40 protein-coding genes and 1 tRNA gene are annotated in these 40,522 nt (G+C 45.6%); 39 read left to right on the top strand and 2 right to left on the bottom strand.

Annotated elements, in window-relative coordinates; translation table 11 throughout:
• Positions 1-390: 390 nt before the first annotated feature.
• The 15 genes from G588_RS21725 (at position 391) to G588_RS0114135 (ending at position 15,033) form a co-directional block, all read left to right on the top strand.
• Entirely contained in the window at positions 391-921 is a 531-nt protein-coding gene (locus G588_RS21725) for a TetR/AcrR family transcriptional regulator (RefSeq protein ID WP_022779401.1), read from the top strand.
• Positions 922-959: 38 nt separating this feature from the next.
• On the top strand, positions 960-1,889 hold the full coding sequence (locus G588_RS0114200) for a hypothetical protein (protein ID WP_022779400.1): 930 nt from the start codon (positions 960-962) through the stop codon (positions 1,887-1,889).
• 30 nt (positions 1,890-1,919) lie between these two features.
• Positions 1,920-2,765, top strand: coding sequence for an SDR family oxidoreductase (locus G588_RS0114195; protein ID WP_022779399.1), 846 nt, complete (start codon positions 1,920-1,922; stop codon positions 2,763-2,765).
• Positions 2,766-2,802: 37 nt separating this feature from the next.
• Positions 2,803-3,606 (top strand): DUF1295 domain-containing protein, encoded by an 804-nt coding sequence (locus G588_RS0114190; protein ID WP_022779398.1) that lies wholly within the window; start codon positions 2,803-2,805, stop codon positions 3,604-3,606.
• 20 nt (positions 3,607-3,626) lie between these two features.
• Positions 3,627-4,250, top strand: coding sequence for a hypothetical protein (locus G588_RS0114185; protein WP_022779397.1), 624 nt, complete (start codon positions 3,627-3,629; stop codon positions 4,248-4,250).
• Between the two features lie 86 nt (positions 4,251-4,336).
• Positions 4,337-4,972: an endonuclease III domain-containing protein gene (locus G588_RS0114180; RefSeq protein WP_022779396.1), complete on the top strand. Its 636-nt coding sequence runs from the start codon at positions 4,337-4,339 to the stop codon at positions 4,970-4,972.
• A 106-nt stretch (positions 4,973-5,078) separates the two neighbouring features.
• Positions 5,079-5,291 carry a hypothetical protein gene (locus G588_RS0114175; RefSeq protein WP_022779395.1) on the top strand — a complete coding sequence of 71 codons (213 nt, stop codon included), beginning with the start codon at positions 5,079-5,081 and terminating at the stop codon, positions 5,289-5,291.
• A 194-nt stretch (positions 5,292-5,485) separates the two neighbouring features.
• Positions 5,486-5,782, top strand: a complete 297-nt coding sequence (locus tag G588_RS0114170; protein WP_022779394.1) for a hypothetical protein — start codon at positions 5,486-5,488, stop codon at positions 5,780-5,782.
• A 26-nt stretch (positions 5,783-5,808) separates the two neighbouring features.
• On the top strand, positions 5,809-6,291 hold the full coding sequence (locus tag G588_RS0114165; protein ID WP_022779393.1) for a flavodoxin: 483 nt from the start codon (positions 5,809-5,811) through the stop codon (positions 6,289-6,291).
• Between the two features lie 496 nt (positions 6,292-6,787).
• Positions 6,788-8,218: an MATE family efflux transporter gene (locus G588_RS0114160; protein WP_022779392.1), complete on the top strand. Its 1,431-nt coding sequence runs from the start codon at positions 6,788-6,790 to the stop codon at positions 8,216-8,218.
• A 167-nt stretch (positions 8,219-8,385) separates the two neighbouring features.
• A complete protein-coding gene (leuS, locus tag G588_RS0114155) occupies positions 8,386-10,815 on the top strand; it encodes a leucine--tRNA ligase (protein WP_022779391.1) in 2,430 nt (809 codons plus the stop codon).
• A 124-nt stretch (positions 10,816-10,939) separates the two neighbouring features.
• Positions 10,940-12,064, top strand: coding sequence for a cation diffusion facilitator family transporter (locus G588_RS0114150; RefSeq protein WP_022779390.1), 1,125 nt, complete (start codon positions 10,940-10,942; stop codon positions 12,062-12,064).
• A 92-nt stretch (positions 12,065-12,156) separates the two neighbouring features.
• Positions 12,157-13,815 (top strand): sensor domain-containing phosphodiesterase, encoded by a 1,659-nt coding sequence (locus tag G588_RS0114145; protein WP_022779389.1) that lies wholly within the window; start codon positions 12,157-12,159, stop codon positions 13,813-13,815.
• Positions 13,816-13,832: 17 nt separating this feature from the next.
• Complete coding sequence (locus tag G588_RS0114140) at positions 13,833-14,570, top strand: hypothetical protein (protein WP_022779388.1); 738 nt, start codon at positions 13,833-13,835, stop codon at positions 14,568-14,570.
• Positions 14,571-14,781: 211 nt separating this feature from the next.
• On the top strand, positions 14,782-15,033 hold the full coding sequence (locus G588_RS0114135) for a hypothetical protein (RefSeq protein ID WP_022779387.1): 252 nt from the start codon (positions 14,782-14,784) through the stop codon (positions 15,031-15,033).
• Between the two features lie 102 nt (positions 15,034-15,135).
• Here the strand turns inward: G588_RS0114135 and G588_RS0114130 are convergent, their stop codons facing one another.
• Positions 15,136-15,795: a YczE/YyaS/YitT family protein gene (locus G588_RS0114130; RefSeq protein WP_022779386.1), complete on the bottom strand. Its 660-nt coding sequence runs from the start codon at positions 15,793-15,795 to the stop codon at positions 15,136-15,138.
• Between the two features lie 41 nt (positions 15,796-15,836).
• On the bottom strand, positions 15,837-16,034 hold the full coding sequence (locus G588_RS0114125) for a hypothetical protein (RefSeq protein WP_022779385.1): 198 nt from the start codon (positions 16,032-16,034) through the stop codon (positions 15,837-15,839).
• A gap of 191 nt (positions 16,035-16,225) precedes the next feature.
• Here G588_RS0114125 and larB point away from each other — a divergent pair, with 191 nt between their 5' ends.
• From larB to G588_RS0114005, 24 genes are all read left to right on the top strand, one after another.
• Positions 16,226-16,996, top strand: coding sequence for a nickel pincer cofactor biosynthesis protein LarB (larB, locus tag G588_RS0114120; RefSeq protein WP_022779384.1), 771 nt, complete (start codon positions 16,226-16,228; stop codon positions 16,994-16,996).
• Positions 16,997-17,020: 24 nt separating this feature from the next.
• Positions 17,021-17,464 (top strand): hypothetical protein, encoded by a 444-nt coding sequence (locus G588_RS0114115; RefSeq protein ID WP_022779383.1) that lies wholly within the window; start codon positions 17,021-17,023, stop codon positions 17,462-17,464.
• A 38-nt stretch (positions 17,465-17,502) separates the two neighbouring features.
• Positions 17,503-18,093: an ABC transporter ATP-binding protein gene (locus tag G588_RS0114110; RefSeq protein ID WP_022779382.1), complete on the top strand. Its 591-nt coding sequence runs from the start codon at positions 17,503-17,505 to the stop codon at positions 18,091-18,093.
• Positions 18,094-18,139: 46 nt separating this feature from the next.
• Positions 18,140-19,612, top strand: coding sequence for a 4Fe-4S dicluster domain-containing protein (locus G588_RS0114105; protein ID WP_022779381.1), 1,473 nt, complete (start codon positions 18,140-18,142; stop codon positions 19,610-19,612).
• Positions 19,613-19,658: 46 nt separating this feature from the next.
• Positions 19,659-22,706, top strand: coding sequence for a response regulator (locus G588_RS21720; RefSeq protein WP_022779380.1), 3,048 nt, complete (start codon positions 19,659-19,661; stop codon positions 22,704-22,706).
• Positions 22,707-22,737: 31 nt separating this feature from the next.
• Positions 22,738-23,508 (top strand): response regulator, encoded by a 771-nt coding sequence (locus G588_RS0114095; protein WP_022779379.1) that lies wholly within the window; start codon positions 22,738-22,740, stop codon positions 23,506-23,508.
• 42 nt (positions 23,509-23,550) lie between these two features.
• Positions 23,551-24,477 carry an orotidine-5'-phosphate decarboxylase gene (gene pyrF / locus G588_RS0114090; protein ID WP_022779378.1) on the top strand — a complete coding sequence of 309 codons (927 nt, stop codon included), beginning with the start codon at positions 23,551-23,553 and terminating at the stop codon, positions 24,475-24,477.
• A gap of 52 nt (positions 24,478-24,529) precedes the next feature.
• Entirely contained in the window at positions 24,530-25,207 is a 678-nt protein-coding gene (gene pyrE, locus G588_RS0114085; protein WP_022779377.1) for an orotate phosphoribosyltransferase, read from the top strand.
• A 14-nt stretch (positions 25,208-25,221) separates the two neighbouring features.
• On the top strand, positions 25,222-25,374 hold the full coding sequence (locus tag G588_RS22805) for a hypothetical protein (protein ID WP_022779376.1): 153 nt from the start codon (positions 25,222-25,224) through the stop codon (positions 25,372-25,374).
• Entirely contained in the window at positions 25,374-25,739 is a 366-nt protein-coding gene (locus G588_RS0114075) for a DUF6142 family protein (RefSeq protein ID WP_022779375.1), read from the top strand. The genes G588_RS22805 and G588_RS0114075 overlap by 1 nt, the downstream gene beginning before the upstream one ends.
• Before the next feature lie 94 nt (positions 25,740-25,833).
• A complete protein-coding gene (gene purE / locus G588_RS0114070; RefSeq protein WP_022779374.1) occupies positions 25,834-26,334 on the top strand; it encodes a 5-(carboxyamino)imidazole ribonucleotide mutase in 501 nt (166 codons plus the stop codon).
• Positions 26,335-26,393: 59 nt separating this feature from the next.
• Positions 26,394-27,419, top strand: a complete 1,026-nt coding sequence (purM, locus tag G588_RS0114065) for a phosphoribosylformylglycinamidine cyclo-ligase (RefSeq protein WP_026668797.1) — start codon at positions 26,394-26,396, stop codon at positions 27,417-27,419.
• Positions 27,416-28,060, top strand: a complete 645-nt coding sequence (gene purN, locus G588_RS0114060) for a phosphoribosylglycinamide formyltransferase (RefSeq protein ID WP_022779372.1) — start codon at positions 27,416-27,418, stop codon at positions 28,058-28,060. The genes purM and purN overlap by 4 nt, the downstream gene beginning before the upstream one ends.
• A gap of 21 nt (positions 28,061-28,081) precedes the next feature.
• Entirely contained in the window at positions 28,082-29,365 is a 1,284-nt protein-coding gene (purD, locus tag G588_RS0114055) for a phosphoribosylamine--glycine ligase (protein WP_022779371.1), read from the top strand.
• Complete coding sequence (locus G588_RS0114050; RefSeq protein ID WP_022779370.1) at positions 29,362-30,795, top strand: SH3 domain-containing protein; 1,434 nt, start codon at positions 29,362-29,364, stop codon at positions 30,793-30,795. Before purD ends, G588_RS0114050 begins: the two co-directional genes overlap by 4 nt.
• Positions 30,796-30,957: 162 nt before the next feature.
• Positions 30,958-31,338: a GntR family transcriptional regulator gene (locus tag G588_RS0114045; protein ID WP_022779369.1), complete on the top strand. Its 381-nt coding sequence runs from the start codon at positions 30,958-30,960 to the stop codon at positions 31,336-31,338.
• A gap of 17 nt (positions 31,339-31,355) precedes the next feature.
• Complete coding sequence (locus G588_RS0114040; RefSeq protein WP_022779368.1) at positions 31,356-33,923, top strand: ATP-dependent Clp protease ATP-binding subunit; 2,568 nt, start codon at positions 31,356-31,358, stop codon at positions 33,921-33,923.
• Between the two features lie 73 nt (positions 33,924-33,996).
• Entirely contained in the window at positions 33,997-34,407 is a 411-nt protein-coding gene (locus G588_RS0114035; protein ID WP_022779367.1) for a hypothetical protein, read from the top strand.
• A gap of 74 nt (positions 34,408-34,481) precedes the next feature.
• Positions 34,482-35,858, top strand: coding sequence for a DNA repair protein RadA (gene radA / locus G588_RS0114030; RefSeq protein ID WP_022779366.1), 1,377 nt, complete (start codon positions 34,482-34,484; stop codon positions 35,856-35,858).
• Between the two features lie 129 nt (positions 35,859-35,987).
• Positions 35,988-37,757, top strand: a complete 1,770-nt coding sequence (locus G588_RS22800; protein ID WP_022779365.1) for a hypothetical protein — start codon at positions 35,988-35,990, stop codon at positions 37,755-37,757.
• 97 nt (positions 37,758-37,854) lie between these two features.
• Complete coding sequence (locus G588_RS21710; protein ID WP_155830804.1) at positions 37,855-38,787, top strand: hypothetical protein; 933 nt, start codon at positions 37,855-37,857, stop codon at positions 38,785-38,787.
• A gap of 22 nt (positions 38,788-38,809) precedes the next feature.
• Positions 38,810-39,787, top strand: a complete 978-nt coding sequence (locus G588_RS0114015) for a transglutaminase domain-containing protein (protein WP_022779363.1) — start codon at positions 38,810-38,812, stop codon at positions 39,785-39,787.
• A gap of 25 nt (positions 39,788-39,812) precedes the next feature.
• Positions 39,813-40,232 (top strand): hypothetical protein, encoded by a 420-nt coding sequence (locus G588_RS0114010; protein WP_022779362.1) that lies wholly within the window; start codon positions 39,813-39,815, stop codon positions 40,230-40,232.
• Positions 40,233-40,281: 49 nt separating this feature from the next.
• A tRNA-Pro gene (locus G588_RS0114005) sits at positions 40,282-40,354 on the top strand.
• Positions 40,355-40,522: the final 168 nt, after the last annotated feature.

The raw sequence follows: 40,522 nt of genomic DNA, 5'->3' as shown, positions 1-40,522 counted from the left end.
TTTATGGTATCAATATTTTGATAATCATATGAAACACCTGTGAAGTCGCATCTTAATATGCCTTTCAGGAACAAAATCTAGCTGGTAAAGGCTGAAATGTGTTATATACGCATACTAAAACAGCATTATCTGGAGTATCAGTATGAATATCATAGGTCATCTAATAAGGTGAGGAGTCAAATAAGCATACTAACTGGTGCAATAATGTAGCTTTCGTATGCCACACACCGACTTTCAGCGGATTTGAATCTATCGGGTATCACAACTACATATTTTTCATATTACTTTTTTCTTTAAGAAAAGTTCTTCAAATCCCATGGTTGACAAATCTCTGGTAATTGTTAATATTTAAATGAACACGTTCATAAAAACGAGACAGGAATTTTTATCATGCCAAAAATCATCGAAAATTTACGGGAACAGATAGTAGAAGAGGCCAAAAAACAGCTGATGGAAGTCGGCTACGGCAAGACCACCATCAGGAGCGTAGCTTCTGCCTGTGGTATCGGCGTAGGCACGGTGTACAACTACTTCAAATCCAAGGAGCTGATGATCTCAGCGTTTATGCTGGATGATTGGTATAAATGCACCATCAGGATGAGCGAACTTGATCCCGGAAACACCGATGATTTCTTCAGGGGAGTGCTGTCTGCACTCAGAGATTTCATAGACAAGTATAGATTTTTGTTCGAAGACAAGGAGGCGGAGACAGCTCTGTCTTCGGCCTTTACCGAGAGGCACAGACAGCTTCGCAGTATGCTGGCAAGACTTGTGGAGCCTGCCTGCAGGAAGCAGAAGGAAGGCTATGCAGATGATACTTTCCTTCCGGAATATATAGCGGAATCAATTCTGTATTTCAGTATGTCAAATACCTCAGTTGAGGATCAGTTAAAAGCAATCGGTCTGCTTCTTAACAGCTAAAGAGCTGACCGTGAATAATGATAAAAAAGGAGAAGTATATGAGCAGCTTTGAAAATCTTCGTATCGTTGATAACTTCTATCAGACATCGCTGTTTTTCCCAATGCCTACTGTAGTTATCAGCACCCTCTGTGAGGACGGAACCACTAACCTTGGCCCTTACTCACTGATTCAGCCCTACTATGTGGCAGGAAAGGATTACTACGCAATGCTCCTTAATTGCCGCAATTCCTCAAACACCGCCCAGAATATCTTAAGAACAGGCAAGTGTGCCATCAACTTCATAGATGACAACCCCAAGACCTTCAAGGAAGCTGTTAAGCTGTCCTGGCCCGGCGACAAGCCCTCTGAGAAGATGCCCAAGTGCAATTTTAGATTGGAAAAGAGTCTTATTGAGGAGGAGAACCCTTCCGACAAGCGCCCCATGGTCATGACAGATGCCATCGAAGTAATTGAGTGTACCTGGATGAGAGAGCTTGATGGCGCAGACAAGGATCAGCCGGGATGCCTTGAAGGCTACGAAGGCCCCTATCATGATTTCAACGGAATCACCAGCAAATTCGGAGCACATTTCATCTTAAGGATAGACAAGATCCTTATGAAAAAGAAGTATTCCGATGCCATCATTAACGGCGTAAAGGCCTCAGACTTCCCGCCTCTTCCCGTTGACTACGGCTACAGGGATTCCAAGAACTTCTGGTTCCACAGGAAAAAGCGCATGAGAGCAGAGCTTTTGCAGGTTAGAGAAGCTTCACTTGCTTCCGTAAGATACGCAGCAGACAGAGCTGATGACAAGATCAAATTCACCGATGATGCCCTTAAATGTCTTCTCGGAGTGCCGAGAGTATTCCTTCCGGCAGCTCTTAAGGGATGCGTAGAGTGGGCAAGAGAGAACGGCGTAGAACTTGTTACCGAAGAGCATATGAAGATAATCAACGACAAACGCGCTCAGGAAAAGAATAAGAAATAAAAATATTTTGTACATAAAAGGAGATAGGTTATGAAAGTAGTACTTGCAGGCGCTTATGGTAACCTTGGCGCAGACGTATTCAGATCACTTATCAAAGAGGGACATGAAGTAGTGGCCCTTGATATGGCACAGAGAGATATCGGAATTGACAGCGGCTTTACCTTTAAGAAGGTCAACGTAACTGACCCGGAGACCCTGAAGGGAACCTGCGACGGAGCAGATGTAGTTATCACAACAGTAGGTCTTACCAAGGGATCACCTACAGTTACCAACTATGATATCGATTATCAGGGCAACCTCAATCTTTTGAATGAGGCCAATAAAGCAGGAGTTAAGCATTTTACCTATATTTCCGTAATCAAGGCTGATATGGCTCCCGATGTGCCCATGCTTCATGCCAAGTATTTATTCGAGGAAGAGCTTAAAAAGAGCGGCATGACCTATGTCATCCACCGCCCCACAGGCTACTTCTACGATATCATCAAAGTGTTCCGTCCCATGATCGAGAAGGGACAGGTTACACTTCTTGGAAATAAGCCTGTTCATGCCAATGTTATTTCTACAGAGGACTTTGGCGAGTTCATCGTAAAGAGCATGATGGATGAGAACAAGGTCTACAACGTAGGCGGCAAGGAGACTTATTCCTACGAGGAGATCGCCAATATGTGCTTTGAGGCAGCAGGCAAGACCCCTGTGATCAAGCGTGCTCCCGCATGGCTTTTCGATGTCCTTGCATTTGTTAACAAGCTCAAAAAGAACGGAAAGGAAGCAATTCTTAAGTTCTCCAAGTGGACTCTTTCCGAGGAAATGGTTGGAGATACCACCTACGGAGAAATGAGCTTCAAGCAGTACATCAAGGACAGCTTCAAGGCCTGATCTCTACAAATCTGATACAGAAAAGAGGATATCTGTTATGTTTTGGAACTATTTACTTATAATCTGCATTGTATGCGCGGTCCTTTGCGCAGTGGGATTTATCAAATATGTTTATTTCTTATCCATAGGTTATGGTTTCGCCATCGCAGGAGGCGGCATCACATCGCTTATTATTGCACTTAAGAATGGCTGGACAGAAAGCGTATTGTGGCTGGCAGTTTTGCAGGCAGTTCTTTTTGTTATCTACGGAGCGAGACTTTCTGGCTTCCTTCTCGTCAGGGAGTTTAAGAATGCAGGCTTTCAGAAGGCTGCTAAGACCGAGATCGAGGGCTTTAAGAAGCTCCCTGTCTTTGTTAGCATTCCAATCTGGCTCTGCGTTTCAGTTCTCTATACAGCCCAGGTAAGCCCTATGTTCTACAGATATGCCAACGGATCCTCCGATTATCTTGTTCCTGTGATCGGAATTGTGATCTCAGTATGCGGCCTCATTCTTGAATCAATGGCTGATAAGCAGAAGACCCAGCAGAAGAAAGCCAACCCCAAGATGGTTGCCACACAGGGGCTGTACAAGATGGTTAGATGCCCCAACTACCTGGGAGAGATCATCTTCTGGACCGGAGTATTTATCAGCGGACTTACAACCTATAGCGGAATCGGACAGTGGCTTATGGCAGTCATTGCCTATATCTCAATTGTTTATATCATGTTCAACGGCGCTCAGAGACTTGAAAAGAGACAGATGGCCCGCTACGGCAATGACAAAGAGTATAACGATTATGCAGATAAGACACCTATCATCATTCCTTTTTTACCTATTTATCATTTAAATAAAAAAGCGTAAGAAATCGGAGGGTACATGAAATGAAGGAATTTTCCGTTCCAATGGCCGTTGTGGATTTCATTCCGGTAGTTCTGTTTGCGACGGCAGCGATAATGCTCCAGAGAGACCTCTACAGCAAGATGAGTAAGGGCGCCTTTGCTCTTTTTGCAACAGGAACCATAGATATTATTTTTGCCGGATCTCTTAAGGCTTTGTACAAACTTCTTTATGCTATGGGAGTGTGCGATTTTCAGCCACTTTCACATTTGTTTTTCCCGGTTCAGTCCATCGGTTTTCTTTTGGCGGGGCTTGGGCTTATTGCCATGGTGGTGCACAGACAGAGTGAAGGATCAGCCCTGTGCGTGGCGCCGCCCCTGTTCAGCGGAACCATGATCTTTGTCAGCTGCATGGTTATTGGCCTGGCACTTATGTATATTGTGCTGTCAGTCATTGTCATCAGACTTAAGAAACCTTTTTTGATCCTTGTGTTCGTCGCATCATTTTTGTGCTCGGTTGCCATGGGATATCTTTCCACCAGGGACTTCAGCCAGGCATATATGAACTGGATCGCGCAGGGAATCAATATCCTGGGACAGGGACTTCTTGTTATCGGGGTTATTCTTCTTAGGAAATACGGTATGCTGGAACTGATCCTGGGTAAATGATCCGGGGCTATAATACACAGTATGAAAACAACACTTCTGATATACGGAGGTGTTGTTTTTTGTTATGCTATAAGAAGGAGGCGCATATGACCAAGAAAAAGTTAGCTCTTGAAGTTATAGACAGATTGAAAAAAGAATATCCGGATGCGGTCTGCACTCTGGACTACTCCCAGGCCTGGCAGCTGCTTATCAGCGTAAGGCTGGCGGCTCAGTGCACCGATGCAAGGGTTGATCTGACAACTCCCAAGCTCTATGCCAAATTTCCTACGGTGGAGGCGCTGGCAGAGGCAGAGGTATCAGAGATAGAAGAGATAATAAGACCCTGCGGCCTGGGCAACTCCAAGGCAAGGGATATCTCAGCCTGCATGAAGGTGATTCATGAGAAATACAATGATAATGTCCCTGACAATATGGAAGAGCTTCTGAAACTTCCCGGAGTAGGCAGAAAGAGCGCCAATCTCATAATGGGAGATGTATTTGGCAAGCCTGCCATAGTAACCGATACTCACTGCATCAGACTCTGTAATCTCATAGGCCTTGTGGACGATGAGAAGGACCCGGCCAAGGTTGAGAAGGCTCTTTGGAAGATCATTCCTCCCGAGGAGGGAAACAGCCTGTGCCACAGGTTCGTAACCCATGGCAGAGCAGTGTGCGTTGCCAGAAGACCTAAGTGCACTGAATGCTGCCTTAAGGATATTTGCAAAACAGGCCGATATATATAATAGATTAGAAAGTTTATAAAAACGTTATTTGACGTAATTTATCATTCTAATTAAAATATCAAAATAGAATGAGAGTGAATTTATTCCTATAAAAGAGGATAATGATATGGATGCTAACGGACTTAGTGCAGAGCAGCAGGCTCTATTGGCAAGTATAATGGGTAAATCTCCTCAGGCAGGAGGTGGCGGAGGCTTTTCGGCAGCCAGTGCAGCAGGCAGCGCCCCGGCAGCACCTTCAGCTGCGCCGGCAGCAGCGGATCCGGGCAAGATGCTGAGCCAGGCTGAGATCGATGCTTTGATCGCTTCCATGGGGAATTGATATATCCGAATAAGTGAAATGTAAGGAAACGTACTTAATCAGTGCGTTTCTTTTTTGTGTAACATAATAAAAAAAGCATTAAAAGAGTATTAAAACGGGCATTTGCAGTTGTCACAATATAGTAAAAGTATTATCATTATATTGTTGAATATGATTGAACAATTCCAAAAATAGCGTCAGAAAGAGGTGAAGTGATGTATATTGCCATGCAGTGCGCTGACAGCAATGGAACACTTAATACGGAGATCTGTACCTTTTATGGGATTAAATATGATTCCAGATACAGATCTGCTCTGATCTCGACGGAACATTTGAATCATGACTACGTTGTTCCAATGGATGCCAAGGATTATGAGGCAGCGGTAAAACAGATAATGGCTGCAATGACCGCCCATGCGGACATGATAAACGTATCGGAAGGCATCGTATGGCGCGGAAGAAAGGGCGAATCCAGAAACGTTAAACCTCAGAAGATAACGATCACGTATTAACTGAGAGTCTGAATCAGGGAGATCATATGAGTAAGAAAGCATTGGTATGTTACTTTTCGGTAAGCGGAGTAACCGCTACTATGGCAAAGGATATCGCTGATGCCATCGGCGCAGCTACCTATGAGATAGAACCCAAGGTTAAGTATTCGGCAGATGACCTTAATTGGCAGAACAGCAGCTCCAGAAGTTCGATTGAGATGAACGATGTGAAGGCAAGGCCCGAAATCACGGGAGAGCCTGCGGATGTGGACGGCGCGGATGTGGTATTTCTGGGCTTTCCTATCTGGTGGTATACAGCGCCACGCATAATCAATACCTTCCTGGAGAATTATGATTTTTCCGGCAAAAGAGTTGTTTTGTTTGCCACATCAGGCGGAACCGACATTGAGAAAAGTATCAAGGATCTTCAGAATACCTATACCCGCATTCATTTCGACGGCGGCAAAAAACTCAATGTGGGAGCAAGCAAGCAGGAACTCAGAGCATGGGCTTCTACGTATCTGATGTGATCTTATTTAAGAAAATGAATTGAATGGTGTGTTGTGGCTATATAGAAAAAAGGTGTGATCGCCCGAGGGTGTTACACCTTTTTTCGCGTTCATACATAATAAAAGAGGAAGATATCCTCACCCTGGGCTACATCGTTCGCAAAGGAAACGTCCTCAGCGACATGGGCCAGGCCTATATCAAAAAAGCTGGAAGCCTATTCTGCAGTGTGATAACTTACCTTTATCGCCATAGATAAAGCCCCTGTAATTGTGCAACAACCCTCCTTCGTTTATATTAAATACAACAAATAAATAACAGCTGACCGGACGACCGGAGGCTTTGGCTTACTATCATTGGGTGGGCCGAAGACCTCCGGTTTTATTCTGGAAAAAAGCTGTCATATACAGCGGTCTGGATCAAAGAAAAACAAAGGAGGAACGCACAAAGCAGTTCCTCTCAAGAATCATTCCACAGGTACTATAGGGTATCACATATAGAAATAAGGAAAAAAGATATATGACCGAATTTGGTTTATCTCAGGCTGGGCGTAAGCCTGATAAAATGGCCGGCGATATGAGACTGATGAAGGATATCATCTCTCTCGTATTACCGGCTATAATTGAATATTCGTTTCAGGCGCTGGTAAATTATGCTGACTTTATTATGGTCGGAAAGCTGGGGATTGCAGCATCTGCCACCATTGGCATCACCAATGAAGTGACCTTCCTTGTAAAGGCAGGAGTCAATGCTCTTGGCGTGGGAGTTCTTGCATATTTTGCCAAAGAGATCGGTGCAGGCAGGCGAAAAGGTCTTAAGAGGGCAACGCTGCAGGCATACATACTCGCTCTTATCATAGGAATCTTTACCACTGTTATTCCTCTGGCTATAAGTCCCTTTCTACCGGTATTTCTGGGGGCAGCCAAGGAAATCCAAAGACCTGCTTCCATATATTTCGCAGTGGCTTCCTCCGCAGGAGTGTTTTTCTCCTTTAATGTGGTGGCGGGAAGTATCAGAAAAGCTGCCAAGGATATGAAGACGCCTCTGGTGGTAAACGGTCTTGTGAATGTTTTGAATATAATATTTAACTGGTTTTTGATATATCCAAGTCTGAATTTAAAGATACTTGGAAGAGATATTGTTTTGCCCCGAGCAGACATGGGAGTTACCGGAGCAGCGGCAGGAACAGCTATAGCAGTAGCAATTGGCGGAGTATTAATGCTCTGGGTAAATGAGAGATCTGCAGATACTTCAGCCAGGGGAAGCCTTGTTGATATCAGGGATTTTAAGAAAACAGTTGATACTGATATCATAAATAAATATGTTACCGTAGGAATTCCCGCCTTTCTGACCTCGGTTGTCACAAGCTTTGGAAGGGTTATTTTTACCTCCATGATAGTACCCTTGGGAACAGTGGTTTATGCAGCCCATTCCATAGCATTTACTGCTGAGTCTGCATTTTATATTCCTGCAGTTGGAATGGCCAGTGCTGTGGCGGCTCTTTCAGGAAATGTCAGAGGAGAAGGTGACATTAAGAAATTAAATCGTCAGACCAATCTGGTATGTGTCATGATAGTCTGCATCATGCTGGTGGCCACTGGAATAATGATGCTTTTTGCTGAGGACATCATTTCGATATTTACTAAAGATCCTTCAGCTCTTGAAATAGCACCGAGGCTACTGCGGATTGTTGCTGTAAATGAGCCGTTCTTTGGAATATCAATCGTTATGCAATATGTATTTAACGGTATAGGAAAGACAAAGCCCCCGCTTTTCGTATCTGCTTTTACCCAGTGGGTCCTTCGTGTGGGTGGAGTATTCCTCTTTGTATCTGTTCTTGGATATGGAATCGAAGCCGCCTGGATCTGTATGATCTCCGATAATATCGGCCGGGCTATTCTTCTTTATATTTGGTATTGGGTTTCCAATAAAAAGCTACTCTACTGGTGAAATATTCTATAAACCTAAAGAGGAGCGCACCAGACAGTTCCTTTCAAGGATCATACCTCAGGATCAGTATGTTATCTAATAATAATAAGAAACCATATTTGACAACATTTCCTCATGTTGTATAATTTGGAATGATAGTCTATAAAAAGTAGAGGAGTATGAACAGTATGTCAGAAGTTTATAACCATCACGCAATTGAAAAGAAGTGGCAGGAGTATTGGGCAGCCAACAATACCTTTAAGACAGATGTTTGGGATTTTTCCAAACCCAAGTATTATGCCCTTGATATGTTTCCTTATCCCTCAGGAGTAGGACTACATGCCGGACATCCTGAAGGGTATACTGCTACTGACATTATGTCCCGTATGAAGCGCATGCAGGGATATAATGTACTTCATCCGATGGGATATGACTCTTTTGGCCTTCCTGCGGAGCAGTATGCGGTTACAACAGGTAATCATCCTGCAGGATTTACTGAGAAAAATATAGAGACCTTCTCAGGTCAGCTTAGAGAGCTTGGCTTTGATTATGACTGGTCCAAGATGATCGCCACAAGTGACCCCAAGTTCTACAAGTGGACACAGTGGATCTTCAAGAAATTATATGAGGCAGGTTATGCCAAGCACATCGACATGCCTGTTAACTGGTGCGAGGAGCTGGGAACAGTTCTTTCCAACGATGAGGTTATCGACGGTAAGTCAGAGAGAGGCGGATACCCTGTTGTTAAGAAGATGATGAAGCAGTGGGTTATCGATCAGCAGGCCTTTGCCGAGGAACTTCTCGACGGCCTTAACGAGATCGACTGGCCTGAGTCCACCAAGGAGATCCAGCGCAACTGGATCGGCAAGTCAACCGGTGTAGAGGTTGATTTCAAGATTGTGGGAGGCGGAGAGTTCTCCATCTTCACAACCTGTATCGAGACAATTTACGGTATTACCTTCATGGTACTTGCTCCCGACGGAGATGTTGTTAAGGGACTTATGGACCGCGTTGAGAACAAGGAAGAGGTTCAGGCATATATCGATGAGACTCTTAAGAAGAATGACCTTGACCGTACAGACCTTAACAAGACCAAGTCAGGCTGCCCTCTTAAGGGAATATATGCGATCAACCCTGTAAACGGTAAGGAAGTTCCTGTATTCATCGGTGATTTCGTACTTGCAAGTTATGGTTCAGGTGCTGTAATGGCAGTTCCCACCCATGACCAGAGAGACTTTGAGTATGCAGAGGTTCATAATCTTCCTCTTATTCAGGTTATTAACAATACCGAGGGAACAGTTGACGTTTCTAAGCACGCATTTGAGAAACAGGATTATCTTGGCAAGGGCTGCATCCTTGAGAACTCCGAGGAGTTTAACGGAATGACCGTTGAGGAAGCCAAGAAGGCCATCACCAAGAAACTTGTAGATATGGGAGTTGCCAGAGAGAAGGTTAACTACCACTTCCGTGAGTGGATCTTTGCAAGACAGCGTTACTGGGGCGAGCCCGTTCCCTGCGTATATAAGGAAGACGGCAGCATAGTATTCCTTGATGATTCAGAGCTTCCCGTTGTACTTCCCGAGCTTGAGGATTACAAGGGACACGGCGGCAAGGCTCCTCTTGAGAATGCTACCGAGTGGAAGCAGTATGACAAGAACGGACTTAAGGGCACAAGAGAGACTTCAACAATGCCCGGCTCCGCAGGTTCTTCCTGGTATTATTTGAGATATATCGATCCTGACAACGACAACGAATTTGCCAATCAGGAGCTTTTGAAGCACTGGATGCCTGTAGACCTCTATATCGGTGGTCCCGAGCATGCGGTTGGACACCTTATTTACTCACGTATCTGGAACCGCTTCTTATACAACAATGGCCTTTCACCGGTAAAAGAGCCCTTCAAGAAGCTTGTACATCAGGGAATGATTCTTGGTGAGAATGGCATCAAGATGGGTAAGCGTTTCCCTGAGTTCGTTGTTAATCCCAGCGATATCGTTCGCGAGTACGGTGCTGATACACTTCGTCTTTATGAGATGTTCATGGGACCTCTTGAGGTATCCAAGCCTTGGAATGCAGCAGCTGTAACCGGTGCAAGAAAGTTCATCAACCGTGTATACACATTCTTTACAGAGCCTGCTAACATTACAGAGGACAACAACGGTAACCTTGACAAGGTATATCATCAGACAGTAAAGAAGGTTACATCTGATTTCGAGGCTCTTGGCTTCAACACAGCCATCGCCCAGATGATGATCTTTGTCAACGCAGTATACAAAGAGGGAAGCTGCCCCAGAGAGTATGCAGAGAACTTCATCAAGATGCTTTCCTGCATCTGCCCTCACGTGGGAGAAGAGATCTGGCAGCTCCTTGGTCATGACAAGACACTGGCATATGAGCCATGGCCTGTTTATGATGAGTCCAAGTGCGTAGAGGATACAGTAGAGATCGCCGTACAGATCAACGGCAAGGTTAAGGCTACTCTTGAAATCGGCAAGGAAGACCCCAAGGATGAAGTAATCGCCAAGGGTAAGGAACTTATCGCAGACAAGCTTGAGGGCAAGAACATTGTCAAAGAGATCTATGTTCCCGGCAGAATTGTTAATATCGTAGTTAAATAATTATACATAATACAATGAGGTACTCTCTTTACCGGGAGTACCTTGTTTTTTTACGCTGGTGTATCAATTCATGTTATGATTAATAAGTATATTTTTGCAGAATAATAAGACAGGAGAAAAAGATATGGCAGAACAGAATTCGGCCAAGGAACGTGGCAAGATAATAATCAGAACAAGTATTATAGGTATAGTGGTGAATATACTGCTGGCAGGCTTTAAGATGGTTGTGGGACTTATATCCGGTTCTATAGCCATTGTGCTTGATGCGGTCAACAACTTAAGCGATGCCTTGTCATCGGTCATAACTATAGTGGGAACCGCTCTTGCGGGCAAGGCTCCCGACAGAAAGCACCCTTACGGCTACGGAAGAATCGAGTATCTGAGCGCCATGATCATATCTGTGATCGTACTATATGCAGGTATTACTTCGCTTGTGGAATCGATCAAGGCTATTTTGGCCCATGAGAATCCGGAATACAGCGTGACCACTTTGGTGATCATTGCGGTAGCAGTTATTGTCAAATTGGGACTTGGCACCTTTTTCATCGGCACCGGCAAAAAGATCAGGTCGGAATCCCTAGTGGCATCCGGAACAGATGCCAGATTCGATGCAATCATCTCTTTATCTACATTGGTGGCTGCCATTATCTTTGTTTTCACAGGAGTGTCACTGGAAGCATATCTTGGTGCAATTATTTCCTTATTCCTGATTAAGACTGCTCTTGAGATGCTAAGGAACACCCTCAGCCAGATCCTTGGAGAGAGGATAGACAGCAGTGTTTCCAAAGCTGTCAAGAAGACCATTCTCTCTGTGGATGGGGTTATTGGAGCTTATGACCTGATTTTTAGCGACTACGGCCCGGACCGTGTAATGGCTTCGGTACATATTGAGATTCCCGACACCTTTACTGCAGATAAGATTGATGTCATAACCAGACGTATTCAGGAGGACGTTTTTGCTGAGCACAATGTAATGCTTGTATCCATCGGAATTTATTCAGTAAATACCAAGGATGAGAAAATTGCCAAGGTAAGAAACGATGTTTCCAAGATCCTTTCCGCTCATGATGAGATACTGCAGATGCATGGATTCTTCGTGGACTTTGAGAGGAAAAACATCAGATTCGACATGGTTGTGGATTTTGCCCCCGACAGGAAAGACGTATTTGAAGCTGCCATAAGTGAGGTACAAGAGAAGTATCCCGACTACAACATTGTAGCCAATATGGATTCTGATTACAGTGATTAATGCTATAATATAAATGTATGCATTGAAATACAGTTAATGTATGCTTTGGTATATACGGGACGGAGAATGAAAAAGGAGATCTTGCAAAAGGTATGGCGGGTGGAACGTACGATACGATAAACAGGATTTTTGATACCTTTGCTGTTACATCAAGAAGCCGTTATGTCTATGTCTATGACATGACCAAGAATATTTCCAGATGGTCCCCCAATGCAGTGGACTATTTCGGACTTACCGGGGAATATATCTACAATGCGGCATCTGTGTGGGAGAACAGGATTCATCCCGATGACAGGGACAAATTCACGGAATATACCGGCCTTGTCTATGCGGGTAAAAAGGTTGATCCCACCTTTGAATACAGAGCCAAGAACAAAAACGGGGAATACGTAGTCTGCTCCTGCAGAGGAGTTGTCATCAAGGACTATGCAGGAAGACCTGTTTTTTACGCATGCTCGATGATCAACAAGGGAATCGTTGACAATAACGATCCCATTACTCTTTTGCCCAATCAGTATGAGCTCCTTAATTATATGAGGGCTCTTAAGAACCGCAAGAAGACCTACGCTATCCTCATGATCAACTTCATTGATTTTGCGGATATCAACAGAAAATACGGATACATGACAGGTAACAATATCCTTAGAGTCACAGCTGCCAAACTTATGCAGGAGACCAAGGATGTGGGCAGAACCTACAGGGCAGAGGGTACAGTTCTTGCCTTTGTAACTGATATACTGTCAATTGACGAGATTAAGAAGCTCTATGGAAGAATGAGGACCTTCACCAGAGAATCCCTGGTGGTGAGCGGCAAGAAGATAGGCGCTGAGCTTGGCGGCGGTGTTATTCTGGCAGCGGATCATTCAATAGATGAGCATTCCATATACACCAGCGCCAAGTATGCCCTTGATTATTCCAAGAATCAGAGGCACGGCAACCTTATTATTTTCCATAACGATGAGCTGGATAACAAGAAGAGCAATATAGAGCTTGTTAACACCATAAGAAACTGCGTTTTGGACGGTATGGACGGTTTCTATCTGGAATATCAGCCGATCATGGCGGCAAACGATGGAAGACTCGTTGGCATGGAAGTCTTTGTCCGCTGGAAAAAAGAGCCCTTCGGCGCAGTGTCTCCTTCGGAGTTTGTGCCCTGGCTTGAACAGGATCAGGTTTTCTACACTCTGGGCAACTGGATACTGGAGAAATCTCTTCTTGATGCTATCGAGATAAGAAAGAACAACAAAGACTTTTTCCTCAGCGTCAATCTGGCCTTTATGCAGCTGGAGAGATCTGAGTTCAGAACAACCCTTCTGGAAATACTAAGGAAGACCTCCTATCCGGCAACGGGGCTGTGCCTTCAGCTAACGCAGGGCTCAAGGCAGCTGGGAATGGAGCATTTAAAGAGTCAGGTGGAGTTCCTTAAATCCTGCGGACTTAAGATAGGACTTGATGTGGCGGATTTTGCCGCACTGGATCTTACAAGGCATCTTACGATAGATGTGATCAATTTATCTCCGTCTCTTACGGCGGGAGTTACGGATAATCTCACCAACAAATATATGGTGGAGACCATGACCGGTTTTGCCCACAGACTGGGAATAAGGACCTGCTTTACCGGAATTGAGGACGAGGAATCGGCCCAGATCGCCAAGCAGTATCCCATCTCGGAGGTTATGGGCTACTTCTACGGCCGCCCCTGCAGTATAGGGGACTTCAAGGCGAGATATCTTGATAAGAAGGAAAAATAAGCTACAGGAGAGGCTAAATGAGCAGACAATTCAGGTACATACAAAATGATGATGTACTTAGGACCTTCAGAGAGTTTAAGGATACCTTACTGTCTGAAAGGTCTGTTGTCATTGCGCGTCAGGGAGACTACATTCTCCAGCTGGAGAAGCTGTCCGGGAACAATATGGGGCTTAAGATAATCAATAATGAGCGCAACAGTATTGTTTCCAGCAGAACCTATGATATTACCAATACCACTGAGGCCCTTGTGGCCAGAGGTGTAAGGCATGCCTGTCAGAAACTGTCGGAGCTTAGCGACGAGAAGGTTAACAGACGACGGATGCAGATCTGGAAATGGTATATCATGGAATGGCAGCAGCATAATGCCGATCAGTCCGGTGAACTGTTTGCCAAGGAGCTCACCTGGAATGAGGAAAGGTCCGACAACGAAGAGGAAGTCCTTGACATAGAGGCTTTTCTTCATGGAGATTATCTGAATCTCGGCAATACCTTAAGTCTTATTGATAAATATCTTACCGATGAGACCCAGAAGGAGAGATTCAGAAAGTTTGCCATCGAAGATATTATGGAGATGACCAGTGAGGATACCAGAGACAGATCCATTGCCGAAGCTGAAGAAGCCAGCAGGGAAGATGGTATCAAGATTCACACCTATCAGTTCACCGTCAGCGTTGAAGCCACTGACAAGGAGCATGCAAGGGCTGCTCTTCTTAATTATCTTGCAGGCGATGAGCGCATAAAAGTGCAGAAATAAACGCTAAAGAATATAAACTTTTGTTTATATTCTTTTTATGTTTTATTAAGGTAAAGTACTGCATCATCCTCTATCTTTTCTGAAATTAATGTTATATAATGTTCCCATTAAATGAAAATTAATTACGGAGACGCAAGGGTTGAGGGGCCCGGGACACGTTTTCCGCATAATCATTTAATCAAATTTTCTTATGAGATGGAGGAATTGAATAATGAGAAGTTCCGCAAAGACTAAAAAAGGCATGAGCCAGAGCTGCATCGAGATCATGGCTGATGCTATCAAGGCAAAGGAGCAGAACCTATCATACGGTAAGTTTAAGGCTCTTGACATGTTAGGTGCCGGAAGCATGCAGGACGAGGATATCGTATCCGAGTATCATGTTCATTCCGGAAATATTGTTCGCCGAACAGAGCAGGCCGAGAAGAAGAAAGCAGTTGCTTTCGTTAAGATCAGACAGGCATAACGATGAGGGCTTTACAACTGAATATTGTGCATGCAAATAATAAGAGACCGCAGCGTGGCGGTCTCTTTTTTATCGGTGAATTATTGAGTGATCATATATGGATCACAGATGGAACACATGCTTGTTAAGGAACTTGCCTACAACTGTGATGACAGGGCCAAGGAACAGGGCCATGAGGACAATTCCGATATTGGGCTTGCCGCCAAGAGCTACGCCGATGGCGATAACAAGGAAATCGTAAGCAATACGGATAACAGCATAAGGAACTTTTTTGAGCACCTTCTCAGAGATTATCTGAGGCATCGCGTCATAGGGTGATACTCCCATGTTGGCGTTGATGTAGAAGGACACCGATATGATGAAGCACAGCAGCGCCAATACGAAGATAACGGCTCTTGTGGGCATGTCGGTAAAATAGTGCTCAGGGAGGATCTTCTCCCACAGCCACTTAAAGAAATTGGCAATGTAGCCAATAAATACCATGTTGGCAATTGTTCCGGCACCTATCTGGTTTCTTCCGAAGAGGAGAACAAAAATGAACAGAACAGCATTTAATATAAGCTGCCAGGTGCCAAAGAGAATTCCAAGTTTCTCAGATACGGTCCAGTTCATGAAGGTGCAGGGGTCGGTTCCCAGATCGACCTTGATAAGGAAGGATAGAAAGAATCCCATTAAAAAGACGCCGATGTTCATGACGATAAGGCGCTTTTTGAAGTTGGGCTGGTGTATATAGTCTTTTAAGGTTTGTTTAAGAGTGTTCATTGATATTTCCTTTGTTTCTTGTGGCTTTACTTTGCCTGGATTTACTCTGCTATGTGAAGCGCATAGTAGGAGTTCTTGTAATTGATGAGAACCGGTGCATTTACGAAGACTTCGTCGCCAATATAGCAGCGGTCTGCTTCCTGGTCGAAGGTATAGGTCACTCCGTCCGGATCGTTGTCGTTTATGAAGGCCAGTGCCTGTTCAAGGGTTTCATCGCCCTTACAAAGATGTACTCTCATGACATTTCCTCCCGGTAAATCAATCTTTTGTAAACAGCAATGGTAAGTATAACACTTTACTTAGAGAAGGTTAATAGTTTTTTTACATGTGATGGGTAAAGAATGCCATCAATCTATGATAGAATAATACTAGTGTACTTTGCATATTTATAAAAATAACGATATAACAAATATTTATCAACGGTGGGGACATGGAACAGAAGGAAATACGAGCATTACTTGAAGGCATTAAAAACAACGAGATTTCCGTAGAAGATGTGCTTTTGAAGCTTAAAGAAGAGCCCTTTGAGGATCTGGGCTACGCAAGACCCGATCATCACAGAGGACTGCGTCAGGGAAGGGCAGAGGTTATCTTCGGGCAGGGCAAGACCAGGGAGCAGATCCTTGGGATAAGTGAGAATCTTATAAGCCATGGTCAAAAAAGCGTGCTTATTACAAGGATGAGCAAGGAGGCCGCCGGTTATTTCAAAGAAAACCTGCCGGCTTCCATTTCGGATTTTACTTATGATGAGCTGAGCCGGGTAGGAATAGCGGGGCAGCAGATCGATGCCATTCCCAAAGAGGGCAAGATCGTGATCGCCACCGGCGGAACCAGCGACATTCCTGTGGCTGAAGAAGCCGCCAGAACTGCCGAGATCATGGGTAATAATGTTGTGAGGCTCTACGACGTGGGGGTTGCCGGAATTCACAGGCTCTTTGATAAGAGGGCGATGGAAGAGATCATGACCGCAAGGGTAATAGTTGCCATAGCGGGAATGGAAGGGGCTCTTGCCAGCGTGATAGGAGGTCTGGCGGACTGCCCGGTTATCGCGGTTCCAACCAGCGTGGGCTATGGAGCATCCTTCGGAGGCTTGTCAGCTCTTTTGTCAATGCTCAATTCCTGTGCCAGCGGTGTCAGTGTTGTTAATATTGATAACGGTTTTGGGGCAGGATATCTGGCGGGGATGATCAATCAGAAATAAATTAAGAAAAGAGAGAGTTTTGAAATGGGGATTTTACAGAGTAATATTTCCGGTATAATCACCGGTTTCATCCTTGGGGGGCTTATAGGCTGCGCCATTGCAGGACTTGGTTTTGGGGAGAAACTGTTGGGGATGATTCTTAAACCTTTGCAGCTGATACTTGGGAAGCTTCCGGAGATAACACTTATATTGCCGTTGTTTTTTCATGACAATCCGGGCATTACTTTTATCGTGTGTCTGGTGGCAACGGCGGGATTTTTCTACGGAAGTGTGTACAAGGCCCTTGAGGGCACCGATTCTAAGCTCCTTGAGATGGCTCACATTTTCAGAATGCCGGTGGACAGACAGGTACAGTATATCTTTCTTCCGCAGGTGCTGGCGGAGCTTAAGCATTCAGCGCTTATCGGAGTGGTAAGATGCCTTGTAATAGGCGTTGCATCAGGCGTTATCTGCAGCCTGTTTAAGTAATTAGGATCAAAAGAAAAAAAGTTCGGGGGAACCGGAAATTGATAATCGAAGTTAAGGAAGTGTCCAAGTCCTATGACGGCAAGAAGGTACTGGACAACTTTAGTTTACATATTGAATCAGAACACAGCTATATTATTACCGGGGATTCAGGAGCCGGTAAAACAACGCTTTTAAGGCTGATCCTTGGCCTGGAGAAGCCCGATGAGGGCAAGGTAGGACTCCTTGGGGATTACAAATATCCCTATATCGTATCCGGAACCGTTTTTCAGGAGGACAGGCTGGTTGAGAGCCTTGACGCAGTTACCAACTGCACCATGGTCAGCAAGAAGATATTCAGGGAGACAGTCACGGAGGAACTGCTCAAACTCCTGTCTGAGGAGGACATCCGTAAGCCTGTAAGAGATCTGGATGAAGGCAAGCGAAGACTGGTCTGCATTGCCAGGGCCTGCTGTATCCCTAACGATGTGCTGATAATGGATGAACCCTTTAAGGGCATGGATGAGCAAACGAGACAGAAAGCTATCAGCTTTGTCCGGGACAAACAGGGGTCGGGACCTCTGGTCATAGCCACCGGATATACAGAAGGGCTTGAATTTGGCAGAATTATCGAGCTGAAGACAGAAGGATAAGATAGAACGTTAAGGCAGAATTAAGTTTAGGAAGAGGGAGATTTTTATGGTAACAAATGATGAAAGCATGAACAGGTTCAAACACAACATAATGGAGCAGGTGTGCCGCCTGGAGTGGGAGGGAAACAACGACCAGGAGCATATCGAACAGCTTATCCTTGATATCATTCCGGGCCCCAAGCCCAGCTACAGATGTTGTGTATACAAGGAAAGAGAGATTGTAAGGCAGAGGATCAATCTGGCAATGGCCAAGAATCCTTCCTACAATCCGGATTCTCAGAATATTGTACAGGTAATCGACCCGGCCTGTGATGAATGCCCCATCGCAGCCTATTCCGTAACTGACAACTGCAGATTCTGTATGGGCAAGGCTTGCCTTAACTCCTGCAAATTCGGAGCTATCACACCGGGTGATACACATATGCACATAGATCCTGCTAAGTGCAAGGAGTGCGGAATGTGTGCCAACGCATGTCCCTACAATGCCATCGTGCATTTGGAGAGACCCTGCAAAAAAGCCTGTCCTGTAGGAGCTATTACCTATGATGAATACGGCTACTGCAAGATAGATGAGGATAAGTGTATCCAGTGCGGTCATTGCATTCACAGCTGTCCTTTTGCCGCTATCGGAAGTAAGACCTTCCTCGTTGATATTATTAAAGACATCAAGGCAGGCAAAGAAGTAATTGCAATGTGCGCACCCGCAACGGAAGGCCAGTTTGGAGATGATATTTCCATGGGCTCCATCAAAGAAGGACTTAAGAGACTTGGCTTTGCCGATATGGTTGAGGTCGGACTTGGCGGTGATATGACCGCAGCCTATGAGTCCGCTGAGTGGGCAGAAGCCTATAAGGAAGGCAGGAAGATGACTACCTCCTGCTGTCCTGCATTTATTAATATGTTAAAGAAGCACTTCCCTGATCAGTACAGGGATAACATGTCAACCACGGTTTCGCCTATGTGCGCCATTTCCAGATATCTGAAGGCCACAAGACCCGGATGTGTAACCGTATTTATCGGCCCCTGCATCGCCAAGAAGTCGGAGGCGCAGGACAAGACCGTTCCGGGCAATGCGGACTACGTGGTAACCTACGGAGAACTCAGGGCTCTTATGAGATCCAAGGATGTTAAGTTTGGCCCTGTAAGTAACGAATATCAGGAATCTTCCATCTGGGGCAAGAGATTTGCCACCAGCGGAGGAGTTGCCAATGCTGTTATCGAGTGTATGCAGGAGAGAGGAGAGGATACCTCCGGCATCAAGCTCTTAAGGGCAGCAGGCGGCAACGAGTGCAAGAAGGCACTTACTCTTTTGAAGGTTGGAAGGCTTCCTGAGGATTTCATAGAAGGAATGGTATGTCCGGGGGGATGTGTGGGAGGACCTTCAAGACACAGACATATTTCCGAGATCACCAAGGCCAGAGAGAACCTTCTTTCCAAGGCCGATGACAGAAAGGTTCTGGAGAACCTTAAGAACTATCCTATGGATAAGTTCTCAATGCACAGGGACGGAATTTCGTAATTCGGGGACTGGCACAGTTGTTTTCACCTTATGAGGCGCTGATTTTATGAACAGTAAAAAAAGGCGGTTATTTAAAACAATATTTGGCGGAGTCGATGACCCCAAAAAAGCAGTGGTTAATTCTGCTATGGTGGTTCTGACGGCTCTTTGGTCAATTTTGTACAGCATGGGGATAGTGGCACTTTCTCCATACCACAATATTTTTACCGGGCTTTTTTACATATTGAAATATATCCCCTTTATACTGACCGCTGCTTTTGGTGGCGCAGTGCCGGGGCTTATGGCTGTGCTCATTGTCTTTATTCAGAAATCCATAGTCTCCAGCAGTTTTTCCTATCTGACTTTTATCTATCTGCTGCTGGTGATCGTCGTAGAGGCTCTGGCCAAGAGAAAGGCTTTTAAAAAATGGTACACAACCGTGCCTGCAGCAATTGTGGTTATGTTTGTTGACGGTTTCTTCTGGGGAATAATGCTATGGCTTCTCTCCGGAAAGAGCATGGATACCATAGATCCCAATGTTCTTTTCAATTGTTTTCTCAATGAACTTCCGGGCAGCTTTATATCCTGCTTCATCGTTTATTTTGTCTATAAACGCATTTCAGTAAAAAATAAGAGGCTCATTAGTAACGGCAAGTATTATATTGATAAGGAACTTTTGACTGAGGAAGAAGAGTACGAGATCTCCAACAGGTCAAGGATCAGCCGGGTTATTTTGGGGATAGTTGTTTTTGAGGCGATTATCCTTGGAGTATCTGCGGAAATTGCTTCCAATACGCTGATTCCCACCATGAAATACACCTATGCCGCCAACAGGCCCCAGATCAATATTGAAGAGGACTACAGTCATATCAAGAATGCAGGTATTCTTGAGAGCAGAGTCAGTTTCAAGCTGTCGAGAGAGGCGGAGAAGTCGGCCGAGTTGGAAAAACAGCTTTCATTGGGAGTGGGCCTTAAGGATTCTCAGTTCAGCGTCAAGCTTTCGATGCTTATTTCCATTATCGTTATTCCCATTGCGGTATTCGTCAACAGATATGCCCAGAGGAGAATCGCAGAACCCATAAGGGCTCTGTCCAAAGCGGTCTCCAAAATGTACAATGCAAACGATCAGAAGATTAATACTGAGGCCAATGAGCTTCATAACCTTGATATTTCTACAAGAGACGAGATTGAGGAACTGTATCACACAGTTGACCTTACCTTCTACAAGCTTGTGGATTACATTGAGCTTGTCAGAACAAGGCAGACCATTGAGGATCAGCTGATCTCCGAGAAGTCCGCCAACGAAGCCAAGTCTAGGTTCCTGTCGAATATCTCGCATGAGATTAGAACTCCTATCAATGCGGTTCTTGGCTTTGACGAGATGATCCTCAGGCAGACCAATGATCCGGAGGTTCTGCAGTATGCTACTGACATTCAGAATTCAGGTAAGACACTGCTGGCCCTCATCAACGATATTCTTGATTTCTCCAAGATAGAAGCCGGTAAGCTAGAGATCATTCCGGTGGAGTATGAGACAGCCTCCGTAATAAACGACCTGGTGAATATGGCCAATGTAAGAGCCAATGACAAGCAGCTTAAGTTCATCGTCAATGTATCCGAGAATATACCACATATCCTATTCGGTGATGAAGTCAGGATCAGACAGTGCGTAATCAATCTGATTACCAACGCCATTAAGTACACAGAGAAGGGAAGCGTTACTCTTGATATTGATTATGAGGATGTCGAGACAGATAACCCGGATGAGAGCGATGAGGACAGAATCCTTCTTAAGATCAAAGTATCAGATACCGGTATCGGAATCAGGGAAGAGGACATTGACAAGTTATCGACAGCCTTTGAGAGAATCGATGAAAAGAGAAACCGAACCATCGAAGGAACGGGACTTGGCATAAACATTGTTAACAGCCTCCTTGCTATGATGGATTCATCTCTTAATGTACAAAGTGAATACGGAAAAGGCAGTGTCTTTTCCTTCGAAGTTGTTCAGAGTGTTGTAGATAGGGAGCCTATTGGTGATTTCAGTACTTCCTATAAGGATAGCATCAGAAATGCCGACAGATATCAAGCAAGCTTCCATGCACCTGACGCAAGCATTCTTGTTGTTGATGATACCAAGACCAATCTGACCGTCATTGAGGGCCTCCTTAAGATGACCCAGCTTAATGTTGATACGGCGACCGGCGGAAGAGAGGCTCTTGAAATGGTTAAGCAAAAGGCCTATGATCTCATCTTCCTTGATCACAGAATGCCTGATATGGACGGAATCCAGACCTTCCACGCCATGCAGGAACTTGAAGATAATCTTTGCAAGGACACTCCGATAATTGCCCTTACAGCCAATGCTATATCAGGCTCAAGGGAGATGTACCTGCAGGAAGGTTTCTCAGGCTATATGTCCAAGCCTGTTGACCCCGGCAAGTTGGAAGAAATGATCCTGTCGTATCTGCCAAAGGATAAAGTATCTCTTCCCGGCGATGCGGATTATGTTCAGGATACAGAGGAAAACGACAAAGAAAATGCTGCAATGCAGGAGCTTCTTAAAATCAATGGAATAGATGTGCAAGCTGCCATTTCAAGGTGCGGTTCAGCCACAGTTGCCATCGAGGTAATGAAAGACTTCAGACTTGCAATCGAGGAAAGGGCAGGATTCATCGAAAGGTACAAGAACGATGAAGACATAGCCAACTATACCATCTACGTACACGGACTTAAGAGTTCTGCAAGGGCCATTGGCGCTCTGGAGCTGTCCGACAGGGCAGAGTATCTGGAGAAATGCGGCAACGAGTACAACATAGATGAAATAGATGATCTGACCGGACCGCTCCTGGAACTCTACAGGAGTTATCTTACCAAGCTGGCGCCTCTTTCCCATGAATCGGATGAGGACAAACCGGTTATAGACCCTGAGGAACTCGAGGGAGCCTTCGCTTCGATCAAAGAGTTTATTGAAGGTTCATATTTTGACAGTGCCGATGACATCATGAAGATGCTGGAGGAATACAGCATTCCTGAGGACTATAAGGCTAAATACAGCGAAGTAAAAAGACTTATGGCGGCGGTTGACAGAGACGGACTTTTAAATATACTGTAATAGTAGTGTCATATGACGGAAGGAAAAATTTATGGATAAACGCGTTTTACTCATTGGACATGAGAAAAGCTTTATGGTAAATGCTATCGTTAGAGGCCTGGAGAAAGAGAACTTTGTCGTTGACAGCATAGGACCCGATCCCGATGCCATCAAGGCTCTTGAGAACAAGCCCAAGATTTACCTTCTATATCTTGGTGATATGACCAAGGATGACTCACAGCTTCTGGCTTATCTTAATGAAGCAATAGATGTCGAGAGATTCATGCTCTATCTTATTGGTAATAAGGAGGAGCTGGCTTTTGGATTGTCCATAATTCCCAAGGAGAAGATTCAGGAGACCTACCTTAGACCTCTTGATGTGAAGCTCCTTGCAGAGCATATTGATTCTGTTCTGGTATTCAGTTCTGTGGACGACAGTCTCAGAAAGAAGATTCTTATTATTGACGACGACGGAGCCATGCTCAGAATGATGAGAACCTGGCTCTCGGTAAAATATCACGTATACATGGCAAGCTCCGGCAAAATAGCGCTTTCTTTTCTGGCCCAGAATGAGGTGGATCTCATACTTCTAGACTATGAGATGCCTGTTATGAGCGGTCCGGATGTTCTAAGGGAGATCAGAAATACTCCCAAGATCCAGAATATGCCCGTCATCTTCCTTACAGCCAAGGATGACAAAGAGAGCGTTATGAAGGTTGTGAACCTTAAGCCCGAGAAATATCTGCTTAAATCAATGCCCAAGGAGAAACTTACCGGGGCCATCGATGATTTCTTTGTAACACACGCTAACAAAAAGATTTAAACCTTAGAAATAGAAAAAAGATTTGGGGAAGGGGAAGAATAAATGATTTCCAAATTGATTGATAAGATTCAAAACACGGGCGCTCCCATTGTTGTGGGCCTTGATCCCAAGCTGGACTTTGTTCCGGAGGGAATCAAAAACAGATGCTTTGAGGAGCTTGGAGCTACTCCGGAGGGAGCAGCAGAGGCTTTCTGGCAGTTCAACAAGGAAATAATCGACAATATCTATGACGTGGTTCCGGCTGTTAAGCCTCAGATTGCTATGTATGAGGAGCTTGGAATTCCGGGGCTTATTACTTTTAAGAAAACAGTGGATTACTGCAGGGATAAGGGGCTTATGGTAATCGGCGACATAAAGAGAGGCGACATCGGCTCAACATCAGAGGCTTATGCTGTCGGACACCTTGGCGGCGTCAAGATCGTCGACAAGGTATTTAAGGGATTTGACGAGGATTTTGCCACAGTCAACCCTTATTTGGGTTCCGATGGTGTAAAGCCTTTTATTTCTGTCTGCAACAAGGAGGATAAAGGCATCTTTGTTCTGGTTAAGACATCTAACCCTTCCAGCGGAGAGTTCCAGGATCGCCTCATAGACGGAAGACCTCTATACGAGCACGTGGGTGAACAGGTTGAGAAGTGGGGCGCAGAGTCCATGGATGGAGCCTACAGCAATGTTGGCGCCGTTGTTGGAGCAACCTACCCAGAGATGGGCAAGGTTCTTCGTGATATCATGCCTCATGCTTATATCCTGGTTCCGGGCTACGGCGCTCAGGGCGGCAAGGGCAAGGATCTGGTTCACTTCTTCAACAAGGACGGCCTTGGAGCCATCGTCAATTCCTCCAGAGGAATTATCGCAGCATGGAAGAGCGAGAACTACAAGCAGTTTAATGACGGCAAGGTGGGAGAAGCCGCTAGAGCTGCTGTATTTGATATGAAGAAGGACATCGCTGATGCCCTGGCTTCTAAATAATTGGTAAAACAAAAGATAAATATAAATTTTGGGATAAAGGAGTTTGAGGGATATGGAAAGGTACAAGGAAGAATTTATTGAGTTTATGGTGGACAGCAACGTGCTTAAGTTTGGGGAGTTTACGCTTAAGAGTGGAAGAAAGTCCCCGTTTTTCATGAATGCGGGAGCCTATGTTACAGGATCACAGCTTCGCAAGCTGGGTGAGTACTATGCAAGGGCTATTCATGATACCTTTGGTCTTGAGTTCGACGTTCTTTTCGGACCTGCCTACAAGGGAATTCCTCTTGCTGTTATCACAGCAGTTGCCATCAGCGAACTCTACGGCAGAGAGATCAGATATTGCTCCAACAGAAAAGAGATTAAGGATCACGGCGACAAGGGAATCCTTCTTGGTTCCAAGCTTCGCGACGGTGACAGAGTCCTTATCATCGAGGATGTTACAACTTCAGGCAAGTCCATCGAGGAGACAGTTCCGATAATTCAGGAGCAGGCTGACTGCGATATCGTGGGACTTATGGTTTCTCTCAACAGACAGGAAAAGGGTCAGGACAGCGATGGCAGCGCTCTTGAGGAGATCAAGGAGAGATATGGCTTTAGCGCACATGCCATTGTAACTATGGATGATGTTGTAAGCTACCTCTATAACAGACCTATCGACGGTGAGGTTATTCTTGGCAAGGACATCAAGAAGGCTATTGACGAATATTACGCAGAGTACGGCGCAAAATAAGGAGGTATTTTTTGATGGATGAGCATACATACAAGGTACTTGGAAGCACCGGCGGGCTTAATATCGCATTTGGTGTAATTTCTATAATCGCAGGAGTGGCAGCAGGCGTTCTTCTGATTATCAGTGGAGCCAAGCTTCTTGGAAGCCGCAAGAAGATCATAATCTGATGAAAGATACAAAGACTAAGCTTAAACTTAAATTAAAAAGAAAATTTGAGCCTGTAATGGACAAGTACATGTTCACTGATAACAGACACCCGGAGAAGGGCATAATGTCCACCATTCTGGGTGTTATATCGGTGACTTCGCTTGGAATTTCTGTCTTTTTAACCTTTAAGGCAGGGGGAGAGGCTACCTTGAAATATGCCGCAGCGGCTTTTGTTGCGGCGATTTTTTCTGTAGTGGGATTGGTTCTCGGTATTAAGTCAAGATTTGAACGGGATATTTTTAAGGTTTTTCCGAATATCGGAATCATTCTCAACTTTCTGGCATTAGCTTTCATAGTGTTTATCCTGATATTGGGCCTTAGATAAATTCTATTTTCTGTGCAAAATAAACATGGCACAATATCTTGTGGTATGGTATGATACGTAAGACGAAATAGTGTTATTATTTAGGAGGAGTGAAATGGCAAAGGTAGGAATAGTAATGGGCAGTGATTCAGATATGCCTGTTATGGCTAAGGCCGCAGAGATACTGGATCAGTTCGGTATTTCCTATGAGATGAGGATTATTTCAGCTCACAGGGAGCCGGAGGAGTTTTTTGAATTTGCTAATACCGCTGAGGAGAAGGGCTTCAAGGTAATCATAGCAGGTGCCGGTATGGCAGCTCATCTTCCCGGTATGTGCGCAGCTATATTCCCAATGCCGGTTATCGGTATTCCGATGCACACCACCTCACTCGGAGGTAGGGATTCCCTCTATAGTATAGTACAGATGCCAAGTGGTATACCCGTTGCCACAGTGGCGATCAACGGAGGCGCCAATGCAGGTATTCTGGCAGCCAAGATCCTGGCAACCTCCGATAATGAACTTTTACAGAAATTAAAAGAATACAAGGCTTCTTTGAAGGACAGCGTAGTGGCAAAGGACGCCAGATTACAGGAAACAGGTTACAAAAATTATTGATGTAAATAATCAGCCTGCTTTCATGTAAGGCTGTTAATAGAAAAGGAGTAGATATGGCACTGGATTACAAGAAGGCCGGCGTAGACATCGAGGCCGGATACAAGTCTGTGGAACTGATGAAGGGATATGTTAAGGAAACAATGAGACCTGAGGTTTTGGGTGGTCTCGGCGGATTCTCGGGAGCCTTTTCCCTTAAGGACATTAAGAACATGGAAGACCCTGTTCTGTTATCGGGAACCGATGGAGTCGGAACCAAGATCAAGCTTGCATTCCTTCTTGATAAACATGATACCATCGGTATCGATGCGGTTGCCATGTGTGTTAACGATGTGGCCTGCGCAGGCGGAGAGCCTTTGTTCTTCCTTGATTACATTGCCTGTGGCAAGAACATTCCCGAGAAGATCGCAGCTATCGTTAAGGGAGTAGCAGAGGGCTGTAAACAGTCAGAGGCAGCACTTATCGGCGGTGAGACAGCTGAGCATCCCGGACTTATGCCTGAGGATGAATACGATGTTGCAGGTTTTGCTGTTGGAGTTGTTGATCGCAAGGACATGATCGATGGCAGCACCATCAAGGCCGGAGATACTCTTATCGGTGTAGCTTCCAGTGGCGTTCACAGCAACGGTTTTTCACTTGTCCGCAAGGTATTTGAGGTAAACAAAGAGAATCTCGAGACCTACATAGATGAACTTGGAGCAACTCTCGGAGAGACACTTCTTACTCCCACCAGAATATATGTAAAGATGATGAAATCCATCAAGAATGCAGGCATTAAGGTTAAGGGCTGCAGCCACATCACAGGCGGCGGTTTCTATGAGAATATTCCGAGAATGCTTCCTGATGGAATTAAGGCTGTAGTTAAGAAAGACAGCTATGATATACCGCCTATTTTCCCGCTTATGCAGAAGACGGGCGAGATTGAAGATAAGATGATGTACAACACCTTTAACATGGGCCTTGGAATGGTACTTGCCGTTGATCCTGCTGATGCAGAGGCTACCCTTAAAGCTATTGAGGCATCCGGTGAGAAGGCATGGATTGTCGGAAACACCGAGGCCGGAGAGAAGGGTGTAGAGCTGGTATGAAGATCGCGGTAATGGTGTCCGGCGGAGGAACCAATCTGCAGGCAATCATCGACAGTATAGCTGATGGCAGAATTACTAATACAGAGATCTGCCTGGTATACAGCAACAACCCCAATGCCTATGCCATAGAGAGAGCCAGGAAGGCAGGCGTTCCCTATGTGGTCAAGAGTCCCAAGGAGTTTGAGAACAGGAGCGATTTCAACGATGCTCTTTTGCAGATCCTGCAGGATGCAGCCCCTGACCTTATTGTTCTTGCGGGATGTCTTGTGGTAATCCCTGAGCAGGTAGTTAAGGCATTTCCCAATAGGATCATCAATATACATCCGTCACTTATTCCGTCCTTCTGCGGAACCGGCTATTACGGCCTCAAGGTTCATGAGAAGGCTCTGGAGAGAGGTGTCAGAGTATCCGGTGCTACGGTGCATTTTGTGGACGAGGGAACGGATACGGGACCTATCATTTTGCAGAAGCCTGTCATGATAAGACAGGATGATACACCGGAGGTTCTGCAGAAGAGGATCATGGAACAGGCTGAGTGGAAGATTCTTCCCATGGCCATTGATTTTATCGCAAACAACAGGGTTACGGTCAAGGATCACCGTGTTATAATAGAAGGCTACGACCCTGATGCTTTATTCTGATTGTATGGAGAGGGTATTTAGATGAAGGTTTTAATTGTTGGAGGAGGCGGAAGGGAGCACGCCATCGCCGAGGCAGTATCCAGAAGCAAACAGGTAGACAAGATCTACTGCGCCCCCGGTAACGGTGGAATTGCTGAGCTTGCGGAATGTGTACCGATCACTCCCATGGAGTTTGACAAGCTTGTAGCTTTTGCTAAGGAAAAAGAGATCGATCTTACCGTTGTAGGTATGGATGATCCTTTGGTAGGCGGTATCGTTGATGCTTTCGAGGCAGAGGGCCTCAGAGTATTCGGACCACGTAAGAATGCAGCTATCCTTGAGGGAAGCAAGGCTTTTTCCAAGGATCTTATGAAGAAGTACAATATTCCCACAGCTGCCTATGAGAACTTTGACAACGCTGAGGATGCCCTTAAATATCTTGAGACAGCTAAGTTCCCGATAGTTCTTAAGGCTGACGGACTTGCTCTTGGTAAGGGAGTTCTTATCTGTCAGAATCTTGATGAGGCCAAGGCCGGAGTCAAGGAGATCATGCAGGATAAGAAGTTCGGAGATGCCGGCAATCACATGGTTATCGAAGAGTTCATGACCGGCAGAGAGGTTTCTGTTTTATCATTTGTTGACGGTAAGACCTACAAGCTCATGTCTTCAGCTCAGGATCACAAGAGAGCGGGAGACGGAGATACGGGACTTAATACAGGAGGAATGGGTAATTTCTCACCCAGCCCCTTCTATACAGAGGAAGTAGACAAGTTCTGCAGAGAGAATATCTACGGAAGAACGGTTGAGGCCATGGCTAAGGAAGGCAGAGAGTTCAAGGGAGTTATTTTCTTCGGACTTATGCTTACACCGAATGGACCAAGAGTCCTTGAGTACAATGCAAGATTTGGTGATCCCGAGGCTCAGGTTGTACTTCCAAGACTTAAGACTGATATTATAGATGTTTTCAATGCCTGCATTGATGGAAGGCTTGCAGAGACAGAGCTTGAATTTGAAGATAAGGCTGCTGTCTGCGTTGTTCTTGCCAGCGAGGGCTACCCTGTAAGCTATGAGAAGGGCAAGCTCATCAAGGGCCTTGAGAACTTCAAGGGGAAAGACGGTTACTACTGTTTCCATGCGGGAACCAAAGCTACTGCTGAGGGAATAGTTACCAGCGGCGGACGTGTTCTTGGCATTACCGCTAAAGGGGATACATTACAGGAAGCCAGAACCAAAGCTTACGAGGCCACAGAATGGGTAAGCTTTGATAATAAGTATATGCGTCACGATATTGGAAAGGCTATCGATGATGCGAAGGAGGTAAAATGAATAAAAAGTTGGGAAAGAGATTAGTTACTTTTGCGCTTTCACTTGTTGTTGCATCCACTGTTTTTGTGGGCGCATCCTTCAGTGCAGCAGCTTACACACAGACTACGGGAGTGGTATCATCCGATAATGTCAAGGTGAGATCCTCCGCAAGCACCACAGCTTCACAGGTGTCCAGTCTCAAGAAGGGAGATAAGATCGACATCGTTGACGAGTCAACTGATGCGTCAGGTTATGTATGGTACAAGATCTTCGTTAATAAGAGCGAGTACGGATACGTAAGAAGCGATCTGGTTACCAAGTCAGGTGATTCAGCTCCCAAGACATCCACATCAACAAACAGCAGCACACAGACAGAGAACAAAGCAGCACCGGACCTTCCGGCCACCACTGTTACAGCTACAGAGCAGAAGACAGCTACAGTTACTTCAGAGAGCGTTAACGTTAGAGGCGGCGCAGGCACTGGTTATGATTCCGTTGGTAAGGTCACCAAGGGAGAGAATGTTACTATCACAGGCGAAGCTTCCGACAAGGATGGCAAGACCTGGTATCAGGTAACCTTTGGTTCAAACGGCAAAACAGGTTTCGTAAGAAGCGATCTCGTTGCAATATCTGAGGCAGCACCTGCCGAGGGCGGAGATGGTGCAGCTCCTGCAGAAGGCGGCGAGGGTGAGAACCCTGAGGCTACAGAAGGCGGCGAAGGCGGCGAAGGCGAGAACGGTTCAGAGTCAGAGCAGCCACAGGCTACAGCTTCAGACGTAGGTGACGGAACATATTCACTTGTTTATACAGCAGACGAAGAGGGAACCAATACCTGGTATCTCTATGATAATGTTGAAGGTTACAGAGTTAAGGTTAAGAAGCTTATAGAGGCAGCTCAGAGCACAGAAGCTCTTGGCAAACTCTCCGCAGCCAACAAGAAATATAAGACAGTTGTTGTTATCCTTGCACTTGTTGCAGCAGCACTTGCTGTAGCGGTTGTACTTCTTGTTCTCAAGCTCAGAGACGCTATGTACTATGAGGATGAGGAAGAAGAGGAAGAGTACGATCGTTATGCTCCTAAGAAGAGACCTGCAAGAGAAGAGGAGCCTGAAGAGGAGAGACCTGTCAGAAGAAGGGAAAGAACCGTAAGACCCGAAGAGGATGACGAGGAATCCTATGCTTCTGCAAGAGGAGCTGAGAGAAGAGGCGGCAGAGAAGTTCGTGATGCAAATCCCGCAAGAAGACCTGCTCCCGAGGCAACTTCCTACAGAAGAAGCGATGAGAGAACTGTAAGACCTGAGAGAAATGCAGAGGATGATCGTCCTTCAAGAAGAGCTCCCGAGCCCGAGAGACCTGTAAGAAATGCAGCTCCCAAGAGAAAGACCAGGAACTTCATCGGTGATGATGACGATTTTGAGTTTGAGTTCCTTGATCTTGATGATGAGAAATAATATCTGAATAAGGTTAGATTACGATCCCCGGATGCAAATCCGGGGATTATCTTGTATTTACGGGTCTTTCCGCCGGGACTTTCAATTTATTGTAATATCTGTTATACTAAACATATCACAATCGTGAAAATATTGTTTTATCGGGAAACGAAGGTGACGGAGATGATCATTGAGATTGATTTTAACAGTGATGAAGCGATATATGTGCAGCTCTGCAATCAGATAATCCTTGGTATTGCAACTTCACAGTTTCATGAGGGAGAACAGCTCCCAAGTGTCAGACAGCTGGCTGAGACCATAGGCATCAATATGCATACTGTCAACAAGGCCTATTCCATCCTGCAGCAGGACGGATTTGTCAAGATCGACAGGAGAAGAGGGGCTATCATAGCCCTTGATATCAACAAGCTCAAGGCTCTTACCGAGGCCAAACAGGAACTGGCCGTGGTTCTGGCAAGAGCTATTTGCAAGGGAATAGACAGAGATGAGATTCACAGTCTTGTGGATCAGCTGTATGACAATTTTATCGATAAGATTCAGTAAGGAAAGGAAGGCAATATATGGATTCCAAGTTTACAGTAATGGCTTCAGATGCCCTTAAACTGGCCAAGAAGACAGCCAGAAGCCTCAAGCTTAATTATGTCGGCACCGAACATATTCTTATGGGCCTTATCCTGGAGGACGGTAGTGTCGCATCCAGGATACTTATAGACAACGGCATTGATGAGAATCGCATGATGGATATGATAAGAGACCTTATCGTTCCTGACAGCAGCGTAAGAACCCTTGATAAGGACGGTTTCTCTCCCAGAGCTGAGAAGGTCCTTGAAGAGGCTCACAGAATGGCCGAGAGATTTCGCGCGGACAAGACAGGTACAGAGCATATTCTGCTTGCTCTTATCAAGGAGGGAGAGAATGTTGCGGTAAGACTCATCAGCACTCTCAATGTACCTGTACAGAAGATATACGCTGAGACCCTTGCAGCCATGGGAGAGGATCCCAATCTGGTCAAGGAGGATCTTGGCAGGAAGGCTGCGCCTAAGACAGGCAAGAAGGCTTCCATTCTGGCTCAGTACAGTCGTGATATGACAGCTCTTGCTCTTGAGAACAAGCTTGATCCCGTCATCGGAAGAGAGAGGGAGATCAAGAGAGTTATTCAGATCCTCAGCAGAAGGACCAAGAACAATCCCTGCCTTATAGGCGAACCCGGTGTAGGTAAGACCGCGGTTGTGGAGGGACTTGCCCAGAGAATAGCTGCAGGAAATGTTCCTCTTACAGTTCAGAACAAGAGGCTTGTTACCCTTGATCTTTCAGGAATGATCGCAGGCTCCAAGTACAGAGGCGAATTTGAGGAGAGGATCAAGAAGGTTATCAAAGAGGTTGCCGAGGACGGCAATATCATTCTTTTCGTAGATGAGATGCACACTCTTATCGGCGCCGGCGGCGCGGAGGGAGCCATTGATGCTTCCAATATTCTCAAGCCCTCTCTCGCCAGAGGTGAGATACAGATGATAGGTGCCACCACCATCACAGAGTATAGGAAATATGTTGAAAAAGATGCTGCGCTTGAGCGTAGATTCCAGCCTGTCAACGTGGATGAACCCACCAAGGAAGAGGCTACAGATATCCTCAAGGGTATCGTTAGCAAGTACGAGGAGCATCACAAGGTAAGTGTTACTCCTGAAGCTATCAAGGCTGCCGTTGATCTCTCCGAGAGATACATCAACGACAGAAATCTTCCCGACAAGGCAATTGACCTTATAGATGAGGCAGCTTCTGCCGTAAGGCTTCGCACAATGGGAGTATCTCCCAAGATCAAGGAGCTGGAGGATAAGATAAGTTCTCTTGACGGCGAGATCGAGTCAGCCCTCAAGGAATCTGATTTCAAGAAGGCGGGAGAACTCAACAAAGAGCAGAACCTTCTTATGGGCAAGCTCTCAAGAGCTAAGTCTGCCGACAAGAAGAAACAGCAGTCCTCAGCCTATGTTGTTACAGAGAACGATATCGCAGAGGTTGTAGCGGAGTGGACCAGAATCCCCGTTAAGAAGATTGCGGAGAAGGAATCAGAGAAGCTCCTTAAGCTTGAATCAGTACTTCACAAGAGAGTTATCGGCCAGGAGGACGCTGTTAAGGCTGTATCCAAGGCAATCAGAAGAGGAAGAGTAGGACTCCAGGATCCCAACAGACCCATCGGTTCCTTCCTGTTCCTTGGCCCTACCGGTGTAGGTAAGACTGAGCTGTCCAAGGCTCTTGCCGAGGCAATGTTCGGAGATGAGAATGCTCTTATCAGAGTTGATATGTCAGAGTATATGGAAGGCCATTCGGTATCCAAGATGATCGGTTCACCTCCGGGATATGTAGGCTATGACGAGGGTGGTCAGCTCTCCGAGAAGGTAAGAAGACACCCCTATTCCGTTATTCTTTTTGATGAGATAGAGAAGGCTCATCCCGATATATTCAACGTCCTTCTTCAGGTACTGGATGATGGTCACATCACAGATGCCAAGGGCAGAAAGGTCAGCTTCAAGAATACCATCCTTATCATGACCTCCAATGTAGGTGCTCAGAGGATAGTAGATCCCAAGAAGCTTGGCTTTGGCGCCGGAGCAGATGCCAAGAAGGACTATGAGGACATGAAGTCGGGAGTTATGGACGAGGTCAAGAAACTCTTTAAGCCTGAGTTCATTAACCGTATAGATGAGATCATGGTATTCCATACCCTCAATGAGAAGGAGATGATGGATATCGTAACCCTTCTTTCACAGAACCTTTCCAAGAGATGCAAGGCTCAGATGGATATCAACCTTACCATCTCACCTGCTGTTAAGAAGTATCTCGTAACCAAGCATTCCGATGCCAAGATGGGAGCAAGACCTCTTAAGAGAGCTATTCAGTCCACTATCGAGGATGCCATGGCAGAGGAACTCCTTAAGGGCAATATCAAGGCAGGAATGGACGTTACCGTAGCTCTCAAGGACGACAAGATTGTCTTTGTAGGGAAGGACGGCAAGGAAGCTTCCGTCAAAAAGGTCTCGGTGAAAACCACCAAAACAGCTAAGACCTCTAAGGTTAAGCGCACCGTAAATACAAGGAAACCCACCTCAAAAAATAAGAAAAAATTAATTTGATAATAGACGGGCATCATTTATAATGATATTAACATTTAAGCTTTACCTATAACATATTTTTAGGAGGGTCATCATGGCTGTTGTAGAACAGTTGATTAGAGCTGAGGAGAACGGAAGTATCAGCTTTGGTAACTACAAGCTTCCGGAGAAGACTAAACTTGAGAACTTTGAGCACAACGGAGATATTCTCAAGGTCAAGACCTACAAGGATATTACCAAGCTCGAGTGCAATGAAAACTTCATATATGAATCCGTACCCGGAACAACGGTTACGGAGTTTAAGGAAACAGATAACGGTGTTGAATTCAGTGTAGAAGGAGACAATGATGCACAGATTACGCTGGGACTTCTGGAGAACACAGAATACAGCGTATATGTAAACGGTAGCAGTATTGGTAAGATGACCACCAATCTGGGAGGCAAACTTAATCTTAGCGTAGAGCTCTCCGGAGAGGGCCTCGTATCTGTTAAAGTTGAGAAATAAGATGTAAATCATGAGAGCTTTCCGATTTGTTCGGGAAGCTCTTTCTTTAAAAACTATTGTTTGGGGAGAATAAAATGGCAGTTAAAATGAAAACGGTATTCTTTTGCCAGGAGTGCGGCTACGAATCCTCCAAGTGGATGGGACAGTGCCCCGGGTGCAAGCAGTGGAATACCATGGTAGAAGAAACTGTTAAGCCTGCAGGCAAGGCGCCCAAGGGGATTGGTACGGCACCGGATACCAAATATGTTAGTCCCAAGACCCTTAATGAAATTGTCATGGAGGATGAGGAGAGGGCAGATACCCACATTGGAGAACTTAACAGAGTTCTGGGAGGGGGCCTTGTAAGAGGATCCCTTATTCTTGTGGGAGGAGATCCCGGTATCGGCAAGTCAACACTTCTTCTTCAGGTTGCGGGTTTTTTATCCGGCGACAAAAAAGAAGTTCTGTATATCTCAGGTGAGGAATCCCTTAGGCAGATCAAGCTTCGTGCCAACAGGATCGGAGATTTTTCCGATACTCTCAAATTCATGTGTGAGACCAATCTGTCTAATATAGAGGAGGCTGTGATCCGCACTAAGCCTGAGGTCATCATAATAGATTCCATTCAGACAATGTACAATGAGAATGTTTCGTCCGCTCCGGGCAGTGTATCCCAGGTCAGGGAGTCCACGTCCGTTCTTTTGCGTATCGCCAAGAGCATGAATATTACGGTATTTATCGTGGGACATGTCACTAAGGAAGGCCAGGTGGCAGGCCCCAGGGTTCTTGAGCATATGGTGGACACTGTTCTTTACTTTGAAGGGGACAGACATGCCTCATATCGCATTTTAAGGGCGGTAAAAAACCGTTTTGGCTCCACTAATGAGATAGGAGTCTTTGAGATGAGAGAGAGGGGCCTTCAGGAGGTTCTGAACCCTTCTGAGTTCATGCTGGAGGGAAGGCCGGAGAATGCCAGCGGTTCCATTGTTACCTGCTCAGTGGAGGGGACAAGGCCTATTCTGCTTGAGATACAGGCCCTTGTGTGCCACACCAATTTCGGATTCCCAAGGCGTCAGGCCAACGGAACGGACTATAACAGGGTGAACCTTCTTATGGCCGTTCTGGAGAAGAGAATAGGGCTGTCTCTCGGGGATTTTGATGCCTATGTCAATCTGGCGGGAGGAATGAAGATAGCTGAGCCGTCGCTTGATCTGGCGATATGTCTTGCGCTTATTTCCAGCTTTAAGAATAGACCGATCGCCGACGATATTATCGCCTTCGGAGAGGTGGGACTCTCGGGAGAGGTAAGGAGCGTCAGCATGGCAGAGAACAGGGTTCAGGAAGCAGCCAAGCTTGGCTTCAAGACCTGCATTGTTCCTAAGGCACTGGCAGGGAAGCTTAAGACCTGCGCTTCGAGTATTGAGATCATCGGAGTGTCCTCTGTAGCTGATGCGATGGACATATTGAAATAAATAATCAGGAAAACTGACCACGTATACAAAAATAATTTCCAATATGATTGAATCTGTGATTTAGCATCTGATATTATATAACGGTATGTTGATTATATATTTTTATAACCTTGTGGGAGAAAATGTGGGATGAAAAAGTTTTCGCGGAGAGTACTTGTGCTGGTTTTGATGCCGCTAATACTACTTACTGCTATGGGGAGCAGAAGTATCAGCTTTACGTCTTATGCCGCAGAATCCGCAGAAACAACCAAGGTTGTAAATGGACTGCACGACGCCGTGTATGAAAATAATGGGGAAAAAAGTGATGTGTGCTTCTATATCAGAGGCAATGGTGTAGGCGGAGATATTCCGGTGGAACCCGGAAGCTATCCCAGAACGGATTATTCGGATCCTATAAGGATAAATGGGATAGCTTCGCACACTGATCTTGTGTCGGAAGGCGGAAGCGAGGATAATCTGCTTCAGGATGGATTTACCGCCGCTAATGAAGTCACCGCCTCTCTCGACAGAGTTCCTACCGCTGATGAGATCAAGAGCGTCGTTGGCGAGTTTGATTCGGATCAGCATTATGTCATTTGGTATGTTATCAAAACTGCTTCTACATTGGCACCTAATCAGGATGTCAAAATTCACGTTGATGGAGTAATAAGAATAAAAGAAAAATCGGAGCCTGCGAATCCGGAAGAACCGGAGCCGTCGGAACCGTCGGAACCCTCGGAACCTACTGAGCCATCGGAACCGGCGCCTTCAGAACCGGTGCCTTCAGAGCCGGCACCTACAGACCCTGAACCAACGGATCCCGAGCCTACAGACCCTGAACCAACGGATCCCGAGCCTTCAGACCCGGCACCTACAGATCCGGAGAAGCCGGAGCCTGAGCAGCCGGTGGAGCCTGAAGTTGTTTTCTCGATTCAGACAGTGGCACCTAGTGCCGAGCTGCAATATGATGGCAAGGAGCATGTTGTCGGAGGCTATGTTATCAGACTTGAGAACCTCAAGAATCCTGGGGAGTCCCTGGTGAGATATTATGGTCCCTATGGAGATCCGATTTCCGAGGACAAGAGTAGCAGTGATGAAGCAGGGCTTATGGCCGGCGACGGCGATGCAGCAAGGCAGGCCCGTGAACAGACGGTTATCAGCTTTTTGGGCACCACCTATACAGTAAATGTGGGCGGCGCATATACGACAGTTAAGGAACCTTTAAACTACACTATTCCCTTTATGTCCGGTTCCAATGTTGTAGCCCCTGGGGATATCGTTCTCTATGATTCCAATGGCAAAAAAATAGGCGGAGAAGTTAAGACCTTAAGCAGCAACGGAAATGTCAAGGTTACACAGCGCAAAATCACCATCAAGGCCGGCTCCACGGTCAAAAATGACGATGGCAGCACCATAACCAACAATGAGGTGACCATAACAAAGGGAAGCCTTCTTAAGGGACACAAGCTTACGGATGTGGTGTTTAACGGAAGTCAGACAGGAGTGGGCAGTAGCGTCAACGAGATCACTTCCTTCAGGATTGTGGATGAGAAGGGCAAGGATGTATCCGGCTACTACAGCGTGACCAGGATCAATGGCAAACTGGTGCTGGTGGACGGAAGTTCCGGCAGGAAAGACTCTGAATCTCCTCTTCCGGGAACTACCGGCAAGGCAGAGCCCTCTGCAGATAGGACTCTTGGCAAGAGAGGAACTGTTTCAGGCACTATTTTGCCGGAAAAGCTGGGAGCAGGTAATGAAATAGATGCTACTTTGCAGGTTTTGGGAGCAAGGCGCTCTGAAACTTCAGATGACAGCAGGCTTTACATGAGGGTTCTTATGATAATCCTTGCGGCTTGTATCATTGCAGCCGGTGTGCCCGCAGGAAAAAATCCATTGAAAAATAAATTCATAAATTATTAAAGTCGTGATATAAAATGCCGATAAGATTAATGATAAGTTCTTATCGGCGTTTTTTTGTTGCGCCCGAAAATAAAAAAAGATGTGGGGTAAGAAGGTTATGAAGCGCATTCTGAAGAGATCTGTATGCATGTTTCTTTCTGTATTCATGATGTTATGTCTGGCGATGCCTATAGGAGCAGGCAAAACTGTTGCCCTGGCCAAGGATGATCCCTATACGCAGCTTGCAAAGGGGACAACAGTTTATAACGGGGTAGATTATAAGAATCAGTACAATCCGCTTTTTTACTACCTCAATTATGAAGATTTAAGACAGGCATACGGGCCGGATGCCAACAAGCTTATTGAACACTATGTTATCTTCGGAATAAAGGAAAAAAGGGTCGCTAACAGGCTTATCGGTGACAGCATTGATTATGTTGTTCCGACCGGCAAAGAGGACGTGGTAGTTGTTCAGAAGACAACTCATGATAACGGCGGAATGACCTATGCCCAGGAGATTCAGGCAAGGAGCATAGCCAAGCAGATTGCCGACCATATCAATTCCAGAGCCGCTGCCATAGACGCTGAGAAGCAGGCAGAGGCTGATGAAAAGAATAAAGGCAAGGAAAACAGCAAAAAGAGTAGCAAGAAAACCAAAGAAGTAGAGAAGGTCAAGGATATCGAGAAGGTTGCATATGCCAGCGGTATAGTTCAGGCGTATTGTGCACTTGGAACATATACAACTGAAGGAAAGATATACAGAACTGCCTACGGAGTATTTATCGGAAGAGAGTACTCCTGCGCAGGAGCCACAAGGGCTCTTGGACTTGTTCTGGATTACATGGGCATTACCTGGTATCACAAGAATATTAATCAATGGGCAGATCAATGGTGTCAGGTTATAGTTGATGGCCAGGAGGGGTTTGCGGACCCCACTTATCCTTTGGCGGGCTATGGCAAGCACCCCAGTGAGGGTGGCGATGCCAAGAAGGGCTATTCCTACGCTTCAGTAAGAGAAAAATTCGGAGTATACACACCTATTTTACGATAATTAACCATAAGGAGCCCGGCGGATGAAGAGAGCCTTTTGCCTATACAAAAGAATAATTGCGGCTGTATCCGCTTGTATCGTGGGATGTGTTCTCTTTTTATCCCTGCCCTGCAAGGCTGACAACCTTACTGTGATAGACTCTGCGACTTTTGCCGCTAATACCGGCATAACGACGGTTCATATAGGAAGTGATGTGACGGAGATAACTTCGTCTGCCTTCAGAAATCTGATCAACCTTAGGTCCATAACCGTAAGCGAGAACAATCCTTATTACGCATCCTACAGCAACTGCCTGTATGACAAGGAGATGACTGAGCTACTGTGTTTTCCGGCAGCGCTTACCGGAGCGGCTATACCTCAGACGGTGGTTTCCATCAGAGAGAACGCACTCCATGGCGTGGGAGATGCCCTGAGGAAGCAGATAAGGGCCGTTGTTGAGACGCAGGCTATGGATGGAGCTCTTTTGGAAGAGGTTCCCGGAGAACATTTTGTTCATACACAGGCTGGCCTCATGTGGAGAAAGGCCGACGGCACTCTTATCAAGCCCGAGACGGATGTCATGAAGCAGACAGCAGCGCTTATAGAGGCCTGTACCAATGGAAATATGAGCCAGAAGCAGCAGCTCAAGCGAAGCTTTGATTTTCTGGTAAAGGCAGCAGCCTATGAACGAAGCTATGAAACTCCCACAGGGAACTGGCCGCTGACCTACGCCGTTAACTTGTTTGATACCGGAAAAGGCAATTGCTATAACTATGCGGCGGCCTTTGGCTATATCGCAAGAGGCCTTGGTTATGAGACCAAGATCTGCACCGGCACCGTAACCTCATCCCTGGGCGGCAGAACGCCCCATGCCTGGACAGAGGTCAAAATGGGTGATGAATGGTTTATCTTCGATGCGGAAATGCAGGATGCCAAGGGAGATGGTTATTACAAGCAGACCTATAGTTCCTATCCTGCCAAGCCTTTAGAGAAATCTGCTACTTATACAGTTAACTACTAAATGAATGATTAAGGAGAATGAGTCTATGAAGCGAATGCTGGGGATAGCTTTGGTTATATCGGGCGCGGTGTTTAGCGTATTTGTTCTGAATCTTATGCTGTACAGCTTTGTACCTGCATACAGAGCAGCACTTCTCATGTCCGCAGCCGGCAAAGACAGCAGCATACCTGTGATAGAAGTGGAGACAGAAGTGAACCCGGATATGAAATCAGAAGCTATAGCAGAAATGAAAGAAAATGAGGATGCGGCTATTACAACTCTTCAGGACCAAACCACACCTTTGGCCCCCATTTTTGAAGAAACTTCTTCAAAAGAAGAAAAAAATTCAAAAAAAATTGAAGAAAATAAGCCCCAAATCATTGAAAGAACCTACTATGAAGACTGCGGAACAGGGCATGGTTACTGGGTTCTGAAGTATTCCGACGGAAGTTTTGGAATTGAATAAAAAAAGTGTTGCATTTTGTTTTGGACCGTGATATTATAAAACACGTCGTCGGGGTGTGGCTCAGTTGGTAGAGCACTATCTTAGGGAGGTAGGGGCCGCGTGTTCGAATCACGTCACTCCGATTGATTAAAACCGCTCAACAGATTGAGCGGTTTTTTCTTTATTAGTTACTTATTGGTACTCATTGATACTTTATGGCTGGATTATCCGGTTAAATTACGTATCATCTAGAGTTTTTATCTAAACAGACGTAGTCCTTTCCGGGCATTACGTCTAAAATCCCATTTTTA

The organism is Butyrivibrio sp. AE3009 (genome assembly GCF_000420845.1).
In the GTDB taxonomy this organism is placed as follows: Bacteria; Bacillota; Clostridia; order Lachnospirales; family Lachnospiraceae; genus Butyrivibrio.
The sequence above is the reverse complement of the archived record's forward strand: the minus strand, read 5'-3'. Positions and strand labels throughout refer to the sequence as shown.

Excerpts from the sequence above, each read along its gene's own strand:
- G588_RS0114075 (WP_022779375.1), top strand. The coding sequence starts at position 25,374 with ATGAAAGATACAAAGACTAAGCTTAAACTTAAATTAAAAAGAAAATTT.
- G588_RS0114040 (WP_022779368.1), top strand. The coding sequence starts at position 31,356 with ATGGATTCCAAGTTTACAGTAATGGCTTCAGATGCCCTTAAACTGGCC.
- G588_RS0114010 (WP_022779362.1), top strand. The coding sequence starts at position 39,813 with ATGAAGCGAATGCTGGGGATAGCTTTGGTTATATCGGGCGCGGTGTTT.
- G588_RS0114045 (WP_022779369.1), top strand. The coding sequence starts at position 30,958 with ATGATCATTGAGATTGATTTTAACAGTGATGAAGCGATATATGTGCAG.
- leuS (WP_022779391.1), top strand. The coding sequence starts at position 8,386 with ATGTCAGAAGTTTATAACCATCACGCAATTGAAAAGAAGTGGCAGGAG.
- G588_RS0114150 (WP_022779390.1), top strand. The coding sequence starts at position 10,940 with ATGGCAGAACAGAATTCGGCCAAGGAACGTGGCAAGATAATAATCAGA.
- purE (WP_022779374.1), top strand. The coding sequence starts at position 25,834 with ATGGCAAAGGTAGGAATAGTAATGGGCAGTGATTCAGATATGCCTGTT.
- pyrE (WP_022779377.1), top strand. The coding sequence starts at position 24,530 with ATGGAAAGGTACAAGGAAGAATTTATTGAGTTTATGGTGGACAGCAAC.
- G588_RS0114170 (WP_022779394.1), top strand. The coding sequence starts at position 5,486 with ATGTATATTGCCATGCAGTGCGCTGACAGCAATGGAACACTTAATACG.
- G588_RS0114190 (WP_022779398.1), top strand. The coding sequence starts at position 2,803 with ATGTTTTGGAACTATTTACTTATAATCTGCATTGTATGCGCGGTCCTT.
- radA (WP_022779366.1), top strand. The coding sequence starts at position 34,482 with ATGGCAGTTAAAATGAAAACGGTATTCTTTTGCCAGGAGTGCGGCTAC.
- G588_RS0114185 (WP_022779397.1), top strand. The coding sequence starts at position 3,627 with ATGAAGGAATTTTCCGTTCCAATGGCCGTTGTGGATTTCATTCCGGTA.
- G588_RS0114165 (WP_022779393.1), top strand. The coding sequence starts at position 5,809 with ATGAGTAAGAAAGCATTGGTATGTTACTTTTCGGTAAGCGGAGTAACC.
- G588_RS0114175 (WP_022779395.1), top strand. The coding sequence starts at position 5,079 with ATGGATGCTAACGGACTTAGTGCAGAGCAGCAGGCTCTATTGGCAAGT.
- G588_RS0114140 (WP_022779388.1), top strand. The coding sequence starts at position 13,833 with ATGAGCAGACAATTCAGGTACATACAAAATGATGATGTACTTAGGACC.
- G588_RS0114135 (WP_022779387.1), top strand. The coding sequence starts at position 14,782 with ATGAGAAGTTCCGCAAAGACTAAAAAAGGCATGAGCCAGAGCTGCATC.
- G588_RS0114130 (WP_022779386.1), bottom strand. The coding sequence starts at position 15,795 with ATGAACACTCTTAAACAAACCTTAAAAGACTATATACACCAGCCCAAC.
- G588_RS0114125 (WP_022779385.1), bottom strand. The coding sequence starts at position 16,034 with ATGAGAGTACATCTTTGTAAGGGCGATGAAACCCTTGAACAGGCACTG.
- G588_RS21725 (WP_022779401.1), top strand. The coding sequence starts at position 391 with ATGCCAAAAATCATCGAAAATTTACGGGAACAGATAGTAGAAGAGGCC.
- larB (WP_022779384.1), top strand. The coding sequence starts at position 16,226 with ATGGAACAGAAGGAAATACGAGCATTACTTGAAGGCATTAAAAACAAC.
- G588_RS0114095 (WP_022779379.1), top strand. The coding sequence starts at position 22,738 with ATGGATAAACGCGTTTTACTCATTGGACATGAGAAAAGCTTTATGGTA.
- G588_RS0114035 (WP_022779367.1), top strand. The coding sequence starts at position 33,997 with ATGGCTGTTGTAGAACAGTTGATTAGAGCTGAGGAGAACGGAAGTATC.
- G588_RS0114160 (WP_022779392.1), top strand. The coding sequence starts at position 6,788 with ATGACCGAATTTGGTTTATCTCAGGCTGGGCGTAAGCCTGATAAAATG.
- G588_RS0114145 (WP_022779389.1), top strand. The coding sequence starts at position 12,157 with ATGGCGGGTGGAACGTACGATACGATAAACAGGATTTTTGATACCTTT.
- purD (WP_022779371.1), top strand. The coding sequence starts at position 28,082 with ATGAAGGTTTTAATTGTTGGAGGAGGCGGAAGGGAGCACGCCATCGCC.
- pyrF (WP_022779378.1), top strand. The coding sequence starts at position 23,551 with ATGATTTCCAAATTGATTGATAAGATTCAAAACACGGGCGCTCCCATT.
- G588_RS0114195 (WP_022779399.1), top strand. The coding sequence starts at position 1,920 with ATGAAAGTAGTACTTGCAGGCGCTTATGGTAACCTTGGCGCAGACGTA.
- G588_RS21710 (WP_155830804.1), top strand. The coding sequence starts at position 37,855 with ATGAAGCGCATTCTGAAGAGATCTGTATGCATGTTTCTTTCTGTATTC.
- G588_RS22800 (WP_022779365.1), top strand. The coding sequence starts at position 35,988 with ATGAAAAAGTTTTCGCGGAGAGTACTTGTGCTGGTTTTGATGCCGCTA.
- G588_RS0114015 (WP_022779363.1), top strand. The coding sequence starts at position 38,810 with ATGAAGAGAGCCTTTTGCCTATACAAAAGAATAATTGCGGCTGTATCC.
- G588_RS22805 (WP_022779376.1), top strand. The coding sequence starts at position 25,222 with ATGGATGAGCATACATACAAGGTACTTGGAAGCACCGGCGGGCTTAAT.
- G588_RS0114200 (WP_022779400.1), top strand. The coding sequence starts at position 960 with ATGAGCAGCTTTGAAAATCTTCGTATCGTTGATAACTTCTATCAGACA.
- purN (WP_022779372.1), top strand. The coding sequence starts at position 27,416 with ATGAAGATCGCGGTAATGGTGTCCGGCGGAGGAACCAATCTGCAGGCA.
- G588_RS0114050 (WP_022779370.1), top strand. The coding sequence starts at position 29,362 with ATGAATAAAAAGTTGGGAAAGAGATTAGTTACTTTTGCGCTTTCACTT.
- G588_RS0114105 (WP_022779381.1), top strand. The coding sequence starts at position 18,140 with ATGGTAACAAATGATGAAAGCATGAACAGGTTCAAACACAACATAATG.
- G588_RS0114115 (WP_022779383.1), top strand. The coding sequence starts at position 17,021 with ATGGGGATTTTACAGAGTAATATTTCCGGTATAATCACCGGTTTCATC.
- G588_RS0114180 (WP_022779396.1), top strand. The coding sequence starts at position 4,337 with ATGACCAAGAAAAAGTTAGCTCTTGAAGTTATAGACAGATTGAAAAAA.
- G588_RS21720 (WP_022779380.1), top strand. The coding sequence starts at position 19,659 with ATGAACAGTAAAAAAAGGCGGTTATTTAAAACAATATTTGGCGGAGTC.